Below are 57671 nucleotides of genomic sequence, written 5' to 3'. Positions count from 1 at the left end.
CGACAACGCGCGGCGCGAACGTGCTCACCACACTCAGCGCGGCAATCGCCGCAATCACGATCAGCGGAATGCTCGATGACACCAGCATCGACGCACTCTGTCCCAGCGCGAACAACTGGCCGGCGATCAGCGGTCCCAGAATCGAACCGAGACGCCCAACCGCCACGGCCGCCCCCACGCCCGTGCCGCGCACCTCCGTCGCATATGCCTGACCGGCCATCGAATACAGCACCGATTGCCCCCCAACCAGGAACAATCCACAGAAGAACGCGCCGCAGGCCATGGTCAGGGCGCCGTTGGCCGCCGACAGTCCGGCCAGCGACAACGCAATGCCGAGATACATGCCGATCACGGTCAGGCGCGGCGAACAGCGGTCCATCACTCTGGCAATGCCGATCGCGCCGATGCCGCCCCCGATGTTGAACATCATGATGGCCATGCCAGCCTGCGCGCGAGACAGTCCGTTGGCCACGACCATCGACGGCAACCAGTTCATCAGGAAGTACAGGACGATGAGTGTGCCGAGGTAACTCACCCACAGTGCGATCGTCGTACGAGCGCGCCCTTCCTGCCAAAGCGCATGCGTGATGCTCGGTGTCGCGTCCGGCCGGGCGTTCGCCGCGGCTGTGCCGGAACCACGTCTGGCGCGCGAAGCGACGAACTGCGCGGACTCACGCAGACAAAGTCCCAGCAACGGCACCATCAGCAACGGACCGAAGCCACCGACGTAGAACACGTGGCGCCATCCCTCGTCGCCCGGACTGACGATGCCGATGACGGCCGCCAAAGCCGCACCGAACGGCATGCCGCAATACATGGCGCCCACGGCGGTGTTTCGCTGGCCGTCCGGCGCGGCCTCGGCACACAGCGCAATCAGGTTCGGCATGGCCGCCCCCATGCCGAGACCGGTCAGAAAGCGCGCCGCAAGCAGTGATTCGAAATTCCAGACGTGCGCCGTGACGAGCGAGAAGATGCCGAACAGCGCGACAGACAACATCAGTACGCGTTTGCGTCCCCAGCGGTCGGCAAGACGCCCACCGAGCGCCGCACCGGGTAACAGGCCGATGGCCCCGGCGCTGAATGCCCATCCCATCTGCGCCACCGACAGCGCAAACTCCTTGGCGATGCGCGGTGCCGCCACGCCGGCCGATTGCAGGTCCAGGCCCTCGAGCAGGGCGATGGCCAGACACAGTCCGATGGTCGCGAGGCTACCCTTCGTGGGCGCCCCGCCTTGCGGTGATGATGCTTGCATTGCTTTGTCTCCGGTTTCAGGAAAGTCCGCTCTTGTCGGCGGTCATGTGATATCTCGGGAATTGCGCTTGTTACCTCTCGATGCTCGTCCAGGCGTCCTCAGGCGTCCTCGGGCGTTCTCATGCGAACGTCGCGCGCACGCTGCCCAGGCCATGAATTTCCGTCACGAACGTGCCTGCCCCGGTCACCGGGACCATCGCGCCGAGCGCGCCGGTGAGCACCACGTCGCCCGCGCGCAGCGGCGTACCGAGTTGTGCCATGCGATCGGCAAGCCAGACCGCGGCATTGAGTGGGTTGCCCAGGCACGCCGCACCGTTGCCGCGCGAGAGCACCTCGCCATTGCGCGACAGCGTCATCTCGCAGGCCGTCAGGTCGATGTCGGCGAGCGAGACGGGCCGGCTGCCCAGCACGAACATCGCGCTCGACGCGTTGTCGGCCACGGTGTCGACGAAGCGGATATTCCATTGCTCGATGCGACTGTCGACGACTTCCACGGCGGCGACCGCATAGGCGGTCGCGCGCAGAATGTCGGCGAACGTGTGCTTCTCGCATGTGAGATCGCGCTCAATCACAAGCGCGATCTCGGCCTCGACCTTGGGTTGGATGAGGCTCGCGAGCGGCATCGGTTGTGCGTCGCCGTAAGCCATGCCGGCAAACAACGCGCCAAAGTCCGGCTGGTCCACGCCGAGTTGCCGCTGCACCGCGAGCGACGTCAGGCCGATTTTCCGGCCGACGATGCGCTCGCCCGCGGCCACGCGCGCGTCGACGTTGCACTGCTGCACGGCATAGGCGCTCGCCATGTCGTCGGGGGCGATCTCGCCGCGAACCGGCGCGATGGGCGCACGCGTGGCCTCGGCATGGAGAAGACGCTCGGCGAGGGTTTGAATCAGCGGGGAACCCGACATCGAAAACTCCTTTTCTCAGGCCGCGACGGCCAGTGACGTTTGCGGCACGGCATGCATTGCGGCAAAGCCGGCGATCCACTCGGGAATCGCACGGTAGTAATCGAGCGACGCGCCGTATTCGCCGTAAGCGGCGAGTGCCGCGAATGCGGCGACCCACGTGCGGATTTCGTGAGCCGACTTGCCACCCTCGCGCGTGATCGCATCGTTGCTGATGTCGTCGACGGCGTTCAGATTCCCGCTGGCGAGCACGTCGAGAAATGCGCGGTCCCATTGCGGATTGAGCGGATGCAGATGACTCTTGCCCGCCGTGAACGCTTCGGCGGCGGCCACCGTGCGCGCCTGGCGCGCGGCGCGCGACTCGGCAGACGGATTGCGACCGGCGATCAGGCGCTCAGCGACTTCCTCGGTCGCGCCGATCAACTCGGGCACGGGGGGCTCGTGCGAGATGCCGCCCGACCCCACGACCAGCACGCGCTTGTCCGTGCGCGCCAGGTAACGGCCGATGGCGTCTCCCAGCAGGCGCGAGCGGCGCAGCGTCGCCATCGGCGGCGCCACGGAGTTGATGAACACCGGCACGACCGGGTAGGCATCCAGTCCGCCCGCCAGCACTTCCAGCGCGTAGGCGCATCCGTGATCGACCTGCATGCGGTACGACAGCGAGACATCGACCTCCGACGCCAGCACGTGCTCCGCGAGCGCATGCGCGATATCCGACGGTACCGGCAAATCGCCGGCCAGACTGTTGAAATCGCCGATAGCGGTGGCCGCCGCGCCGATGCAGAACGGCGGCATCACGTCATAGAAGAACCCGTTGAAGTGATCCGGCGCGAATACGATGACCAGCTCGGGATCGAACGCGCGCACGCGCTCGCGTGCCTGCGCCTGCACCCGCTTCACTTCCGACACGACCTCGTCGGGAGGATCGAAGTAGCCATGCAACGGCGTATGCGAAATACATTCGAGATGAATCGGCATCGCTCAGGCTCCGGCAACGCGTTGCTGTGGCCGCACGACGGCCCCGGCGTGGTTCGTTGGCGCGCGCAGCGGCGTTGGCTGGGGCATGGCGATGTCGGCGAGCGCCACCTTGCCCGCCAGTTCGATCAGGGTGTCCGACACTTCCTGAGGTGCGCAAACTCCCGCGATGAAGCGATCGGGGCGCAGCAGCACCACGGATTGCGAACGCGCGCCGAACCAGTCCTTGAGGCGGTCGTGCGGATCGCCGATCGCGATCACGCCCTGCGGCACGTCGTCGGTATGCGCCATCTGCACGTCGGGCTTGGCCAGCACGAAGCGCACGCCCAGCTTCTCGGCGACAGCGCGCGCACGCGGCGTCAGGCCGAATGTCGGATCGGACCCCCAGCCGAGCACGACAAAGTGATTGCCGATCACGTCGTCCAGACGCTGGACCTCGCCCGTCACCGTGCGCACCCTGGGCTGAATGAACAGGCGGCCGACCGGTGAACTGGCGAACGGGTCGCGGCCATATACGCAGCGCCCAAGCCACGAATCCCGCTTCTCGCTCATCAGGCCCAGCAGACGGCCCGGCGCCGAATTGCCCGAACGCTTCAGCAAACGGGCCAGCCAGCCGCCGGTCGATTTCGCGGGCGGAAGCAGCACCACCCCCGATTCGTAGCGCGGCATCGGCTTGAAGCGCATCTCCACGAAGTAGCGCTTGACCGACGGAAACAGGGTGAAGCTGCGCACGAACGCGTCGCGAAAGCGCACGCCGAAGCGCGTCGTCGGCGCGAAGATGTCGCCCGCGACCTCGGACAGATGGATCATCGAGCGCGCATGCGGCCGACGCTCGGCGGTGTAGGTATCGAGCAGGTCCGGCAGACTTTGCCCCTTGACCACCATCGCAAGCTTCCAGCCGAGGTTGTTGGCGTCGCGAATGCCGCTGTTGTAGCCCTGGCCCTGCCAGACGGGCATGATGTGTGCCGCGTCGCCGGCCAGCAGCACGCGATCCACGCGGAACGTTTCCGCCAGTCGCGCGTTGTGCGTGTAGACGCGCTTGCGGATGTAATCGACACGGTCCGGGTGCGTGACTACCTTGCGAATCAGTGCGGCCATGTTCTCGGGCCGGGAGAGTTCTTCCTCGGTCTCGCCCGGCATGACCATGAACTCGAAGCGGCGAATGCCGTGCGGCAGGGCCGCCGAAACATAAGGGCGCTCGTGATCGCAATGCATGTAGACGTGAGGGGCACCCACCGGGTCGTTGCGCACGTCGACCACGATCCACTGGTTGGGCTTCGTGCGCCCTTCGAACGGCACCTGAAGCAGGCGGCGAATCATGCTGTTGCCGCCGTCGGCGCCCACAACGTACGCCGCGCGAATCGTGCGAACGTCGCCATCGTTCGTTCGTGTGGTCAGCGTCACGCCCCGAGCGTCTTGCGCGAGCGCCTCGACGCCGTGGCCGAAGCACACGTCCACATGAGCGAAGCGCTCGAGTCCCTCGAACAACACCCGGTCCGCGAGCGGCTGGATGAATGCGTTGCGGCGCGACCAGCCGAACTCGTCGGTCCGCGGCTCGATCGACGCGAAGCAATGGCCGTCGCTGGTGAGGAACCGCATCCAGTGATCGGGGGTGGTGTGCGGAAGCAGCGCGTCGGCCAGGCCGACCGCCTGGAACACCCGCAGGGCCTCGTCGTCCAGGCCGATGGCTCGCGGGTAATCGATGAGTTGGTCGAGTTTCTCGACGATCGTGACGCGCACGCCCTGCAAGCCGAGGATGTTGGCGATCATCAGCCCGACCGGTCCGGCGCCGACGATGGCCACGTCCGTCGTGATGTCGGGTGTGGTGTCGGCCGCGGTATTGGCGGTATTGGCGGCATTGGCGGCATTGGCGGCATTGAGGAATGCACTCATGTGTCTCGCTCCTGTTTTTTGAGCGCGAGCGCGCCCCGCGCGCCGGGCTGGCGCGTTCGAATGGCGTACTGCGTTCGTTGATTCAATCGCGGCTCGTGTCGTCCGCTAATCGTCGGGCTGGGGGCCGGCCGTCGAGCGACGCGTGTTCGGTCACGCTCGTCCGCACGGAAAGGAGGGTGTCTCCACTAGCTCTCTGATTTTTCGATGAGTCTAGGCAGCTGACAAAAAGCGCTCAACAATTTCGTCGAAATGTGCATAGAATGCACATCGTTGATTTTAAAAATTATTTCATGAGCAAATATCCGAATGTACGGGGGCTGTCGCGCGGCCTGCTGGTGCTCCGGGCGCTCAACGCGATGGAGCGCGGACGTGCGACGCCGCAACAACTGAGCGAGGCGACCGGGCTCCATCGCACCACCGTGCGGCGACTGCTGGAGACGTTGCTGGAAGACGGGTTCGTGCGGCGCAGCACGTCAGACGACACCTTCCGCCTGGCGCTCGCGGTGCGCTCGCTCAGCGAGGGTTTCACGGATGACGAGCGCATCGCGACGATCGCGCCGCCGATCATGGGGCAGTTGATGCAGCGGGTGGTGTGGCCCTCGGATCTGACCACGCCGGACGGCGACGCCATGATCATTCGCGAGACGACGCATCGTTTCAGTCCCTTGTCCTTTCATCGCGCCATGGTCGGTCGACGCCTGCCCATGCTGTTTACGGCTGCCGGGCGCGCGTACTTCGGCATGTGTCCCGAGGCCGAGCGCGAGGACATTCTCGATTTGCTGCGCACGGGCGCGGGCGGGGAGTTGCAGCAACGCTTTGCCAGCGACGATGCGTTCATTCGCAATCTCGTGCGCCAGACGCGAGAGAACGGCTTCGGCTCCAATCATGGCGACTGGCTCGACCAGCGCAAGATTGGCGCGGTGGCGGTTGCGATCCCGTCGCAGGGGCGCGTGTTGGCGAGCCTGAACGTGATCTATCTCGACCAGGCAGTGAGCCCGGCCGAGGCCGTGCGGCGATTCGTGCCACCCCTGCAGGAGGCGGCGGCGCAGATGGCGGCGGCAGTCGCTCAGGTGGACGCCGCTCGCCAACCCTGAACTCGCGGTCGAAGGTCTGTCGAGCGACGCGTCTTTGCGCATTCTCGTGTTGCGGGAATCGGCGGCGATTCACCCTTAAGTTTCGGTATCCATAATATATGTTGAGGCACAACGTGAGGTTTATCCGGTGAGGCGAGGCATCGTCAGAGGGGAGTCGCTGACAACGGTGCCGATCAGTGGGCGAACAACCGCCTGCGGGACGGGCCAGCCTAAAGTTTCGTCTGCACGAGCCGATAACCCGATACGTGGGGTTCTGCGCCGACATTCCGCTGGTGCGGTGTTCGCGCAGGGCCCGGATTGCATAACGGTCGACTGAAGGGTCGAATATCCGGACCTGGTGAAGTCATGCCATGTGGGGGAAGAGTGGAAAGTGAATTTGAAGACGTGCAGATCACCGCACTCGAAAAGCTGGAAGATCAGGGGATGGATGTATTGCCATTCGGCGTCATCGGGTTCACCTCGGACGCGATGGTGACGACATATAACGCCACGGAGTCAAAAAATGCAGGATTGAGCCCGCAACGCGTATTGGGCAAGCATTTTTTCGAAGAGGTCGCGCCTTGCATGAACAACTTCATGGTTGCGCAACGCTTTGACGATGCGCCCGAACTGGACGAGATCATTCCGTATGTCCTGACGCTGCGCATGCGCCCGACGCCGGTGCGTTTGCGGTTGCTCAAGAGCGCGTGTTGCGCGACGCGATATGTCCTCATCGAGCGGAGGACGGGCCAGTGAACGCACCGAATACGGACAACTACGACCTCGAGTCCGAGTACGAAGCCTTGCTGTCGTTCATGTATCTATCGCCGGTCGGGATTGTCCGCAGCGACAAATCCGGTGCCGTCGACATGATGAACCCGCTGGCCGCGCAACTGCTGATGCCGCTCATCAGAGGCGGGAACATCGAGAACATCTTCGACAGCCTGGCTTGCGTCGCCCCCGAGCTTCGCAATCTGGTGGCCAGCTTCGAGGCCGAGCGTGGGCCGATTTGCGAGAACCACCGGATTTTCGTCACGCCGGTCAAGGACGACGCCGTCGTGCTGGCATGTTCCATCATCAAGGTGAGCGCGGACGTGCTGATGATGGTGCTGACGGACATCTCACGCCAGGTCGCCGCCGAGCGTCGGGCGCGACAGACCGAGTCATGGCTTGCGGGCATCTATACGAGCGTCAACGATTTCGCGTACTTTACGCTCGATGCGCAGGGCTGCATCGACACCTGGAACCCGTCGATCGAGCGTCTGACGGGCTATGAAGCCGCCGACGTGATCGGGCACATGCTGTCGCGCTTTTACGCCGACGACGAGATTGTCCTGCACCGTTCGCCAGAACATATGGCGCTCACGCGCGACGACGGTTGGCACGTGGAGGAGTTCTGGTGCAAGACAAGATCCGGACGGCGCTATTGGGGGCAACTGCTCGTTGCGGTGCTGCGTGAGGAGGACGGGGAGATATCGGGATATTCCGCCGTTCTCAGGGACATCACGGAGCGGAAGATCCACAGCGACAATCTCGCACGCCTCTTGACGACGGACCATCTGACTGGCGTGACCAACCGTGCGCACTTCTTCGAGATCGGGGAATCCGAAGTTGCCCGGTCAAAGCGAAACGGTCGTACATTGTCACTGGTGATGCTGGACGCGGATCACTTCAAGCAGATCAATGACAATGCCGGGCATCAGGCCGGCGACGAGGTCCTGAAGCGGATCACGGACGAGGCACGGGCGCTTCTGCGGCGATCGGACATTGTCGCCCGGCTCGGCGGGGAAGAGTTTATCTTGCTGCTCCCGTCGACAACCGCGCAAGAGGCAATGGCGGTCGCGGAGCGACTGCGCGTCGCCGTCGAGCAGGCGGCGATCGAAACGGCGGTGGGGCAATTGAATGCGACGATCAGCCTTGGGGTCGCCAGTCTGGAAGATGAGAACCAGACGCTCCAGGACTTGCTGGCTGCCGCCGATCATGCGCTGTATGACGCGAAGCAAGCCGGTCGAAACTGTGTCCGCGGCTTCGTCGTGCCGACGGAAGATGCCGCGAATGTTGTCGGTGAATCCGGCAACGCGGTGTCGACGTAGCGATCGTCCGGCCACGGCCGCAACGTTTGCAGACTCAACCAACCCATAGACGCAGCCGGAAGAAAGATGAATGCTTTCAAGATTCACAGCCACGACGAGGCGGCCGCGCGATCGGCAAGTTGCGCCGGATGCAGGAACACGGCGCCCTTGCCGGTCGAGATAGATTTCGCCTTTCAGCCCATCGTCGACGTCGACACCCGGGCTGTGTTCGCATGCGAAGCCCTGGTGCGGGGCGCCAACGGAGAATCGGCATATTCCGTGCTCTCGCAGATCGACGATGCCACGAAATACCAGTTCGACCAGTATTGCCGACAAACGGCAATTGCCCGCGCGGCGGCGTTGGGGCTCGACGCGTTTCTGTCCATCAACTTCATGCCGAACGCCGTCTACCGACCGGAGGTCTGCATAAGGAGCACGCTGGACGCCGCGCAGGCAAACCATTTCCCGCTCGAGCGGATCATCTTCGAGACGGTCGAAGGAGAGCATCTGGCCGACCGTACTCACCTGGTCCATATTTTCAGGGCCTACAAGGAATACGGATTCCTGACCGCCATCGATGACTTCGGCGCCGGGTACTCGGGGCTCTCGCTCCTGGTGGACTTTCAGCCCGACATCATCAAGCTGGATATGGAACTGCTGCGCGGCATCGACACGGACACCGTGCGCCAGCGAATCGTTCGAAATGTCATTTCCATGTGTCGCGACCTGGGCATCAAGGTCGTCGCGGAAGGTATCGAAACCCGCGGCGAGCGCGATTTCTTCATCGCGCATGGCGTGAGCCTGATGCAGGGCTACTTCTTTGCAAAGCCGGCCTTCAAGGCAATTCCGGCGATCGACGACGCGTCCTATCTGCGCTGAGCGTGGCGCGACCGGCAGGCGCGACGTCGACAGGGTCGTCGCCGCACCTCCGTTCGTCGAGTCCGCCGACTACGCCGCCATTGCCGCGCCGTCGCTGCGCGGGTCGTGCGCGCCGCTGGCCATACCGTCGTCGGCGATGGCGATGACACCCGCCTGACCAGCCAGGGGGCTGTGCGGCGGCAGTGGTGCTACCGCATGACCTCGTTCGGCGAGCGACACGAACACGGCTTCCCCGGCATCGCGCTCCAGCTTCAGATTGTCGCGACTGTCGGAGAATGTCCTCCCCAGCAGGAAGCGCGGATGCGACAATGCCTCGTGCGGCGGCATGCCATAGTCGATCAGGCGCGTGAGCAGCGCGCTCAGCGTTTGCGGCTGTCCGTCCGCGCCCTGCGTGCCATACAGCAGTCGCGCCCGCCCCGCCCGCAGGTACATGCCGGGATTGAGCGTGTGAAAGGGCCGCTTGCCGGGCACCAGCGCATTGGGATGCGCACTGCCCGCGGGCCGGAACGCCGCGCCCCGGTTGTGCCACAACACGCCGGTGTCGCCGGCCATCACGCCGCTGCCCCAGTCGAAGTAGATCGTTTGCAGCACGCTGATCGCCCGACCGGCCGCGTCCGTGGCGGCGAAGTACACCGTGTCGCCCTCCTGAAAGCGATGCGGCCAGTCGAGCGCCACCCGGTCGTCGATGCGAGACGCCGCTTCGCGCAGATACCGATCCGATAGCATCGTCGCCACCGGAACATCGACGAACGCCGGATCGGCGACGTAGCGATCGCGCGCGATGAACGCCTGCTTCACCGCCTCGATCAACCGGTGGTAATACGTCGGGCTGCCGTGCGCGCAGTCCTTCAGCCCGAGGCGCGCCAGGATTCCCATGATTTGCAGCGTCGTCACGCCTTGCGTCGGCGGCGGCAACGTCGCGAGCGCGCCGTCCCCGTATGGCAGCGTCAGCGCTGGGGTGACGTGCACGCGTGTGGCCACGAGATCGTCGCGTGTGATCGGCGAGCCCGCCGCATGCAATCCATCGGCCAGACGCGTGGCCAGCTCACCCTCGTAGAACTCCCGGGGGCCGCCGTCTGCCAGCCGCCGCAGCGTCCACGCCAATGCCGGCTGCCGGAAACGTTCGCCAACCGCCGGTGCACGGCCATCCGGCAGGAACGCGCGCGCGAAGCCCTGCCAGGTAGAAGCGTCGCGCATCTCCTCGGCGCGGTACGCGTACCAGAAATCCTGCGAGGCGCTGGTCGGGAAGCCGTCCTCGGCGGCGGCGATGGCCGGCGCCAGCAGCGATGCCCACGACAGGGTGCCGCCCCATTGTTCCCGACTGACGCGGTACGCCGCTTCCCATGCCGCGACCGTGGCTGCCGTCGTCAACGCCGAGCCGGGCCCGCGCATGGGTATGGCGCCGCCGTCGCGCAGTGCCTGCGGCAGGTGCCGCGCCGCCTGCCCGATGCCGGAGATCGCCAGCGGTGTGCTGCTGTCGGTGTCGCCATGCTCGCCGTCGGCCAGGAGCCAGAAGCCGTCGCCGCCCAGCCCGGTGAAGTGCGGCATCGTCACGCACAGCATCGCCGCGATGGCGATGCCCGCTTCGATGGCATTGCCGCCTTGACGCAATACGTCGCGGCCGGCGGCGCTCGCCAGCGTGTGCGGGCTCGTGACAAGACCCGCGCGCCCGGTGGCGCAGGTGGGCGGAGCAGGGGGCACCGACTCGCGCGCCGTCATGCCGCGGCTCCCGCCTCGTGCGCACCGCCGAGGTAGGCCGCCGCGAGCCGAGCGTCGCCGGCGAGCTCGCTCGCCGGGCCGCTCACCGTCACCCGGCCTTCTTCGAGCACGTAGCCCCGGTCGGCGATCGACAGGGCCATCGCCGCCATCTGGTCGACGAGGAGCATCGACAGCGATTCCCGCCGCAACGCGTCGAGCGACGCGAACAGATCCGCAATGATCTTGGGCGCGAGGCCCAGCGACGGCTCGTCGAGCAGCAGCACGCGCGGCGACGACATCAGCGCCCGCGCAATCGCCAGCAATTGCTGCTCGCCACCGGAGAGCAATCCCGCGCGCTGATGCTGCCGCTCGCGCAGACGCGGGTACCGCGTGAGCATCTGCTCGATGCGGGCCTCGAGCGTGGCGCGCGGCAAACGTCCGCAAGCAAACGCGCCGAGACGCAGATTGTCGAGTACCGACAGCTCCGGGAACACCTGCCGCCCCTCGGGCACGAGCACTACGCCCAGCGCGGCGATCTTCGCGGCGTCCAGGCGCGAGAGGTCGCGTCCGTTGAAGGTGACGCCGCCACTCACCGGACGATGCAACCCCGCAAGCGCGCGCATGAGTGTCGACTTGCCCGCGCCATTGGCCCCGAGCAGCGCAACGAGTTCGCCCTCGCGCACTTGTATCGAGACGTCGTGCAACACCGGTGCCGCACCGTATCCGGCCGTGAGCTTGCCGACGCCCAGCACCTCGGGGTTCGTGGACGCCACGCGCGCGACGGGCACGGCGGCGTCGGTCGAGACTGCGCCGAGATAGGCCTGACGCACGCGCTCGTCGTGGCGGATTGCCGCAGGCGTGCCCTGCGCGAGGAAACGGCCCGCATCGATCACGACAATGCCGTCCGACAGGCTCATCACCAGCGACATGTCGTGCTCCACCAGGCCCACGGCCACGCCACTGTTCGCGATCTGGCGCAACAGCCCGCCCAGTTGCGCCTTGTCCTGCGTCGACAGGCCCGCTGCCGGTTCATCGAGCAGCAACACGCTGGGGCGGGTGGCGAGCGCTCGCGCAATCTCCACCAGACGACGGTCGACATGCGCGAGATCTGACGCCATCAGATCGACACCGCCGCGGTAGCCGCACGCGCGCAGCAATGCCAGTGCCTCGCCGCGTCGCGCGCGGCTCTGCATGCCCGCCACGCCGAGCAGCCCCCCAAGGCGTCCCGCACTCAGGGCGAGCGTTACGTTGTCGAGCACGCTCATGCCACCGAACAATTGCGATGTCTGATACGTGCGTGCCACGCCATTTCGCGCGCTGTCGCAGGCGCCTGCGGCCGGAAGGGCCTGCGTGCCGAGCGAGCGTGTACCGGCGAGCGGCCGGTAGAAGCCCGAGAGCATGTTGAGCACGGTCGACTTGCCTGCGCCGTTCGGGCCGATCAGGCTCGTGACGCGCGCCGCAGGAAGTTCGAAGGACAGGTCCGACACCGCCTTCACGCCGCCGAACGTCATCGTCAGCCCGTGCGCCGCGAGTCCCTTGCGCTGAGCCGGCGGGAGCGCCGGCAGCGTCAACGTCGACGCCGTACCGTCGCCGGTGTCCTTTGGCGAGGCGGGCCGTCGCGATTTCCACCATTGCCCCAACACGCCGATCACGCCGTTGGGCGCGCCCCACAGCACCATCAGCAGTAAAACGCCGAAGCACAGCAGGCGCAGGTTCTCGAGACTGGCGAGAAATTCGGGCAACAGGCCGACGATCACCGCACCGACCAGCGGTCCGGCAATGGTGCCCGCGCCGCCGATCATCACCACGAGGACGAACAGGATCGATTGCAGGAAGGAGAACATGCCGGGGGTGACCATGCCCTGCAGCGGTGCGAACAGGCCACCCGCCAACCCCGCGAGCGCGGCGGAGAACGCGAACGCCACGGTCTTGACCACAAGCGGGTTGACGCCGATCGATGCCGCGGCCGTTTCGCTGTCGCGCACGGCCCGCATCGCCGCGCCCCAGGTGCCGCGAGAGATGCGTGCGTAGACGATCAACGCGACGGCGAGCACGGCCAGCGAGGCGACGGCCACCACACGTTCGCTGCCCGCGAAGCCGAACACGCCCGGCGGCATCACGCCCATCAGTCCGTTCTGCCCGCCGGTCAGTCCGCGCCATTCGACGGCGCCGTGCTCGACGATGAACCCGAATGCGATCGTCACCATCGCGAGCCCCGGCCCGCGCACGCGCAGCGCCGGCAGCGCCAGCACCGCGCCGGTGACGGCGGCCACGGCCCCACCGGCGAGCCAGGCGAACCAGAACGGCCAGCCCGCCTGCGTGGTCAGAATGGCTACGGCATACGCGCCGATCGCGTAGAAGCCCACATGGCCGAACGACATCTGCCCGGTGAGCCCGAGCAGAAGATTCAGGCCCACGCCGCAAATCGCGAGCAGGGCGACACCGGCGATCACCACCACGAAATAGCCGTTCACGACACACGCCGCGCCGGCCATGGCCAACAGGGCAACGGCGAGGGCGCCGGCGAGCGCAAGACCGTCGCGCGCGGGCCCATCGCCGGAATGCGCCGGTGATTGCGCGTGACGGCGCGCCAGCGGCAAAGAAGAATTGCTCATACCTTGCGCACCTCCGCGCGGCCGAACATACCGTCCGGTCGCATCGCCAGCAACACGATGACCAGGCCGAACGTAATGATTTGTGTGTAGCTCGAACCCAGCGTCGCCGTGATCATCGACTCGGTCACACCGAACAGCAGACCGGCGATCATCACGCCCCACGCACTGGACAACCCGCCGAGAATCGCCACGGCGAAAGCCTTGAGACCAAAGACCGTTCCCATGTCCGCCTGCACATTGAACAACGGCGCGATCAGCACGCCGGCGATACCGGCGAGCAGCGTCGAGATCGCGAATGCGCCGGCAATGGTGCGCTGGATGGGAATGCCCATGAGTCGCGCGGCATCACGGTTCTGTACCACCGCCAACATCGCGATGCCCCAGCGTGAGCGGCGCAACACGTAATGCAGCAGCGCGGCAAGTGCGAGTCCGACGACGGGGATCAGCAACTGCAGCGGGTAGACGCCGAGGCCCGCGTCGCCGATCCGAAGCGAGCTTTGGGCGAGCGGCGAGGGCAGGCTGCGCGGCTCCGTGCCGAACGTGAGCATCACGAGGTTGTCGAGCACGATGCCCAGCGCCACCGTCGCCATGAGCCATGCGCTCGAACCGCGTCGCACGAACGGCTGCACGGCGAGGCGCTCGACCGCCAGTCCGTAGACGGCGCAAAGCGCCAGCGCCGCGACGATCGCCAGCGGCATGGGCCAGCCGAGCGTCTGCGAGAAGGTGTAGGCCAGCACGGCGCCGAGCATCATCGAGCTGCCTTGCGCGAAATTGACCGTCGCGCTCACGGCGAATGTCAGATGAAAGCCGAGCGCCATGAGCCCGTACATGCTGCCGAGCCCGAGGCCGGCGACGAGCGCCGAGATCCATTGCATGAGATGTCCTCCGCGACGCCGCCTCGCGGCGTCGCTTCATTGCAGGTGTCGAACGACGTGCGTTGAACGACTTACTTCGCGGCCACCTTCGCACCGGTCGGCGATACCGGCACGATGCGGTTGTCGATGAACTGCGCCCACACATAGTCGTGCGCGGAAAGGGCGTCGTGCTGTTGTTCGCTGAACGGCTTCACGTACGTCTTGATCAGTCCTTCGTAGCGGTCGATCTTGTAGAAGCCGGTGCGGATCGCGTCGCCGTTGGTCGAACCCGCGCGATCGATGGCGAGCGCGGTGAGGCGCATGGCGTCGTACGCGTTGGCCACGCCCACCGCCGGGGTGATGTCGTCAGGACCCTTGATGTCCGGGTACTTCGCCTTGAGGGCCGCCACGACGCGTTGGCTGACCGGTGTGGTCGCGCCAAAGAAGCTGTACGTCTGCACGAAGTGCACGGTCTTCGCGTTGGGGCCGGCCAGTTCGGTGAAGCGCCCGCCCGCCGGACCCCAGTGCGAAACGATGGGTACTTTCCAGCCCATGCGGTCGAGTGACTTCACGACCTGCGCCGACGGACCGACGTTGCCGACCATCAGCAGCGTGTCGGCCCCCGCGGCTTTCAGACGCCCAAGCTGTGGCGTGACGTCCACGTCGGTTGCCTCGAATTTCTCGATCGCGGCCGGCTTCATGCCCTTGGCCGCGAGCGCGGCGACGATGCCTTTCTCGTTCGACTCGCCCCATGGGTTGTTCACGAGAATCAGGCCCAGCTTCTTCGCACCGAAGGTCTGCTGTGCGTAGTTGACCATCGCACCGTCGACGATCTCATCGACTGCCGACACGCGAAACACGTAGTTCGGATTGGCGCCGTTGTGGGTAATCGGCGTGCCGGCGGCCCACGGCCCCATGAACGGCACCTTCTCCTGATTGGCAATGGGCACGATGGCCATCGACACCGGCGTGTCCAGACCGCCGAAGAGCACCGCCACCTTGTCCTTGTAGATCAGCTCGCGAGCGGCGAGCACGCCCTTGGCCGGGTTGCCTTCATCGTCGCGGCGCACCAGTTCGAGCTTGCGACCGCCGAGTACGCCGCCGCTCGCGTTGATCTCGTCGATGGCGATGGTCATGCCGCGCGTGAGCGCTTCGCCCGCGCGGGCCGACTGGCCCGAAAGCGCCGTGACGAGGCCGATCTTGACGGTGTCGGCGGCGTAACTCGACAGACTCACGAATCCACAGGCGGCCGCCAGGGCCACGGTGCCGTTGCGAAGCCAGCGGCGGCGGGAAGGAACGGAAGCCGGGGTCGCGGCGCTGGCGCCGACGGCGTGGTGACTTGCAGAGGCAGACATGGGCAATCTCCGTGAGGACACATCGAAGCGATGCATCGGAAGCGAATCGAAAAGGACGCAACGGCGTCCCGGCAACGGGCGTGGCCCGCCATGTCCCCGCCGTACGCAAGAGGCGTGCCACCTCGTCAACATTTCGAACGAATGACGTTGCGCGATATGAATGCCAAGGTGTTGACGATCTGGCACTGAAATTGCGAACGATTGCGTATGACGTTCGTTGACGATGCGCTTTGCGCCAACTCGGAACGCGCCCGCACTGCGGCGGTGCGCGAATGTTTCAAGACGACACACGATGACCCTTACGCTTCCTCTTACGCTTCCCGTCTCGCAACCTGACGATGCCGAGACCGGCGACGTGCGCTTCGGCGCACTTCGCACGCATGATCGCTTCGACTATCTGCCGATCACGGCGCGCGACACTTACCGCTGGCCCAATGGCGCGCGCCTGGCCGTCTATCTGGGCTTCAATCTCGAGCATTTCGCCTTCGGGGAGGGACTTGGGGCGAATCTGGGCCCCGTCTCACCACAGCCGGATGTGCTCAACTACAGCTGGCGCGAATATGGCAACCGGGTTGGCGCGTGGCGATGCCTCGATCTGTTCGACGATCTCGCGATGCGCGCCGGCGTGGTGCTCAACACGGCGCTGCTCGATCACTGTCCCGACCTTGTGCATGCGTGCGTGGTGCGTGGCGACGAGTTGATCGGGCACGGGCATACCAATGCCCATCGCCAAAGCGATTTCGAATATGCGCACGAGCTCGATCTGCTGGCGCATTGCCGCTCGCGACTGGCGCGGGAAACCGGCCACACGCCGTCGGGATGGCTCTCGCCATGGATTTCAGAGACGCATCACACGCCCGACCTGCTCGTTCGCAACGGCTACCGCTATACCTTGAACTGGTGTCACGACGACCGCCCGGTGCGCATGCGCACTGCCCACGGCACGCTTTGGTCGGTGCCCTACCCGCAGGAAGTCAACGATATTCCGATGATCGTCGGGCGTCAGATGGACGGCGCCGCATTTGCCGACATGATTGCCGACAACTTTGACGAGATGTACGCTCAGGCAGAGCATCCGACGCGGGGACAACCGCTGGTCATGGGCATCGCGCTGCACCCGTACCTGGTGGGCCAGCCCTATCGCCTGCGGCATCTGCGACGTGTGCTCACGCCCATCGCTCAGGCAGCCGGACGTGGCGAAATCTGGCTGGCCACGCCGGGTGACATCGCCGCGCACGTGGACTCGGTGAGTGTGGCCGAGCCCGGTGCCATCATGGGATGAACCCGGCATGACGCTCAAACGCCATTGCCCCGACTGCGCGACTTCGACCTTACTGCCCTTGTCATCCATGCCTGCTGCCAAACCCCCCCTGACGCCACGTCGCCGCGCCGCCGACGTGGCTGCTTCCGCCGCTGACGACCGGGACACCGAATCCCGTCTGCGCTCGCTGCACTCGCCCGTGGCGAGCGATGACGAGCAGAGCGCCGAGACGCGCATCGAGACGCACATCTATCGCACGATCGTCGACGGCGTGCTAGCGCATCGCCTGACGCCCGGCACGAAGCTGCCCGAGCCGGAGCTTTGCCAGTTGTTCGACGTGGGACGGGCGGTCGTGCGGCGCGTGCTGGAGCGTCTTGCGCATGACGGTATCGTCACGCTCCGACCGAACAAAGGCGCCGTGATTGCCGAGCCGACGCCCGAGGAAACACGCGAGATCTTCGAGGCGCGCCGCGCGCTCGAACGTTCACTGGTCGAGCTCGCCGTGTCGCGCGTGACCGAAGACGACCTCGCCATGCTGCGCCGCCAGCTCGATGCCGAGCACGACGCCATGCATCGTTTCGATCAGCCGTCGTGGGCGCGTCTGGCGAGTGATTTCCACCTGCGTGTGGCCGCGCTCGCCGGGAACGCCGTGCTCCAGCGCTATCTCACCGAGCTGATCTCGCGGTGTTCGCTCATCGTTGGCTTGTACGAGCCGCCAGGATACGCGCCGTGCGAGCACGATGAACACGCGGCCATCGTGGCATGCATCGAGGCGCGCGACGCCGCAGGCGCCATCGCCCGCATGCAGGCGCATCTCGAGGAGCTGGAGCGTCGCATCGAGACGACCCGGATGCGAGGTCAGAAGAGTCTGGCGTCGCTGCTGGGTCTGCCGGAGGTGGTTGAGCGCGGGCACGATGCGTCACCGCCCGCGCCCGTCAGGCGCACTGCTCGCAGACGCGCTTGAGGCGCAAGGGATATCGCATGGAAATCGACTTTCGGGAAATCACCGCTTACCAGCGCTACAAATTGATGGCCAGCCTGATCGTGCCGCGTCCAATCGCGCTCGTCACGACGATCAACGAAGGCGGCGCCATCAACGCCGCCCCGTTCTCGATGTTCAACATGCTTGGCGAGGAACCGCCGATCGTGATGCTGTCGATCAACCGGCTCGACGACGATTCCCTCAAGGACACCGCCACCAACATTCTCCGGGATCGGGAGTTTGTCGTGCATCTCACCGATGAGGCGATGACTGCACGCATGCATGCGTGCGGCGAGCGCTTGCCGCCGACCGAGAGCGAACTGACGCATGCGGGATTCACGCCGGTGGCGAGCCGTCTCGTCGCGCCACCGCGCATCGCGCAGGCGCCGGTGGCGTTCGAGTGCACGTTGTGGGAGACGCTGGAGACGCCGAGCCGCCACATCTTCATCGGGCGTGTGGAGCGCATGCACGCGCGCGACGAGCTGATCGACACCGAAACCTGGCGGGTCCGGTTGCAGAACTACTTCCCCGTAGGGCGTTTCGGCGCGAGCTTCTATGTGGACACCCGTAATCGTTTCTCCCTGGAGCAACACGACGGTCAGCCTACCGCCGCGACAGCCGTCGACGAGATGTGAAGGGGCTGGTGAGTCAGCAGGATGAAGGTTCGGAGTCCGTCGATATTGATGGGGCGGCCAGGATTGGCGGGGGCGGTTTTCATCAGGCAAGCCTTTATCGAACGAATAAAATTGATGTGGTTTCCTGATAATTCGGACGCCGATTTTAGATAATGAAAATATATCAACGGTACGTTTAATATTTCTTTTTGGGTGAGTGTGGGCCTTTATCGGCAAGGCTCTCGCTGGGAATTCTTTCGCATTTTCGTGGCGCTGAAGGTCCGGGATCGGAAAACTTCGATCGATAACTTAAAGAAATTTCGGAACCCTTCCGTAATGCTCTGTCTGGGCCGGTTCTCACCGGCTAGGAATTCGAAGGGCGCGGCACTTTGCGCAAAGTCGGCACGACACGATAGCCGGCGCGCGGGGCGCCGTTCGGGGAACGCATGGGGCAGGGCGATGGCCATGCCCGCTGCGGCCTTTGGATGTTGCGAGCGTTACGACAACCAGAAAAACGAAAGATCAGATGCCTTGGCAATCAACGCGCGAAGTCTCGCCGTTGGCCGGCGGGATTGACGGGCACACTTCACACGGTTCGGGGATTCAGCGGTTTCGGGCGTCTCAGACGCGTCAAACGGTAAGACGGGTATTCGGCTTCGGCCTGGCGACGGTACTCGCCACGGCCGCGCATTGCCGTGCCGCGGGCATCGTTCCCGACGGCGGCACGGCGACGTCCGTCACCATTGGCGCCGATGGACGCCAGAACGTCGCGATCGCACCGCCAGTGCGCGGGGTGTCCCATAACACCTACGCCAGCTTCAGCGTCGATCGCGCCGGGGCGACCCTCAACAACAGCGGGGTCAACGCGCGCACCATCGTCAACGAAGTGACGGGTACCGCCCCCAGCCTGATTCAGGGCCAGATCGCCGTGGCGGGACCGCGAGCGAACGTCGTGCTCGCGAATCCCAACGGCATCACGGTCAATGGCGGTACCTTCGTCAACACCGGCCACGTCGCGTTGAGCACCGGACAAGTGTCGTTCAGCGACGTCCTCGTCGCGCCCGGCGTGTATCAGCGCAACGTCGTGCTCGACACCGGTCGCGGCACGATCGAAGTCGCGGGCGGCGGGCTCGCGGGAACGCTCATCGGCCTGGAGCTCATCGCGAGGACGGTCAGGGTGAGCGCGCCGATCACCAACGACTTCTCGTCGCCTACCGCTTACGTGCGCGTGATTGCGGGCAGCAGCCGGGTGTCGCTCAACACCGGCTTCTCGCCCGACGACAACAACAACGACTGGGTCACGCTCGCGAGCCGGCAGCAGGCGAACCCCGATGCCATCGCGCTCGACGTCGAGCCGTTCGGCAGCATCACGTCCGGGCGCATCCAGCTGTTGACGACGGATCTCGGCGCCGGCGTGCGCCACGCCGGATCGATGATGGCCAACGCCGGGGATTTCTCGCTGACCGCCGCTGGCGATGTGCTGCTGGCGCCGTCGAGCCGGATCGATGTCGCGAACAACCTCTCCTGGCAGTCGGCAGGACAGACCACCCTGCAGGGCGCGGCGGTGCTGACCGGCGGGTCGATTCGGCTTTCGAGCCACGGCGTGCGTATCGCCAACGCCGGCGCCACGCAATCGACGCTGGTGTCCCAGCGCAGCGGTGTCGTTATCACCAGTCAGGGTGACATCACCAATGTCAGCAGCCTGATCCAGGGCGTGACGCGCGATACGGCGATGACGACGTCGGTGGGCGCGGTCACCCTCGACGCCACCGGCACCATTACCAACACCTCCGACGTGTCCCGCCCGGGCGGTGCGTTCGGTGTGGTGTTCGGTGTGAACGACGACGTCGTGATGCACGCTGCCGGCGATATCGTCAATCTGAACGCCCGCATCGAATCGAATCAGTCGGTGTCGATGCAGGCGCAGGGCGACCTGAGCAATGCCATTTCGCATCTCGATGGTGCAAATGGCGGTGTCGCGACGGCCTATGCGAACAGCGGCCGGCGCTGGTTGCTCTTTTCCACGCGCGACGAAGGCTTCTCAGTCGACTACGGCGCGATCCCGGCACCGGGGCAACTGTCCTACATCATTGCCGACGCCGGCAACGTCACCCTCTCCGGGCGCAATGTCTTCAACACCGGCGGCACCGTGCTGACCAATGGCGGGAACATTCAGGTGACGGCGACCGATCAGTTCGTCAATCAGGCGGTCATGGCGGGACAGGCGTCGTATCGGCGTTCGTGCTTCATTGTCTGCAAGGCGGAGGCGTCCAGCACGACGACTTCATACGGTGGGCAGATGCAGGCGGCCGGGAGCATTGCACTGCGTGCCGGACAAAGCGCCAGCAACGTTGGCGGCAACGTGATCGCGTGGTCCGGCAATCTGACGGTCGACGCCCCGCTCGTCACCGCGCAGGGCCTGCTCGGGTATACGGCCTACAACGGCACGCGTGGCCTGAAGGCCTGGTTCGGCAATCACTGGGCCGCCATCTATGCCCAAAACGACGGCGGTCTGTTCTCCGCCGCCTCGGGCGAAGTCGTGCTGACGGGGCGCGGCTTGATCAAGGGCGGCGTGATCACCGGGGCCAGGGGGGTGAAGGCGGCGCAGGGCATCGAGACGGCCTACGTGCCGTACCGTGAACCGGCACGCATCGGCACGCACCTTGGCCTGACCACGTGGTTCGGGCTATGACGATACGCTCAACGATCGCCACACGTGTCTGGGCCGCGGCGCTGGTGTTCACGGGGACCGTTAGCGTCGCGTTCTCGCAAACGCCACCGGTACCGGCGTTGCCGCCGGGCATGGCCCCGCAGCAGGATCCCGGACAACGACTGCTGGAAGAGCAACGCAACAACGCGCTGCAACGCGAGCTCGATCGTGGGCCCGCACAGATCGAGACGTCGCCCGCGGCCGCGCCCGGGGTTCCCGATCTGCCCGCGAACGCCGACGTCGATACCCTGCCCGACCCGGAGCCGACCTTTCGCATCGATCGGATCGTGTTCCGGGGCGACGCGGTGCTCGCGCCGTCGCGCCTCGACGAGATCTGCGCGCCATTCCTGCACAAGGCCCTTGGTCGGCGCCGCATCGATCTGCTGCTGCGTCGCCTGACGGAGGCATTCGTGGCGGACGGGCTCATCACCACGCGTGCCTATCTCGCCACGCCGCAGAATCTGTCCTCCGGGACGCTGGCTATTACGCTCGTCGCGGGGCGAATCAGCGGCTTCACGTTGAACGGCGGTGCGTTGCGTCCGGCGGGACAGGGCAAGCCGGGCGACGGGGGAGGGCTGCTCACGGACGCGGGCACCGCGTGGGCCTTCCCCGCATCGGTCGGCGATGTGCTTACGCTGCCCGCGCTCGAACAGGGTGTCGACCAGATCAACCGGCTGCGCCGCAATCAGGCGCAGATCCAGATATTGCCGGGGCAAGCGCCTGGCGAGTCCATCATCGCGATTCAGAACCCCTTCGGTAGCCGCCTCAACTACAACGTTGGCCTGGACAACTACGGCAGCACGGCAACGGGACGGTGGCGCACGCGGGCATCCGTGGACGCCGGCAACGTCATCGGCTTGCAGGAGTCATTGAGCCTGGCCTACACCGGCACGCGCGACAGCAACGCGCTCGTCGTCTCGGCTGCCGTTCCCTACGGCTATCAAACGTTCAGCTACACGGCGGCGCTCTCCGAATACCAGCAGATCATCGGGGACACCGCGCTGCTCTACGGCCGCACCCTCAGTCAGATTTTCGGCTGCAACACCGTGCTCAGGCGATCGGCGTCGCAACGCGTGAGTCTGGACGCCACGCTCACCAAGCTGTCCACCGAGCGAGACGTCAACGACATTCCGCTGTCCCCGCAGGCGCTCACGATCCTGCGTGTCGGAATCTCCGGACTCTGGCGATTCACCCGAAACGGGCAGCCGGGCGCGTTGACCGCGTCGCTAGGCGTCTCGCAAGGCCTGCCGTGGTTCGATGCCACGCGCGACTTCGACGGTATCCAGAAGCCGGACGCGCATGCGCAGTTCACCAAGGTGGACGCCGGCACGACGGTGCAAATGCCGCTCGCGCGAATCGGCCCCACGCAATGGGCGTGGCGTACCACGTTCACCGGCCAATACAGCGCCGTGGCGCTCTTTGGCAACGCCCAGATTTTCCTCGGCGGCTCGGACTCGGTCCGCGGCTTCATGCAGGGCGGCATTGCCGGCGACAGCGGCTTCTATCTCCGGAACGAGGCCGTCTGGGCCAATGCCCCGGTATGGCAGGGACTGCGCTGGGAGCCTTACGCGTTCCTCGACGGCGGCAAGGCTCACCTGGTGGCCGAGCCCGGCTGGCCGACGCTGATCGGCGCGGGAGTCGGCGTGCGTGCGCAATGGCAGTTCCGGGGGCAGACGTTCTCGGGCGAGCTGATGGCCGGGCGCGCACTGGTGCAGCCCGCGTCGCTCGGCCCGAAGGGCAGTGTCGTGCTCGTCACGCTCAACTGGGCGGGATGAATTGTGAAAACGCAGGCGTAAGGGCCATTCGCTCGCGGCGCCTGCCAACGTTGTGGGAGAGATGTCAATGAAAGCGAAGTTCATCCGGGGGTGGGGTGTGGCGGGTGCTACGGGCGTATGGGTGGCGCTGAGCGTTGCGATGGCGCCGGCGATGGCAGCCAAGGCGGCCAGGACCGACAGTCGGTCCGAGACGAAAGCCGGGGAGAAGGTCGACAGCAGGACTGCCGCGCCGAAGCCGCTGGGCGCCGATGTCGTCGCGAGCGTCAACGATGTCGGGATTCCGAAAGCGTCGGTGGACGCGATGGTCAAGGCGAGCGGCCAGCCGGACAGCGCGCAATTGCGCGAGCTGTTCAAGGGGCAACTGATCGCGAACGAATTGCTCAGGCAGGCGGCGCTCCGGCAGCACTACGAGACGCGCCCGGAAGTGCAGGCTGCGCTGGAAGCCGCAAAGACGGTGATCGTCACGCGCGCCTACATGACCGAGCATGCGAAGGCCGCCCCGGTGACCGATGCCGACATCAAGGCTAAGTACGACGCCGTGGTCGCCTCGCTGGGCGAGAACGAATATCACGCCAGCGTGATCGCTGTGCGCGATGCCGCCACGGCACAGACCGTGCTCGACGAGATCCGGAAGGGGGGCGATTTCGCGGCGTTGGCGCGTCAGTACAGCCAGGGGCCGAACGCTGCGCAGGGCGGCCAGTTGAACTGGGTGTCGTTCAAGACGCCGATCACGGCAGGCAATACGCAGAACTGGCCGCAGCCGATCGCCGAAGCGCTGGTGAAGCTGCCCAAGGGCAGCGTGTCCGCCGAGCCCCTGAAGGTCGGCGAGCAGTTCTGGATTCTGCGCGTCGATGACAGGCGCGCCACGCAGATCCCGAAGTTCGAAGAGAGCGCACCGTTGCTGCGCAAGCAACTCGAGCAGGTGGCGATGGAAAAAGCCACGGCGCAAATGATTGGCGATCTCGTCAAGAGCGCACGCATCCAGCAGTAATCCGGGAGTCATCGATCGACGCCGGGCGCGGTCGAGCCGCCCCGCCGGGCGTCGTTCGACCTTGTCGCGTTTCGCCGAGTCGCGGTTCGCCGCGCGCAGTCGTCGGCGGTTAGCAGTGAGCAGGTCATCGAGCCGCCGCATGTTGCGTGGCGGTCTCGCGCTACACACGTCCAAAGAACGAACAGGTCACGTCATGAACGCATCTTCGCGAGGAATCACCGAAGTTGGGGAAAACGCACATCAGTCGATGAATGTCGACGACGAGGCTATGGATTCCCACTTCCCGGAGAAGCCCGCGATTCGAGTGTGGCAGCGCGCCATTGCGGCGTGCGTTGCGCTGACGCTGCTCATCAGCCCGATCTCCGTGACGTTCGAGCTGAGCCAGTCGGCCGCTCGCGAATTGGCCGCCAACGCGACCGGTAGAGCAGGCTTCGACGAAACCGCCCTGGCAGTGCTGCGCTCGCTCGCGTCGTTGCGTCTTCGTGTCGGCATGCAGGCGGCGTCGGCGGCGCCGATTACGGATCCGACGGCGCCGGTGGTCTTCGCACCGAAGATCACGACGAGCGGTAACGGCGTGCCCGTCGTCAATATCACGGCCCCCAACGCAGCGGGCATTTCGCTCAACCAGTACCAGAGCTTCAACGTCGATGCTGCCGGACTGATTCTCAACAACAGCCTTCTCAACGGCACGTCGCTCAACGGCGGGACGATGGCCGCGAACCCGAATCTGTCGGGCCGCACCGCGAGCACCATCGTCAACCAGGTGACGTCGTCGGGCGGCGCTTATGCCTCCGCGCTCAATGGCCCGCTCGAAGTGTTCGGCGCGCCCGCCACGGTGATCATTGCGAACCCGAACGGCATTTCCGTGCGCGGCGCGGGCTTCACCAACACCATCGGCGTGACACTGACGACGGGGACACCGCAATTCCTCTCCGGGCCGGGCGGCACGCCTACCGATTTCGCTAACGCCAACGCGCTCGGCTACAACGTCACCGGCGGCCATATCCAGCTGGAAGGGAATGCGGGAATGACCGGCCCCGGCAGCGGCATCGAAGGCACCGTCGGCGCTATCGATCTCATCGGTCAGACGGTCGGCATCAACGCGCCGTTGTATGCGGGCACGCGCATTAACGTCATCACCGGAAATCAGCAGGTGCTGACAGAGGCAGTCGACGGCACGGGTACGCGCTACATCACGTCGGCAAACGGCACGGCCAATACGGCGCAAGCCATTCAGAGCGCTACGGGCAACGCGCAGGCGTTCGCCATCGACGCGACGCGCTTCGGCGCGATGACCGCCGGGCAGATTCAGGTCATCGGCACGACGGCTGGCCTTGGTGTGCGCATGGCGGGCGATCTCGCGTCGACGACCGGCGACCTCACGCTCTCGTCGGGCGGCGATCTGACCGTCGCCAACCACGCGGCGCAGCAGCAGGTGCAGATAACGAGTGCGGGTAATGTCGCGCTCAGCGGCACGGGACTCGGCGAGAACGGTTATCGGCTGACGGCGAGCGGCGATGTGACGTCGGCCGGTTCGCTGCAATCGGGCAAAGCAATGGACGTGCAGGCGGGCGGCAATCTCACGCTCGCCAACCTTCAGTCGAACGGTAACACCGCGCTGACCGCAACGAAGGGACTTGCGCTGAACGAGGCGCAAATCGGCGGCGATCTTTCGCTCTCGACGCAGGACGCTGCGCAGGGCGACATCCGTCTGACGGGCCCTGTGACCGTGGGCGGCGCGCTCGTCGCCAACGCGGCGCGCAGTCTCGTCGTGTCGGACAGCACGGGGGCCAACGGCAACGTGTCCGTCGTTGCGGGTGGCGATTTCCAGATCGCGCAGGCCGCAAGACTGACGGGCCATGGCGCGGTATCGACGCAATCGGGTGGTGACACGCGCATCGATGGGACGCTGGCGTCCGGCGCGCAACTCGACATGACGTCGAATCGCCGTCTCGACGTACAGGGCGATGTGGCGTCGAGCGGCACCGCGCACCTGAGCGCGGGTGAAACGCTGAACGTCGACGGCACGTTGCTCGGGCAAGCCGACGCGACGCTGCGCGCAGGCAGCGACATCACGGGCAAAGGCAGGCTCGCTTTCGGCATGGATGCCACATTGCGTGCCGGGCGCGACATCTCGCTGACCGGGGCGTTGCTCGCAGGTGGATTGGACGTCGAAGCCGCGAACGGACTGTCGCTGGCCGATGCGCAGAGCACGGGTGTCGCCGCATTGCGTGCGTTGGGCAATGCAGGCGGCGGTGACATCGCCCTGCAAGGCAAGGTCTCGTTTTACGGCGCGGCGGCGCTCACGGCAGCGCGCGACATTCTCGTGAACGGCACCACGGCGGGTGCGGATGCTGTGACGCTGAACGCTTCGCGCGACGTCAACGTCGCAGGCTCGCTTCAAACGGCGGGCACCGGGAATCCGCTGACGATCGCTGCGGGCAATGCCGTCACCGTCCCCGGCACGATTCAGGCGAGCGCCGATCTCAAAACGAATGCCGGTACGACGCTCGACGTAGCAGGTGCCGCGACCGCGGCGGGCGACGTCGCCCTGCAATCCGGCGGTGACATGCGCGTGACGGGCAACGTGTCCGGTCAACTCACTGGCAAGCTCGACGCAGGTGGCAATCTCGACATCGGCGGTGGCGCGCATTTCCTCGGCGACACCTGGCTGACGTCCGGTGCGAACGCCACGCTGAGCGGCAAGTTGCAGACGGCGAACCTCGTCGTCACGAGCCGCAACGCGGTCACGCTGGGCGATGTCCAGACCGGCGGCACGCTCGACGTGCTGGCGCGCGGTCTCGACGGCAGCGGCGACATTCGCGTGGCCGGACCGTTGGCGTCCTTCGGCGTGGCGACGTTCAATGCCGCACGCGATGTCGCCATTGAGAGCACGGGCAAGATTGAAGCGAACGACAAGCTAGTCATCACGGCACAACGCGATGCGCAACTCGACGGTGGCGTGGCGGCAGTCGGCGACGTGGCGATTACCGCGACGTCGGGCAATCTGAACACGACGGCGAATCTGAGCACGAATAGTCAGCTCGCATTGACCGCCGGGCAATCCGTGACGCTCGGCGCACCGCAGACGAGCGCCATCGGCAACGCCACGGTCACCGCAGGACAGGACATCGTGCTGAACGGCGCGCTGGTCGGCCTCGCCGGTGTCTTGCAAGCCGGACGCGATCTCGTCGGCGCAGGGGCGTCGGCGTTCACCAACACCGCGACGCTCGGCGCGAACCGCAATGTCAACCTGTCCGGCGTTTTACAGGGTAACGGTGTGAGCGTGACGGCGGGCAACAGCGCGACGGTCTCCAGCGTCACGTCCAATGGCTTGTTCTCGGTATCGGCCGACGGCAGTGCCGGCGGTGGTGACGTCGTCGTCAACGGCGAGTCGAGCGTGGTCGGCGCTGTCAATTTGAAGGGCGCGCGCGACGTCACTGTCGCAGGCACCTTGCAGACGGGCGAAGATGCCTCGCTCACCGGCGCACGCGACGTCAATATCACGGGCACGGTCCGCTCGGCGAAGGACGCGACGCTGACGGCGACGCAAGGTAGTGTCAACGTCGACACGCAGGGCAAGCTCGGCGTGGGCGGACAGCTGACCGTGTCGGCAGGGACGGATGTCGTCATGGGCGGGCAGACGGCCGTTGCGGGCAACACGACGCTGACCTCGGGGCGCGACACGCTCGTGCAGGGCGCGCTGAACGGTCAAGGCACCGGACGCATCGATGCAGGCCGCGACGTAAGCGGCGCGGGTTCGGCATCGTTCACCGGTGCGCTCGACGTGAGCGCCGCGCGCGACGTCGACCAGAGCGGCTTGTTGCAGGGCGGTGGTCTGACGGTTGTTGCGGGCAACAGCGTCACCGTCAAAAATGCACAGTCGACCGGCGCATTGACGTTGACTGCAAAAGGCCTCGCAGGCGGCGGCGACATCGTCGTCAATGGCGAATCCGGCGCACCGGGCACCGTATCGTTGCAGGCCGCGCGCGACATCAACGTGGCAGGCACGCTCGGCGGCGGCGCGGGCACCACGCTCGACGCGCAACGCGACATAGTCGTGGGCGGCGCGATCCAGTCGGTAGGCGACGCCAACCTGACGGCGCACGGCGGCAGCATTCGCGCGACCGGCGGTGTGAGTGGCGGGGCGAATCTCTTGTTCAACGCAGCGCAAGACGTCACGCTGGGTCAGTCGACCAGTGCATTGCGCGACGTCACGATCAACGCCGGACGCGATCTGCAACTCGGTGCCGTGTTGCTCGGCGTGAACGCGAACCTGACGGCAGGCCGTACGTTGCTCGACACCGGTGACGGCAGCAGCAAGGCTGTCTTCACGGGCAACGCCACGCTCGCGTCGGCGGGCGACACGCGACTCGCGCGCGGTGTGCAGGCGAATGCCATCGACGCGACGGCCGGTGGCAACGCGACTTTCGGCGTCCTCAACTCGGCCACCGGCATCAAGGTCACGACGACCGGCGCGGCGGGTACGCTGGGCGGTCCGGGCGACATCGTCTTCAACGGCGCGGTGTCGTCGCCGAATGCGTTCTCGGCGACGGCTGCGCGCGACATCCTCCTTGCAGGCAGCCTGGCGTGCGGTGCGGCGTGCGAACTGGCCGCACAACGCAATCTGTCGGTGACGGGTACGGCGCTCACGATGAGCGATCTCTCGTTGATCACGCGGATGGGCGACCTCGCCATCAGTGGTGACGTGACGACAGCGGGTGCGCTGCTGGCGACGAGCGCGGGCAACGCAACGCTGGGCGGCAAGCTGAGCGTGCAAGGCGACTTGCGCGCTGCTGCTGCCAACGATCTCACGCTGACTGGGCAAACCAACGTGCAGGGCATCGGTGCGTTGCGCGCCAGTCGCGACGTCCTCGGAGACGGCACGGCATTGTTCGGCGGCGACGTCACGCTAGACGCCGGACGCAACACGGCGCTCACGGGCGCATTATCCGGCCAGTACGTCGACGTCCACGCCGCGAACAACGCGGGCCTGCATAACGTGCAGGCGACCAAGGCACTGACGGTAACGGCGGACGGCGGCGATGTGGTCATCACTGGCGACGCGGTCGTACTCGGCACGGTGACACTGACTGGCGCGCACGACGTCGCCGTGACCGGAAAGACGGTCGGTGGCGACAACGTCACGGTGACTGCCTCGACGGGCGACATTCGTCTGCAAGGCGATACGGCTTCCGAGCGCAATCTCACGCTGACGGCGGCGAACGGTGCGATCACGACGGGCAATACGGGTGCGCAGGGTGACGTCACCGTCAACGCGGGCAAGTCGCTGACGATGCAAGGCGACACGACGGCCAACGGTCTGGTGCGTCTGACGTCAGGCGGCGATATGACGCTGGGCCATGTGCGCAGCGTTGTCGCAGATGCTGTTGCCGGGTTGCTGACGGCGGGTGGCAAGCTCAGCGCTGCGTCGCTCACGTTCGGCAATGGTGGCTTGACCACGCTATCAGGAGGTGCGACGCAAGTCACGGGAGCCATCGTCGCAGGCGATGCCCTGACGATGACGACGACAGGCGACCTGATCGCGGGCGCCATCCAGGCGGGCAAGTCAGCCATGCTCACGGCGGGCGGTGCGGGTGACGTTCGCGTTGCGGGTGATGTCGGCACGGGCACGAGCTTGACCATCAATGCGGGACGTGATGTGACGCTCGGCGGCGCAGTGACAGCGGGTGAGGGCGTGAGCGTCACGGCCGCACGCGACCTGTCGGTGACCGGCGCGCTGTCGGCGAATCAGGACATCGCACTGACCGCGACGCAAGGCAATGTCACACTGGCCGGCCCCGTTACTGCGATCCAGAACTTCACGGCGAAGGCGGGCAGTGCGCTGACGATGGGGGCTGCGCATGTCAACGGCGACACGTTGCTGACGTCCGGTACCAAGATGGCACTGGGCGGTCATCTCATCGGCAAGGGCACGGCGACGCTGCAATCCGGTGGCGACATCACGGGAAGCAACGGTGCGCTGACGTTCGGTAAGGACGTCGCGATCACGTCCGGCGGCAAGCTGACGCTAGGCGGTGTGGATACGGCAGGCGATGTGAAGGTGACGTCGGCAGGCGACGCGTTGCTTGGCGCATTGACCTCGATGGGTAAGGCGTCGCTCACCAGCACGTCGGGCAGTCTGACGGTGGACAAGGTGCTCGTCGGCGGCACGCTCGACATGACCGCTGCGACGAACCTGACGGCGCTGCAAGGCTTGTCGAGCATGGGCGCGATGACGTTGACCGCGCAGAACGGCAACCTCAGCGTCGCGAACGTCTCCGGCAACGACACGGTTTCGCTGCGTGCGGGACAGACGCTCACGCTGGGCGGTACCAACACCGTCGTCGGCGACATGGCGCTCGATGGCGGCAACGTCGTCATCAACGGCGCTACGACGGCATCCAAATCCTTCACTGTCACGGCAACCGGTGCGCTCGATGCAAGCGGCGGGCAACTCTTCGTCACTCAGGACGCGAAGCTGAGCGGCGCACGCATCGACACGGGCGCGATGATCATCGGTGGCGCGCTGGATGTGACCGCGACGCAGTGGATCAGGACGCACGGCCTCGCGCTCGTCAATGGCGCGACGACCTTCAATGCAGGCGCAGGCACGTTCACCAACTCGGCGGGGGCATCGGTGCTGAGCGCCGGGCCGTTGTCGGTGACGGCGGGCGGCATCGTCAACGAGGCGAAAGGGCAACTGGCGTCGACGAAGGCACTGACGCTGACGTCCACCGGCAACGTCGTCAATAACGGGTTGATGAACGGCAGCACGACGTCCGTCACAGCGGGCGGCGCGCTCACCAACACGGGGACGGTGCTTGGGGCGAACGGCGTCACGCTCAATGTCGGCGGGTTGAACAACAACGGCGGCATGATCCTCGCGGGCGACGTGACGGGCGCGACACCGGCGAGTGCGGATCTTGCGTTGACGGTGACGGGCGGCGGTACGGTCACGAACGCGGGCGGAGAGCTTGCTGCCACGCGCGAGTTGTCGGCACTGATGCGCTCGGCGGTATTCGATGCCACCGGGGGGGCTTTGCAAGCGGGCAGCACGCTGTCGATCACGGCGAACGCGATCACCAATTCCGGTACGTTGCAGATCGGCGCGCTCAATGCTGTGCTCACCGGCCTGAACTCGTTCAACAACAGCGGAACGTTGCAGAGCGACGGTTCGCTGACGCTGGCGAGCCAGGGTTGGTTCACCAATGCCGGCAATGTGGTCGGGGGCGGCGACGTGACGGTGAACGCGGCGCTGCTCAATGGCGCGGGCGCTTCGGTTCACGCGGGTCGCGATCTGTCGATGACGGGCGATGTCGTCAACAACGGGTTGCTGGAAGCGGAGCGGAACCTGTCGGCGACGGGCGGCAACTTCACCAACGTGGGCGCGAAGACACAGGCGGCCGGCAATGTCACGTTCACGTTGCCGGGGCAACTGAACAATATTGGCGGCACGATCATCGCCGGCAATAACCTGACGGTGAACGCCGGGGCCGTGATAAACGATCAGGCGGCCGGGGCTGGTGCCGTGACCACGACGACGACCGTCATCGATCCGGGTCTGATCTGGAGCGCCGTGATCGGCACGCGGGGCACGACGGTTCGCGATTGGTCTGCACCGACCGGCGGCGAGGGCGACATGAACCCTCGATGGATGACCGTGTCGTCCACGGCGACGCTCGGTGACTTGCTCTCGCCGACGGGCGTCACGCTGGAAGGCAAGACGGAAGGGATCAACCCGTGGACGGGAGATCGGTGCGACGGCGCCTTCGGCGTGAGTTGTGATGCAGGAACGGCCGCACCGGTGACCGGATCGGGAACGTTCTACATGAACAAGCTTCGCGGCAGCCGGATGATCGGGGACAATCCCGTCGATTATGACTACTGGATGATGAGCGCCACCCCGATATCCGGGGCACAGGCATCGATCGCGATCGCGTTGCCGACGGTCAGCCAGACCTCGACGGTGATGCAGATGGGGGCGTCGGGCGTGATGATCGCCGGAGGCGACATCTCGCTGACGACGGCGAATCTGTCAAACAAGGGCGGTCAGATCGCGGCGGGACGCAATCTGACGCTCAACGTCGGATCGATGGCTAACGGCGCGGTGTCGCCCACGACCACCAGTTCGGTGGTGAACGCGGTCGATCAAGGGCAGTACTCTGCCTTCCTCGCGCAGCTTGCATCGCTGGGTGCCATCGAGGTTCCTGCCTATCAAAACGGGAATTTGTCTGACGCACAGCTCGCGCACCAGACGGTTTCGTTCAACATTGCAACAGGATCGGCGGCACCGACTTCAACGTCGACCATTTCCTGGTCGACGTCGCTCGGCTTGATCACCGCAGCGAACACGATCAACCTTTACGGCGGCAATCTCGTCAACGAGGGCATGATCTATGCCCAGAACAACGTCAATATCTTCGCGGCGAGCGTCACGAATCAGGGCGGCAATACGCAGCAGTTCACGTCTCAGGCGGGGTGTGCACCGGGCACGAGCAACGTTGCCTGCTACCGAGGCAACGATGTCCGGGGGCAGAATCCCGACACCACGAGCTTCACCTACGCGCAGAACAACGCAGCAATCATCGCAGGCAACAACCTTACGATTGCCGCGGGCACGATCACCAACAAATACGGCGATCTGATCGCGGGTCACGATCTCGTGATCGGTGGGGTTGGCTCGTCCGCGACGGGCACGACGGCGGCCGATTCGCTGACCAATACGTCGGGCAACATCCTTGCAGGCAACAACCTGACGCTTAACGTCGCAGGTGGCATCACCAACACGCTGCCACCGCCGGTTCAGGTGCACGAGAACTACGGCAAGCTCGAAAAGTACTCGGGCTGTATGACGGCGGGGGGGTACAAGGAAAGCTACTGCGAGGCGTACGTCGATCAGCAGTCGGGCAACTCATCGATCATCGGTGCGGGGAACAATCTGACGATCAACGCCGGGTCGCTGACGAACGTCGGAAGCCTGATTACGGCGGGGCTTAACGCGACGATCAACGTCAGCGGTCCGGTGGTCAACAGCGCGCAGACGCTCAATGCCTACTGGCACTCGCACTGGGTGCAAGAGACGGGCATGTTCGAGTCGGACAAGCGTCACGATGTGTGGAGCTGCGGCAGCGCTGCGGAATGTACGTCGCTGTATGGGGATGCCTACACGAGCGTGGGTGGCGTGATCAACCCGCCGACGCCGGTGGGCAACATCGCGGCGACGATTCAAGCGCCGAACCTGACGGTGACGTCAGGCGGTCAGATCGTCAACGTCGGTAACGTGGTGGGGCAGTCGGTGTCGCTGACGGGTACGAGCTTGGTCAACGGCATCACGACAGCGAACACGTACACGCCGCAAGTCGGCAACGCACCGCAAGTGATCAGCCTGGCTCCGGCGAACGGTGGTATGAATCTGACGATTCCGGCGAGCCTTGGTGGTTCGACGTCGTCGATCCTCACAGGCGCTGCAGGCCAGCAGAACGGCCCGAGCTACGTCGTGGGCGGGTTGGGCGCAACGCTCGATCCGGTTTCGCCGCAAGTGCTGATCTCGAACTTGCCCGCGTCGCTGCAGCCTAGCACGACGACGTTCTACTTCTCTCCTCAGCAAGAAGCCATCCAACTCCAGCAAGCCGCCCTGATGCAAACGGGCAAGGCGAGCTTCATCAACGGGTTGTCGACGGACAGCACGTCACAACTTACCGTCAACGACCAGCAGAAGCTGGTGCTATACGGCAACGCGGTCGAGTACGCGAAGACGAACAACATCCAGTTGGGGCAGGCGCTGACGCCTGAGCAGGTCGCAGGTTTGTCGCAACCGATGCTGTGGTACGTCGAGCAGACGGTACCGGAGCCGGGATGTGCTGCGACGGGCAACGCAAAGTGCCCGACGGTCACGGCGCTTATGCCGCAGGTGTACTTGCCCGAGAACTTCACGGCGCTGTCGGCGGGCGGGCAGATTCTCGCGAGCAATGACCTGTCGTTGAACTTCGGCAGCGCAGCGACAGGCGGCAGCATCCTGAACACAGGCTCGATCACCTCAGGCGGGACGCTGACGGTAAACACCGGCACGCTGACAAACCGCGCGAACGTGGTCGATGTCGGTGAAATCTGGAGCTACATCAAGGACGCGGGCTACCTGAAGACCACGGGCACGATGGTGCAACCGGGTGGCTTCATGAGCGCAGCAGCGGGCGGCCTGACGCTGAACGTTGAGCAGTTCAACCAGATCGGCGGCGCACTCCAACTCTTAGACCCGAACGGCCAAGTCGACCAAGCCGCGACGCAAGCGTTTATCGCGGGCGTGTCGGCACAGTTGGGCGAGAACTTCCTGAAGCAGGCACTGAAAGACGACCTGCACACGGATTTCGTGAAGCAGGGCGGTGACTTTGGGATTCAGCAGGTTGGGATGATTGTCTCAGCAGTTGCGCTCTCGATGGTGGCAGGGCCGATGTTTTCGGCGCTGATCGGGAATATGGCCGGGGCCACGGCAGGCACGGCGACGCTCTTGGCAGCGGCCGGGACGACCGCCGAAGGCGTTGCGATAGGAGCGGGTCTGGGCAACATTGCGTTGAGCGCAGCGATGACGGCGATGACGAGCTCGGCGTTCTCGCAGTTGGTGATGACGGGATCGATCGATTTCGGCTCGGTGATGACAAGCGGGTTGTCCAGCGCGATTACGGCGGGCTTGCTCAACGGCATCACCTACTCGAACGAGTACGGCCTGGGATTTGTCGATGTGGGTGGCGCGGGCAACAGCCTAAGCAGCTTGGTTGGGGTCAATCCTAGCTATGTGGCGGGAACGGCGAGCAATGCGGTTGCGACCACTGCCGACAAGCTGCTCTCGCAGGGCGTGGCCATATTGGCGCAGTCAGCCATTCAGGCGGGGGTGCAGTCAACGATTCAAGGGGGGAGCTTCCTTGATGCGTTGAAGGCGAGTGGTATTAATAATCTCGGCGCGGCATTGGCGTTCCAGATTGGGGATATTGGAACGGATCGCTTGGGAACACTTGGCTATTTGGGTGCACACGCAGCGCTGGGGTGCGCCGGTAGCGCCGCATTGGGAACTGGCTGTGCCGGCGGGGCAATTGGTGCTTCAATGAGTGCAGCCTTTGCGCCAAGCCTCGTAAATGCAATGAGATCGGGTGATGAATCGGAAACTGCCGAGCGTGCCGCGCTCAGTATTCTGGCTGGATTGGCGGGGGCGTTTTCCGCAGGGGGCGCAGGGGCAGACGCCAACGCTGGAGCATTCTGGGCCCAGAATGAAGCGCTGAATAATGCAGATCAGCACAAGGGAGCGAAGGGGCTTGTCGAGCAGCTTTTGGACGTGATAATGACGCCGTCGAATGTCCGTGCGCGCGTCCAGAACGAACTACTCCTGGTGCAACAAAAACAGTCAGGAGATCAACCTCCGGCCGACCCCAATAAGCTGATTGTTGAGGCAAACGATGGGCCCCCGCGAAGCGGGGCGGGTGGGTCGTCACTTCTGGTGCCAATCATTTGCGCTACACCCATCGGACCATTCATTTGCGGACTCTTTGGCGCAAACGCACCAGGCACGTCGGGAAGTCAGCCGCCGAACGTCACTTTGTCGAACACCAATGACGAAGGCTCAGGAAGCGACGCTGGTGGCCGAGGAGGAGCCTACAGAAGTATCAACTCGACAAACAACAGTATTCCCGGTCGCGTGCAGTCGCGTATCAATATGACTAATGATGGCTTGGAGCACGTCGCGGAGCGGCACTTCGATACGACCGTTAATGCGAGCCAGTTTACGATCTCGGAAAGTGATCTCACCAATATTCTTCAAAGGCGAGAGACAGTTTCGACTCCTGTTTCTAGAGTTGTTGAGAGCTCCGATGGGTTGAGGTATATACGTGAGATCAACGTTGGGCGAGTGATTGGTGTCGACAAGTTTAACAACTTTGAGCCAACATCGATAGTGACTGTTATGACGGATGAGTATGGAAATCTAGTGTCAGCGTTTCCAGGAACTATGAAATGATTATGAAGAAATCAAGATCAAGAGATTTAATAAAGTCAAGGCTCTCTGAGGAGTCTGAGAAAATATGCTCGATGACGGATTCCGGTGGTATTGGCAGAGAGTTGAGAAAATTTTCTGAAAATTTAAGGGCTGCTTTCGTGCTGGATTGGATACCAGAGCAGGCTGAGGATATTTACTGGGTGCTGTTTGATGGCGACAAGATTATGAAAATTGAGATATCTAGATTGAAGTCATTGGATGTTGTTGTTTCGAAGGCGGAATTTATTGGCATTGAAGAGTTCAAGAAATATCGAAACACGAGACGTGTAAGGGAAAGATTGGATGTGGCCTTGGAGCTCATGGAGGAGTCTGGGTTACTGTGAGAAATTTTTAATTATTCTGATGTTCAATTAAGGCTTTATAAAGAATTAGTGATTTCATGGGAATGATCTGCAATGAAAAATCTGGACCATCCGACGTCTTGCTCGGCAAGCCAAGGCGGGCGTTAGGAGCATTTGGTAAGGCGATGTGGGAGTTCTTTGGATTCAAGTGATGAAGGCGGATATGCAGGATATACAACGATCAGTCTGTAGGCGTTTCGGCGCGGATTACTTTTCCTGTGACCCAAACCTCAAGGTCGGCATTTCTCAAAATGTCAGAGACGGCGTCCGTCCATTGAACGGGTTGCGTATTTCCCCTGCAGGCGATACCTGCGGTTGGTACATATGGGCTGGACTCGAGTTTTCTGATGCGCCAGATTTTTTTGTGCCTCTGCACGTGTCCCACTTGCATGCGTGGGCTCCACTGGTATGGCCTTATCTGGGACTACCTCCGGGATGGCGCTTTCTTGTAACGGAGCAGTATGAAGACGTGTGGCGTGACGATCAGTTGATTCAAGATTAAGGAGTACTCGCTCGTCCGCGACGGGCACGACGACGGCCGATTAGCTGATCAATACGTCAGGCAACATCCTTGCAGGCAACAACCTGACGCTTAACGTCGCAGGTGGCATCACCAACACGCTGCCACCGCCGGTTCAGGTGCACGAGAACTACGGCAAGCTCGAAAAGTACTCGGGCTGTATGACGGCGGGTGGCTACAAGGAAAGCTACTGCGAGCCATACGTCGATCAGCAGTCGGGCAACTCATCGGTCATCGGTGCGTGAAACAATCGGTAGTAAAAGTGCTGACGAGCGATGGATCAAATATCGTCGACTGGGGAAAATACACGACGCAATCGGTGTCCATGCCAAACGGGTAGTCGCTGCAAACTCACTATTACAGGAACTCGGTGACAGGAAAGATCGAGGACATCACGCCTGATTTCAAGGGGAAAGGGACGGTTGTGCCATGATGATCCGGTATGCTCGGGAACGAGGGTATAAAGGAGAGGGGCGTGATCCGCACGTGACCCTCGGAAGGGCGTATGTTGTGCTCGGTGTTGTGTTCCGACCAGCTCCATATGCAACACAGGTATGTATTTGCACAGATGCGGATACTAAAAGTACTCCGCACGGTCAGCCATATTCGGACGGAGGTCCGGCCTTGTTCGACATGAATTTCTTCGATATTGTCGATCCGCGCATTCCAGCGGGCTGGTCGATGATGGATCACGGTCGCGGCTATTACAGATTAAATCCGGATGATTTTGGTAGCGACTTCTGGGATCGCTATCACGATGCTGACCCCGATGCCGAGGCGACCTTCGAGCGTGTAGTGGGGAAGCTTCATGCCTTCCACGCTGGAGTCGGTCGTATTTAGTTTGCGGCAGAGAGGGGCAGTGTTCGGGATGGGTTGACCACTACAAACCAAAATCGATCCCGTTAAAATAGTTGGCAGCAAGCAATGAAGGAAAGCGAGATGGCGGAGCGCCGAAGAGTGGTCGAGCTGGCTCATGCCATGCTTGACGGTAGGCTGTCGTTCTTTGAAGGGGCAGCCCACATGGACTGCTGCCGGAATTAAGACACTTTCCAGCCTCACGCCAAGGCACGTTCAAAGGCCTCGGGACTGATGCCGCTCAGATGGGTATGACGGCGGGCGCGATTGTAAAAGACTTCGATGTAATCGAAGATGTCGGCGCGCGCCAGGTCACGGGTTTTGTAGACGCGTTTTCGCACGCGTTCCTTTTTCAGACTGCTGAAGAAGGACTCGGCAACCGCGTTATCCCAACAAATTCTGCGCCGGCTCATGCTTGGCTCAAGTGAGTGCAAGCGACAGAATCGTCGCCAGTCATCGCTGCCATATTGCCAGCCCTGATCTGAATGTACGATGACAGACCCTGACGGCTTGCGTCGCCAGATCGCCATTAGCAACGCGTCGAGAATCAGTTCGCGAGCGAGCGTGGGCTTCATCGACCAATCCACCACTTTGCGCGAGTGCAGGTCGATGACCACGGCCAGGTAGAGCCACCCCTGCCAAGTGCGCAAGTCGGTGATATCGGTGACCCGCGCTCGATCGGGGCAATCGACGGTGAATTGGCGATTGAGCCGGTTCGGAGCGATGATCGAAGGGCGCCCGGCAATACGGCGCGGAGCCTCGTAGCCACGAATAGCCTGGATCCTGTTGGCCTGCATGATTCGTTCAACACGATGCTGGCCGCAAGTCTCACCGGCTTCGCGAAGATCGCCGAACACCCGACGGGCACCATAGATACCACCGCTGGCCACATAAGAATCATGGATCAGGCCGAGCAGGCATTGATCTTCGATGGCGCGATCGGACATTGTTTTGTTCAGCCACTGGTAGAAACCGCCGCGCGTAACTTCGAGCACCCAGCACATCACAGCGATACGTGACCTGTCCTGAAAATTTCGTACCAATCAGATCTAGGGATAATGGCGCCTCAGCTCAGATGAGGAGTTGGTATGAAGAAGAGCCGGTACAGTGACGAGCAGATCGTGCGAATTCTGCGTGAAGCGGATCGAGATACGATCCCCGAGGTGGCCAAGCGCCACGGCGTGAGCGAGGCGTCGATTTACGCTTGGCGAAAGCGCTTCGGCGAGATGGTCAGTGATGACGTCAGACGCCTCAAAGCGCTCGAAGCAGAGAATGTCAGGCTGAAGAAGCTGGTCGCGGACCAAGCACTGGATATTCAGGTCTTGAAGGAGATCGGCGCAAAAAAGTGGTGAGCGTGCAGGCTCGCTGCGAGCAAGTCCGGTTCGCAATCGAACGGGGCTTGAGCCACCGGCGAGCGTGTGCGCTTATGCAGATCAGTCGATCAAGCTTAGGCTACACACCAAAGATGCCCGGCAAAAATGCACCGGTGATCGAGGCAATGCGAACTTTGTCGGCGCAATTCCCGCGCTTCGGTTCGCGTCGCATCCGAGTGCTGCTGGGCCGAGAAGGTATTGTCGTCGGCCGTGATCGATGTGCCTCGCTTTGGGCGCAGGCGGGCCTGCAAGTGCCGAAGAAGCGGCGTAGACGTCGCGTGGCTGGCAGTCGACCAAGACCCCATGCGCCGGCAGCTCGAAACTCGGTATGGTGTTATGACTTCGTATTCGATGCCTGTGCAAACGGTCAGCAAGTCAAATGCCTGACGGTGGTCGACGAATATACGCGGGAATGCCTGGCGATCGATGTGGCGGGATCGATTCGCTCACGTCGAGTTATTGAGGTACTCAGTCGATTGATCAGCCTGCACGGCGCACCGCGCTATCTTCGGTCAGACAACGGGCCGGAGTTTGTCAGTACAGCGTTGTTGAAATGGGCCGCCCAGGAGCGGATCGAGACAGCACTGATTGATCCAGGCAAGCCTTGGCAGAACGGCACCAACGAGAGCTTCAACGGAAAATTCCGTGATGAGTGTTTGGCGATGGAGTGGTTTCGCAACCGGATCGAGGCGAGAATCGTGATCGAGGACTGGCGCACGCACTACAACGAGGTGCGCCCGCATTCGAGTTTGCAGTACCTAACCCCCGCCGAATTCCGTCGGGTCAGCGAATGTGGTTCAAACACTGGGGCCGTGATTCTCTAGACGCCAGTGGTACGAAAATATCCGTCAGGTCACGTCAATCAAACTCGATCGTGCACTCACTCAACGGATATAAGCGACCGTCTGAAACAGCGAAATTATCGCCCTTGATCCGACCTAGTAAAAGGTGCAACGCCTGCGCACCAACTTCGATGTCCATCCGCCAGCCATCAAGGTCACCATGATAGGCAATTGCGTGAAACAGCTGACCACTGGGCAAAGTGATCTTGCAACCTCGCTCGATAACTCCCCCGTACTTAGCATTCGGGGGATTAGTGAACTCCGTAATGTTTCTAAACTGTTTTCGGAACTTGTTCTTACCATCGTCAGCAAAATAGGCAAACTCCGTACCGTCTACAGCAACAGTCCCCGGAATCATCCGCGCGTCTTGCCTCTCAAGCTTTCCTCCTAGAATCTTCTCTAGGCGCTCTACCTGGCTGGTCATTACTTTCTCCCTCGTCACTTGGTCGGCGTGATCACGAATTTGAAGTTCTTTGACCTGCACCCCGCGTTTAGTACGGTGACAGTGTAGGGTCCGTTCCAGAGTGACGTACAGGGGACGAGCTATTGAGCCCGGTTATATTCGGGATGGTACGCGTCAAGCCGAAGTTATCAGTACGCACATCACGGATCGCATCAAATCTCTCGGATGAAGGCACTAGGATGATTGAGTACCGTACAAACTTGCGCCAGCGATTCGGCCACCCGAACATCAGTGTGGCGGTAGCGCCCGAGTTGGGCGTTGGCTTCGAGTGGATTCTCTCCTACTTCGAGAACGAGGTCGCCGACGGAGCGGCTTTCAGCGACAAGCAACTAGTGCAGATTGGCTGGATGCTAGTGATGTTGCGCAAAAATTCGTCGGGAGATTTGGACGTATGGGAGCCTAGTTTCGACTCGATACCGATCACCTGGGTTAAGGGTGGGAGCATGACTATTCGTCATCTGATGCTTCAGAGAGAGGTTTGCGCTCAATTGGGTGTTGAGCCTGAATTTCCGGCGTTGAATCTGTCCGGAATCGTATCAGCTGATTTCCTCGATAGCGATAGCTTCTACATGGATCGAGAGGCTGGCGATACCGCTGCCGATTCGGGCTGGCTGTTCAAGGGGCCAGAGCCAAGCGGAGGTAAGCATTACTCACTCTTCGAGATCGCGATTGCTCGTCCCGAAATCATTGCATTCCTTGCCCTTCCGATGGGAGCGTCGGTCAAATATGAGAAAGGTTGCATTGATATTCGTATTGGACCGACGTCACCCCGACTTCAGTAGCGCCAGGCGTTAAAGTCCGAGGCTAATCTGCCTATGCAATGACCCGCTCCCCCGCTAAACACGAAGTGCAGTCAGATGCTGAAGATATAAATCCCGCCGCTTCGTATGCCTGCACGGATTGCGGCCGGGATAGTAACCACACCTTGCCGCGAAACCCCACACGCATTCACCCCTGCGCCATCACCTGTTGCGCGATCGTCGCGGTGATTCCGCTTTTGTCGTGGCGTGTGCGTTCCAACAGTCCGATGCTTCGTTGCTCCGTGACGCCGGGCAGCGGGATCACACGTAGCGAATCTTCCTGTGCCCAAGTCGCGCTGCGCAGCATGGGAACGACGGCCACGCCGACGCGTTGCCGCACCAATGCCACGATTCCCTCGATCGACGACAACTCCAGGAAATCACTGACCTTCACGTGTTGACGTCGCACCGCGCGATCGATCAACGCTCCCGTGCGCTGTGACCGGTCGAACCGGAGAAACCGTTCCGTCTCCAGCAACTTCGTCACCGATACCGTCTTCAACGCCGACGACGCCAGCAGTACCAACGGCTCCCTGTACAACGGCGTCCATCGCACGCCGGCCGGACGCCGTCCCGATGGCTCGACCAGCACCGCGCAATCGATCTCCCCGGCGTCCAGCATGGCCGTCAGTTCAATCGAGCGCGCCGTCTGAATCAGGATCTCCAGGCGAGGTTGTGCCTGCTTGATCAACGACACGGCCGGTGCCAGCGCACTGACCGCCGATTCCACCGCGCCAATCGTCACCGGGCCCGCCGTCGATTCGATGCCGGCCGCCAACGCGCGCATCGTCTGATACTGCGCCAGCAGCTTCTCTGCATGCGGCAGCAAAACCCGTCCCATGGCGTTGAGCGCCACCGAGCGTCCCACGCGATCGAACAGGGGATGGTCAAACTCCTCCTCCAACGCCCGCATTTGCATACTTACCGCCGATTGCGTCATCGCCAGATGTTCGGCTGCCGAAGCGAACGATCCATATCTCGCGACCGCCGCAAACGTCCTCATAAATCGAAGATTGCTCATGAATGACTCACCGCTCACCGTTATCGCTCGACACTCACCACCGACGCCCGCCTCCGCCGCGCCGTCCACGTGCATCGCAAAGGCAGCTCCCTCGCCGAAAGACACGCCAGGCACTCACCGCGCGCCCACCGTCGGCTCGCCATCGGCTCCCCACATGGCCCCGCTCCGCCTCGTATTCATCCCGAATTCTCGTCCTCGATTCATCAGAAAAATTGCGATGACGGATCACAAATTCTAGCTTTTATTGGTTTTTTGGCACAAGCAGAATGGGGCGAAGCGAGTGCGGTCGGCTTGCCACGAACACCCAAAGTACTTCACAGAAGAGGAGTATCCCCATGGAAGTTTCGGTCGGGCGCGACAGCGCCGCAAACCCCGCGATCCCCGAGCGATCGGGAAAGCGCATCGATGTCGGCGTCATCGCCGTGTCGACCATCGGCAATGCGCTCGAATGGTTCGATTTCACCGTCTTCACGTTCTTTGCCGCCAATATCGCCCGCCAATTCTTCCCCAGCGATAACCCTACGGCCGCACTGCTCGCCGCATGGACGACCTTCGGTGTCGGCTTCCTGACGCGTCCGCTGGGCGGCATCGTCCTCGGCGCCTACGCCGACAGGCACGGCCGGAAGGCCGCGCTGCTCGTGACCATCTCCGTCATGGCCCTCGGCGTTGCCGTGATCGCGTTCGCCCCCACCTACGCGCAAATCGGCATGGCCGCGCCGGTGCTCATGCTCATCGGTCGATTCCTTCAGGGCTTCTCCGCAGGCGGCGAAGTCGGCAGCGCCACCGCATTCCTCGTGGAACACGCGCCGGTCGAGCGTCGCGGCGTATACGGCAGCTTCCAGATGATCGCGCAGGCGTGCAGCATGCTCCTCGGCGCCATCGTCTCGGTCGGCATCACCCAGACGCTCACGCCCGAGCAGATCGACGCGTACGGCTGGCGCATCCCGTTCGTCATCGGTCTGCTGATCGTCCCGGTCGGCCTCTACGTCCGCTCGCGTCTGGAAGAGTCGCCCGTGTTTCAGGACGCCCGTCACAAGCCCGCCGAAAAGCGCTCCCCGTTCCTCGAATCGATTACGGTGCACTGGCGCCAGGTGATCGCCGGTTTCGGCCTCACGGTGTACGGCACCATCGGAACGTATATCTTCTACTACTACATGCCGAGCTATGCCACGAAGTCGCTGGGCATCCCCTTCAAGAGCAGCGTGATCGCGTCGCTGTGCGCCGCCGTCGCGTACATCGTCGGCACGTTCGCCTCAGGTCGCATCTCCGACGCCATCGGCCGCAAGAAGCCGATGACCGCCTCCGCGCTCATCAGCCTGGTCATCGCCTATCCGCTGTTCCTTGCAGTGAGCCACGTGCCCACGCTGCCGATGCTCATCTTCGTGCAATGCTGCCTGATGCTCTCGCTCGGTCTCTTCCAGGGCTCCTATTGCGCGTTCGTGTGTGAACTCTTCCCCTCGCGGGTCCGCGCCACCTCCATGGCCATCGGCTACAACTTCGCCGTCATGATCTTCGGCGGCTTCGCCGGGGCCATCGCCACGCTGCTGATCGGATGGACGGGCGACAAGCTCGCGGTGGTCTACTACGGCCTGTTCGGCGCCGCCGTGGGGTTGATCACGATCCTGATGCTTCAGGACCGCTCGCGCCAGCCGCTGCTGTAATTCCGTAGCACGCTGCTTTCCAGGACCGTCGGCGCCATCGCGCCGACGCGCCCGACCAACACCTCCCCAACCCGCCCCTCGTCCAATGGCGTGATCGTCGACGTCCACGTCGCGGCATCGCCCCCGGGGCACCCATCAAGAGACGCAATCCATGTCCATCATTCCCGAAATCGCCGAACGCTCGGCCGAACTGCAAGCCATCCGACGCGACATTCATGCCCACCCGGAACTCCGCTACGAGGAAGCCCGCACGTCGGATATCGTGGCGAAACTGCTCGAATCGTGGGGCATCGAAGTCACGCGAGGACTGGGGAAGACGGGCGTCGTAGGCGTGCTGCGCAACGGCTCCGGGAAGAAGGTCATCGGTCTGCGCGCCGACATGGACGCGCTGCCGATTCAGGAGCTCAACACGTTCGAACACGCGTCGAAGTTCGCAGGGAAGATGCATGCCTGCGGCCATGACGGTCATACCGCCATGCTGCTCGGCGCCGCTCAGCATCTGGCCCAACACCGCACGTTCGACGGCACCGTCGTCTTCATCTTCCAGCCCGCGGAGGAGGGCGGGGGCGGCGCCAAAGCCATGCTCGACGACGGTCTGTTCGAAAAATTTCCGGTCGACGCCGTGTTCGCCCTGCACAACTGGCCAGGACTCGCCGCCGGCAGCTTCGGGGCCCGTGTCGGCGCAACGCAGGCGTCGAGCAACGAATTCCGCATCGTCGTCAAAGGCACCGGCGCACACGCCGCCATGCCGCACAACGGCATCGACCCGGTCCTCACCGCCATGCAGATCGGCACCGGCCTGCAAAGCATCATGACGCGCAACAAGCGCCCGATCGACGCCGCCGTGCTCTCCATCACCCAGATGCAGGCGGGCGAGGCGATCAACGTCATCCCGAACACCGCCACGCTGGCAGGCACCGTGCGCACTTTCTCGCTCGACGTGCTCGATCTCGTCGAGACGCGCATGCGCGGGTTCTGCGAGTCCACCGCCGCCGCCTATGGGTGCACGGTCGAGTTCTCGTTCACCCGCAATTACCCGCCGACGGTCAACACTGCCGCCGAAACGCAGTTCGCGACGAACGTCATGAGAGAGATCGTGGGACGAGATCACGTCGTCGACCCGATCGATCCGACGATGGGCGCGGAAGACTTCTCGTTCTTCCTGCTGGAGCGCCCCGGGTGCTACGCCTACATCGGCAATGGCACCGGCGACCATCGGGCGCATGGTCACGGACTCGGCCCCTGCATGCTCCACAACACGAGCTACGACTTCAACGACGAGGTGCTCACCCTGGGGTCGACGTATTGGGTACGGCTGACCGAGGCTTTCCTCTCGGGCGACGCGCGATGACCAACGCCGTGTTTTCGGAGAGCTATCGTCAGGCGCGCGAGCGCTTCGCGACGGCGGCCCGTACGGCCGGCGCCGAGGTGACGAGCCATATCATCCCCGGCATTACCGGCCGTGAAGGCGAAGCGCTGGCGACCGACGTTGTTCGACTGGGACCGGCGCACGCCCGGCGAATGCTGATCCTGACCTCAGGCACGCACGGCGTAGAGGGCTTCTGCGGCAGCGCTGCGCAGATCGCGCTGCTGGGCGACGAAGGTCTGAAGTCGCGTCTCGACGCGGGGAACGTGGCCATCCTCGTGGTACATGCCATCAATCCGTACGGCTTTTCGTGGCTGTCGCGCACCAACGAGGACAACGTCGACCTGAACCGCAACAGCATCGACTTCTCGCAACCGCTTCCGGTCAACGACGCGTACGCCGACCTGCACGCGCTGCTGGTGCCCCCGACCTGGCCGCCCGACGACGACAACGCGCGGGCGATCTCGGACTACATTGCCACGCACGGGGAAGCGGCCTATCAGCGCGCGCTGACGGTTGGGCAGTACGACTTTGCCGACGGTCTGTTCTACGGCGGGCGAAGCCCCGTGTGGAGCACACGTCTGATGCGCACGCTCATCGAGACGCACGCGAAGCACTGCGACGCGATCGGATGGATCGACTTCCACACCGGTCTCGGGCCGCCGGGACACGGCGAGAAGATCTGCGTGGGCGCCCTGGACGCCGAGGAACTGTCCCGCGCCCGCGCGTGGTGGGGCGCCGACCTGGCCAGTCCCGTGGACGGCACGACGGTGGCGTCGAATGTCGGGGGCCCTTTGCTCGATACCCTGCGCAGCGCGCGACCGGACGCTCAGATTACTGCCATGGCCATCGAGTACGGCACGGTGCCACTCATCGACATGCTGCACATGCTGCGCGCCGACGCCTGGTTGAAGCAGCACCCGGAAGCGCCGGCAGCAAAGGCGTCGTCGATACGAAACGCGTTGCGACAGGCGTTCTGCTTCGACGACCCGGTATGGCAGGGACAGATCCTCGGTCAGGCGCGTGTGGCGATCCTGCAGGCGGTCACGGGGCTGGGGCGCACGTCGGCGCGTGACTGACGCGCCCGGCAGCGCGAGTCTCGCGCAATCCCTACGGGGCGCTTAGGGCCGTGCGTCGTCGACCGTCAGGCGGCCGATATCGGCTGCGAGTTGCAGGCGCGCAGTCTGCCACGCGATGTAGGCGGCAATGTGTTGCTGTTCGGCGTCTGTCAGCTCGTTCTGTGCTGTCAGCAATTCGAGGAATGTGCCGACGCCCGCCTTGTATCTTCCCAGGGCGACATCGGTCGTTTCGCGCGCGCTCGCGAGGAGGCTGTCTGACAGGCGCAACGTCTGCATGCTGGACGAGAGCACTTCGTAATGGCGCCATACGTCCGCAGCGATACGTCGTCTGACCAGGTGCAGTGTCTGCGCGCGTTTCTCGACTTCCGCCAGCGCATCTGCGACCCGGTACTCACGTGAAAATCCTTCGAAGAGCGGGATCGTGATCTGCACGCCGACGCTCCGGTTGTTGATGACCTGGCGCGTTGTGACCTGCGTGATCGGTGTGTCCCCTCGGTCTGCCCACGCCACGAATGAAACTGTCGGGCGCCCCTGGCGACGCACGACATCGACGTGCGCGCGGGCGGCATCGAGTTCGGCCTGGGCTGCCGCTATATCGGGATGCTGTGCGAGTGCCTGATCAAGCATCGGCCCGATGGGCGGCAGGTCGTCACGCTGTGTCGCGCGTGCCGGCGGCAGGGCGCTGAGTGTGAGATCAGTGTCCGCAGGCAAACCGATGACCAGCGCCAGCTCGCCAAGCGCCAGACGCGCCGCGCTGTCGGCCTGGCGTGTCGCCAGTCGCATGCGCGACCACGTGGTCTGCGCCTGAAGCTTGTCCGCGCGAGCGCCCACGCCGGCGTCGAGTCTCGCGGATGCGGCATCGAAACTTTCCCTGGCGATTCGCTCCGCCTCGCGCGCGGAGCGCAGCACACCGCGTCGCGCCTGCGCGTCGTAGTACGCCCGCACGGCGTCGAGAAACACGGTCTGCCACCGGGAATCTCGCGAAGAAATGGCCGCATCGACCAGCGCCTGGTCGCGCGCGACCGCGGCCGATCGCTGGCCGAAGTCGTAGAGCACCCACGTCAGGTTCAGCGCGATGTCCGTGCTGCGACTGTTTAGCGACGAGTTGAATTCCGGCGAATCGTCGTACGTCACGCGTTGATCGACGCGTGCAAGGCTGCCGGTGGCGTTCACGGAAGGAAGATAGGCGCTTCGTGCTACACCGAGCCGCGCTTGTCGGGCACGGACTTCCGCCCACGAATGGCGGGTGCGCGGATCGCTGGCCAGCGCCATCACGACGACATCCTCGAGCGTGAGCGGCGTCCCGGTTGCGGGTGGGCGCGATGGAATATTCGGCACGTCGATCTGCGAATGTGATGCCGGCGGTGTGCCGGCTCGGACCTCGAACGTCGGCGGCGGCGGGGGCGGGGGCGGCGGCGCCATGGCGTGCAGCGGGTCGTTCCATCCCCAGGCGAACGCTAGCCCTGGCAGGAGCGTGAACGCCGCGGCCACCAGCGGGCACCGTCCGCCACGCACGCCGTAATACGAAGGGCCGCGTTCCGTCCCGGTGCCGGTGCGAAGCCTCCGTCTCATGCCGAAGCCGTGTTCGCAGGGGGGGCGATTGCACCCTCGGCACATGTCGTGCTCACGGCATGCCTGGTATCGCGAACGATACGGCCGCCGGCGAGTATCAGTTCTCGCGAGGCGCTCAAGACCGTTTCCTGTCGATGTGCGACGATCACCCGCGTGATGGACAGCCCGGCGATGGCGTCGTTGACTTCCCGCTCGCGGCCGACGTCGAGGTGGCTCGTCGCCTCGTCGAGGAACAGCAGGCGCGGTCGCTTGTACAGCGCACGGGCGAGCAGTACACGCTGCTTCTGCCCGCCGGAGAGCACCGTGCCCATGTCGCCGACAAGCGTGTTGTATCCCATTGGCATGGCGGCGACGTCGTCGTGAATCGCCGCCATTCGCGCGCACTCGCCCACCCAGGCCATATCGGCATGCGGATCGAAAAAGCTGATGTTCTCCGCGATGGAGCCGGCAAACAGCGTGTCGTCCTGCAAGACGGTTCCGGCCATCAGGCGCAGTGTGTCCAGTCCCACATGTCCGACGGGCACGCCATCGAGCAATACCTCGCCTTCGGTCGGCGCAAGCATCCCCAGCATGACGTTAATCAATGTGGATTTGCCGCCCCCGGACGCCCCGGTGATGGCCACGGACTCCCCGCCCTCGATACGGAAATTCACACCGTCGAGCACGAAGGGCTCATGTTCGCTGTACCGAAACCGAAGGTTGCGCACCTCGATCGCAGGCACGGCCGGCGTGTCGCTCAGTTCGGCGGCGTCGCGCCAGGTCGCCGCCGAGGCCGGCTCCGGGGCATGCAGCACGATGTCGGCCAACCGCTCCCCCTGCAACTGCATCATCTTCACGTCGACCCACTTGTCGAGCAACGCGCTCACGCGCGTGTCGAACATCTGCCTGTAGGCCATGAACGCGATCAATGCGCCGACGGTGAACGCGCCGTCCAGCACGAGTCGCGCCCCGAGCCAGACGATGGCGATCGTCTCGAGGCCGAACAGCACGCCGCTCAGCGCCCGGTAACCGAGCGTCATTTTCTGGATCGTCAGGTCGGCATTGATCTGATTGACGAGCAACGTGAGCCAGCGCGAGCGCCGTTCGTCCTGTTGCCGAAACAGCTTGATGGTCTTCACGCCGCGCACCGTCTCGAGAAAGTGTGTCTGCTGCTTGGCGGCGTGAACGATCTGGGCCTCGGTGGCGTCGCGCAGCGGCACGAACCACAACCAACGTCCGAAGGCGTAGAGCCCCATGGCGCCGAGCGCAACCCACGCGAGCGGAGCGCTGAAGGCGAACATCATGGCGAGCGTGATCGACATCACCATGCCGTCGAGCATCGCCTCGAGAAACGAGGTCGTCAGCGTGCGCTGAATGGCGTCGATGGCGCCAAATCGCGACACCACGTCGCCAAGATGCCGCTTCTCGAAGTAGGTGACCGGAAGTCGCAGCAAGTGCATGAAGACATTGCTGCGCCATTGAAGATTGAGCGTGGTGCCGAGGAACATCAGCACCCACCCACGCGCCGCGCTGGTGACCTGCTGCATCAGTAGCAGTAGCGCGAAGCCAACCGCCAGCGTTGTCAGCAGGTCGCGATCCGCGCTCGGCAGCGCGTGATCGATGACCCATTGCATCAGAAAGGGCTGCAGCACCATCAACACTTCGAGTCCCAGTGCCAGCACGACCACGTGCGCCACCGACGCGCCAAGTCCGGTGATCCGTCCGATCAGGCGCTGCAAGCGCACGGGCCGGCGCTCGCGCAGCGGCGAGAACTGCGCTGTCGGCCACAACTCGAGTGCCACCCCGGTGAAGCGCTTCGAGACTTCGTCGAGGGAGCATGCCCGGATGCCCATGGCCGGATCGAAGAGCGTGACCGTGCGGCTACCGACTTCGCGCAACACCACGAAGTGATTGAATTCCCAATGCAGTATGCACGGCAGACGCAGTTTCGACAGGGCGTCGATGTCGAGCTTGACGGGACGCGAGGCCAGCTCCATGCGCGCCGCCAGCTGTACCAGGGCGCCCAGCGTCAGTCCCTTGAGCGAGACAGGAAAGCGCCCGCGCAGCGTGGCAAGATCGGTCTCGTGCCCGTGATAACCGGCAATCATGCCCAGACAGGCGAGACCGCATTCGGCCGCCTCGGTCTGCAGCATGAGCGGCATGCGCTGTCGAAAACTCAGTGCAAGACGATCCGGCATCATTACAGTTTCCCCGACAGGCTTTGGACGGGATCGAACGCCCATTGATAGAGACGGCGGCGCTGCCGAAGCAGGTCGGCCTCGACCTGCATGCCCGGGCGCAGCTCCCACGGTTGGCCCAGCGGCGATGTGGGTGTGGCGTCGAACGACACGGTGACGCGGTACAGTGGCTCGCCGCCGCCGTCGACTCTCGCGCCTACGGCGTCGCCCAGTTGATCGGCCGGCATTGCCGTGCGGGCCACCATGTCCACCACACCGGGCTGCTGGCCCCACCGCTCGTATGGATAAGCCGGATAGCGCAGCAGGACCCGGTCGCCGCGCCGAACTGTCCCGATCGACCGGCTCGGGGCATAGAGCTCGGCCTGAAGACGCGTGCCCGCCGGCACGAGGGCGGCCAGCGGGCGACGGGCGTCCACGGCCTGACCGACGTCTGCCACCATGGCGGTAACGATGCCAGCCCGAGGCGCTGTGATCTCGGTGCGACGCCTGGCCTCGCTGCGGCTCAGCGCCTCGGCGTTCTCCGACAGTTCTCGATCGATGGCCGCGATTTGCTTTTGTTGTTTCAGGGACAGCTCGGCGAGGGTGTTCGTTTGCCCTGTCAGCTCGGCGCCGATGCGAAGGCGCTCGCGGGTGAGAGTCTGCAACTGACCGCGTTGGTCGAGGGCGTCGGCACGCTTCTGATCGGCCTGCTCCTGAGAGATGTAGCCTTGTCCGACCAACCCGCGATATCGCGCGGCGGTCTGCTCCGCGAGCGCCACGCGCTCGCGTTGGCCTGAGATCTGCTCGTCGAGCGCGCCGGCTTGCCCGCGCAGGCCGCGTACGTCAGCTTCCAGGCTCGCCCGTTCACCGGCCTGCATGGCGCGGGTCTTCTCCCGCGCGTCGCGAAGACTCGCGTCGCGGTGAAGAACTTGCTCGCTGATCGCCGCCTGCGTGGCTCCCAGGGCGCTTTGGCGTTCGCCGGAAATCACGAAGAGGATGTCACCCGCCTTTACCCGTTGTTCGTCGCGCACCCGACGCTCGACAACGATGCCCGCGTCGGGGACATACAGCTTGATGAGGCCATGCTCCGGCACCAGCTGACCGCGTACGGTGGTGCGCTGCGTGTAGCTGCCAAATATCAGAAAGAGGATGACCGCCGTGGTGAACGACGTGAGCACCCCCGTGAGCAGACGCATCGAGAGCGGCTGGATGAGGACGATCTCGCCAAGCGAAGTCGTCTTTTGCGCAGACAGCGCTTCTTCACGGAACAGGGGCACGATGAGTGGCGGCGGGCACGCACAGGTGTCTCAGGGGCAAGCGCGAGGGCAAGCCCTCTCGCTTGCGTACGACCCGAGCGACTGCGCTTCACGTCTGTCAGAACGTCGGGCCCGGGCCGCTCGGAACGCTCTTCATCGCTCGGCCCAGAGTGGTTTGCAGTGCCGCCGACTTCATATTTGTACGTAAACTGCCCACGCCACCGCTCACCTGAGCGATTTCCTCCGATGAGAGCTCGGTCGGCTGCGTGGGGGCGGTGGTTTTCGAGGTGTCGTCCGTTTTGAGGGCCATTTCGTTGATCTCCAAGTAGTTGAGCTGCGACGTCGGTCGGGGCGTTCAGCGCGCGTAAAAGTTCGCTTTGTTGGCGACCGGTGCCGCGCCCGGGACGTTGGTGCCCGCAATGGTCGTCTTCCGATTGCCTGCGCCACCGCTCACCTGAGCGATTTCCTGTGCATTCAGGTCTTTGATGGTGCTCTCGACGGCTTTCGATCCCGCGTCTTTTGTCTTCTGCTTTCCCGTTTCCATCCGAGTCTCCTTGCAAGTCGCGCGAAGCAGAGCAAAGTTGCCGGTCTCGCGCATGATTGACGTATGAACCGCGTCAACGACGGTACGGCCCCGGGCATTGGGCGGGCGCTGATCCGTCGAACGGATTCAGGGAGGCGGGGATGGGGTGCCCCGTTCCGGCGCGCGGCCAAAACATGTACTTCGGTAGGTATGCTAGCGATCGGATCGGGGCGGCGCATTGGACTAAAGTCCTATGCGCCGCAGATGTTGCCTGTGCGAGACGCCGGGAAATCGGTGTGTCGCCGGAAAAGGAAGTCCACGGCCGCGTCGGCAAAGCGGCGCGGCACCGGGCTGGCAGGATGCCATCTCCCATGACTCATCACCCAAGGAGATCGATGATGCAGCCTCTCTCGTCAACGATGACCCGCGCCGTGCCGGCGTCGCCCGACGTATTGGCCTGGCAACCGCAGGCGCCGGCCGATCGCGGACCCGCCGGCGACTTCGCCTTCTTCAGAGAGCCGTTACGGCACGACAGCGTCCTGCGCGATCAGTGGAGCGCAGCCGTCGGCAACGGCTCGCCCTCCGGCATGTGGTCGCGCTTCGTCCACGACGTGGGCGAACGGTTTTTCAAGGGCAGCCGGAAGCAGCGCGTGATGGACGCTCTGGTGCTGTCGCTCGATCTGTTGCCGGAGCGCAGGCGCGCGGACGCGCTCGGCTGTCTGCTCGCCGATGGCGTGGAAGGTCGAGCGGCCGTCGAGGAGTTCTGGCCGTATGTGGGCATGGACCGCATCCCGGAGGTCGACCGCGCGCGTGTTCGCCGCCTGCTGCGGGAGTACGAGATCGGTCGTTGACCCGGCGTCCATGCACCATCGATCGACCGCCAATCGGGCGTTAAACATGCACCAGGCGGCCACCAGGCGGTCTTCCATCGCGCTTTGACGCCGCGACCTCGGCCCGCGGCACTGTTCGGAAACACCGCGGCGTCAAGCCTGCGGCGTTTCCGATTTGCCGTCTTGCGTCGACGTCTTCGCCACGGGCGCAGGCAGGCCGGTGATCTTCGGCACGCATTCGCGGTGGAACCACACGAGATTGACCGGCTCGCCGGCGAGCAAACGCTTCACCGGCGGCACCACCTGCTCGCCGATGAGCATGCCGAGCAGGCCGATCAACGCGACGGCAGGGGGCGCCGGAGAGCGCACGCCGAGTCCGCCGTATATGACGCCGACGAGAATGCCGACGGCGAGCGAAACGAGATAGAGCTTCATCAGGATCTCCGCGAAGCGTGGGCGCCGAGGTCGTACCAGGCCACGGCGATGAAGCCGCCGACCAATCCGAGGTGCTCGAAGAATCCGTTGGCAATCATCTGGCGCGCCTCGGGCGGGGCGTCCCAGAAGCGATTGGCAAGGAACGTCGCCGCCAGCGTGAAGGCCGCCAGCGCCAACGCACCCAGCCATCGCCCTTTGCCTGTCAGGATCATCAGCGACGCACCGATCTCGAGCACGATGACCGCGACCGCCATCGGCGCGGCAGGCGACAGGCCGAAGTGCCGCATCTCGGCGATGGCGCCGTGAAAGTCCAGCGCCTTGTCGATGCCTCCCTGTAAATAGGCGCTGCACAGCAGCAACAGCGCCAGCCAGCTGACCCAGCCCGGCAGCGAAAGGGCGCCGCGCGACACGGGCGGCGACGGATCGGACGACGGCTGCAATGTGGCCATGGCGCACCTCGGATGACGTCGGGGATTCAGAAGGCCCAGCAGGAGCAGCCGAGCGCGCCCCAGAAGCCGCTCTCGTCCGACGCCGGTACGTTGGCGCCCCAGGCGCTCGCATGCGCATGACCGTGCACGCCGCATGAACTCGCGCAGGCACAACTCACGCTGACGTTGAGCACTTGCGGTCCGCGCGGCTGATAGCCCACGCCGTGCCGCGCCGGCGACCAGTCCGGCATCGCCGGGGGGAGTGCGGGCGCATGACGGCTGAAGTCGCCATCGCCGTACACGACCTTGCCACCCAGCAACGTGAGCACCGACGTGATGTCCTGGATATCGTCTTCGGGAACGCTGAAGTAGTCGGCCGAGAGCACGGCGAGATCGGCCAGTTGCCCGATCTTGATCTGCCCCTTCTTGCCCACTTCCGACGAAAACCACGTGTTGGCCTCGGTCCAGAGGCGCAGTGCCTCGTCGCGATCGAGCAGGTTGTGCGGCGCGTACATGCGCAATCCCCCGACCGTCTTTCCCGTGACCAGCCAGTAGAGCGATACCCATGGGTTGTACGAGGCGACGCGCGTGGCATCCGTGCCCGCGCCCACCTTCACGCCCCGCTCGAGCATGCGGCGGATCGGCGGCGTTGCCTCGGCCGCCCGTGCGCCGTAACGCTCCACGAAGTATTCGCCCTGGTATGCCATGCGATGCTGCACGGCGATCCCGCCGCCAAGCGCCGCGATCCGGTCAATGTTGCGATCGCTGATCGTCTCGGCGTGATCGAAGAACCAGTGCAGGCCGTCGAATGGCACGTCTTTCGCAACCTTCTCGTAGACGTCCAGCGCGCGCGAGATGGTCTCGTCGTAGGTCGCATGCAGGCGCCATGGCCAGCGATTCTCCGCGAGCAGGCGTACCACCGGCTCCAGATCGTCTTCCATCGACGGCGGCATTTCGGGACGCTCCACGCGGAAATCCTCGAAGTCCGCCGCGGTGTACACCAGCATCTCGCCCGCACCGTTGTGACGGTACAGGTCGTCCCCCTGGCCCGGGCTCACCTGCTTCACCCAACTGCTGAAGTCGGCGAGCTCCGCCTTGGGCTTCTGCGTGAAAAGGTTGTACGCGAGACGCACCGTCAACTGATCTTCCCGGTGAAGGGCCTCGATGATCTCGTAATCCTCAGGGTAGTTCTGGAATCCGCCGCCCGCGTCGATGACGCCGGTCACGCCAAGTCGGTTGACTTCGCGCATGAAGTGACGCGTGGAGTTCTTCTGGTACTCAGGCGGCAGCTTCGGACCCTTGGCGAGCGTGGCGTAAAGAATGGTCGCGTTGGGCTTGGCAAGCAGCAGCCCGGTCGGGTTGCCCGACGCATCCCGGACGATCTCCCCGCCCGGCGGGTTGGGCGTGTCTTTGGTATAGCCCACCGTGCGCAGCGCCGCGCCGTTGAGGATCGCACGGTCGTACAGGTGGAGGATGAACACCGGCGTGTCCGGCGCGACGGCGTTCAGTTCGTCGATGGTCGGCAGGCGCTTCTCGACGAACTGATGTTCGGTAAAGCCGCCCACCACGCGGACCCATTGCGGCGCCGGCGTCCGGTCGACCTGATCCTTCAACATGCGCATGGCGTCGGCCAGCGAGCGTACGCCGTCCCAGCGCAACTCCATGTTGTAGTTGAGGCCACCGCGAATGATGTGCATGTGGCTGTCGATCAGGCCGGGGATGACGCGGCGGCCCTGCAGGTCGATGATCGGCGTATCGGCGCTGGCCAGTCGCATCACGTCTTCGCGCGTGCCGACCGCGGTGAACGTGCCGCCGGCAATGGCGACGGCGTCGGCCTGCGGATTGGCACGGTCGAGCGTGGAGAACTTGCCGTTGACCAGAATGAGATCGGGCGTGGGGGCGGGCATGGCTGGACTCCTGTCAGCGAGCGGGAACCGCGGCGATGGCTTCGTGCGGCGTTTCGGTGCGTTGCGGCGCCTTGTGCACCATCGTATAGGCATAGTCCACGCCCATGCCATACGCACCGGAGTGCTCCTTCACGAGCTTCATCACGGCATCGTACGTGTCGCGATGCGCCCAGTCGCGCTGCCACTCAAGCAGGACCTGCTGCCACGTCACAGGCACCACGCCGGCCTGGACCATGCGCTGCATGGCGTAGTCGTGGGCTTCACGCGAGGTGCCTCCCGAGGCGTCGGCCACCATGTAGATCTCGTAGCCCCCCTCGAGCATCGCGCACAGCGCGAAGGTCGTGTTGCACACTTCGGTCCACAGGCCCGAGACCACCACCTTCTTGCGACCGTTGGCGGCGAGCGCGTCGCGCACTTTCTGGTCGTCCCACGAGTTCATCGAGGTGCGCTCGAGCAGCTTCTGGTTCGGGAAGACGTCGAGCAGTTCGGGGTACGTGAAACCCGAAAACGATTCGGTTTCCACCGTGGTGATCGTCGTCGGAATATTGAAGATGCGGGCGGCCTTGGCCAGACCGACGGTGTTGTTCTTGAGCGCCTGGCGATCCATCGACTGAACACCGAATGCCATCTGCGGTTGATGGTCGATGAAGATGAGCTGGCAGTTCTGGGGGGTAAGGACTTCGAGCTTGGGATTCGACATGGAAGACTCCGGAGGGAAGGCTGGGATGGGTCGTAACGGCACCGCACACGACCATCCGAGAGCGTATGCCGCCGATGTGACTGCTTCCATCGTCTCTTCGTATTAGCACGACCGGCGCCTTTGCCGACGGGGCTTCGCGGCCGGCTATCCACCGAAATCGGTAGCACGTTCGTGCTTTTTGATTCGTTTGAGAGACACGTGACTGACGTATACTCAGCAGCATTCCTTTTGACTCTGCCGACCTGCATGAACCGGCTTCCGGACTGCGATACCCCGAGCGTCTATGTCGTTGATAGCGACCGGACGCGCAACGATACGCTGTGCGCGCAACTCGCGTCGGCGGGCCTGGCGATACTGGGCTTCGAGAGCGCGGCTGCGTTCCTGGCGCATGTGCGCGCCGCAGGTCCGGCCTGTCTGGTGCTGTCGGCAGACCTCGATGTGCCTGGCGGCGGGCTGGCATTCCAGCACGAGCTCGCGGCATTGCGCGATCCGATTCCGGTGGTACTCGTCGCCAGTCATGCGGACGTGACGATGAGTGTGTCGGGCATGAAGGCCGGGGCGGTCGACTTTCTCACGCCACCGCTGACTGAGGCCGGATTGCTCGACGCAGTCGGGGCGGGCCTGGCGCGAGACCGTCAGCGGCTGGCGATCGAGAAGGTCAGTGGTGATGTTGCCGAGCGCGCGCAGCGACTCTCGCAACGGGAGCGCGAGGTGATGGCGCTCGTGGCGGCCGGGCGGATGAACAAGCACATCGCCGACGAGCTCGGGATCAGCGAAGTCACAGTGAAGATTCACCGCGGCAATGCGATGCGCAAGATGGAAGCGCGCTCGTTCGCCGATCTCGTCATCATGGCCCACAAACTTGGCATGACGTCCCCGGCGCTGTATCACGGAGGAATCGGACGGCATCGTCGCGAGCCAGCCTGAGGTGTTGCCGTCGCCGCGCGGGATTCGGTGGGGCTGGCAGCCTCTGATGCGTGAAGTGGGGGACGCAGCGCTGAACGTCGGGATGCGTTTTGCCGGTCGCGATGTCACCCCCTTTGGGTTCTCTCTATATATTAGGTCGCCGCGGACGGCGTCGCGATTCGATGATCACCGGTGCCGCAGGCGTTCATGGCATCCCGTTGCCGACGGCTGATGGAGAGGCTGGGCCGAAGCCGTCGGAAACGCAGCCCCGTAAAAATAGTTTCACAAAAGGGTTGCGCGGTTGGGCGAACGTGACTAATATCTCGTCTCTCGCAACGATGGCGACGCAGCGCAAGCGGCGAAGCGGTTGGGGCGACGGGCTGAAAAGCCAGGTGGTTGGTGGTTTTCGAGCAGGCGAGTCGCTACGGCGGCGAGCGAAGAAAGCGAAAAAAACTGTTGACGACGACGAGAAGCTGCGACATAATCTCACTTCTCTGCTGCTGATGCAGCGACGCAGAAAACGAAGCGACGGCGCGGTAAGTTGGCGACGAAGCGAAGTGCGATGCGATTGATCTTTAAAAATTGAACAACCGATAAGTGTGGGCACTCGATGAATAGTGCGTCTGCTTCGGCAGATTAGCTTTAAATTTATTGAGGCTCACATAGTAATAGGTAAGTTAAGTAATTAACTTGT

43 protein-coding genes (1 of these 43 running past the window's edge) are annotated in these 57671 nt (G+C 64.0%); 23 read left to right on the top strand and 20 right to left on the bottom strand.

Annotated features, from left to right (window positions below; genetic code table 11):
- The 4 genes from mhpT to PMO31116_RS03655 all read right to left on the bottom strand — a co-directional run.
- Positions 1 to 1252, bottom strand: partial view of a 3-(3-hydroxy-phenyl)propionate transporter MhpT gene (gene mhpT / locus PMO31116_RS03670; RefSeq protein WP_150565551.1) — the 5' portion only. 26 nt of this gene lie to the left of the window's left edge; the window shows 1252 of its 1278 coding nt (coding positions 1-1252); the start codon lies at positions 1250 to 1252; its stop codon lies off the left edge, out of view.
- A gap of 118 nt (positions 1253 to 1370) precedes the next feature.
- A complete protein-coding gene (locus PMO31116_RS03665; RefSeq protein ID WP_150565550.1) occupies positions 1371 to 2156 on the bottom strand; it encodes a 2-keto-4-pentenoate hydratase in 786 nt (261 codons plus the stop codon).
- Between the two features lie 15 nt (positions 2157 to 2171).
- Positions 2172 to 3131, bottom strand: coding sequence for a 3-carboxyethylcatechol 2,3-dioxygenase (locus PMO31116_RS03660; RefSeq protein WP_150565549.1), 960 nt, complete (start codon positions 3129 to 3131; stop codon positions 2172 to 2174).
- Between the two features lie 3 nt (positions 3132 to 3134).
- Positions 3135 to 5021: a bifunctional 3-(3-hydroxy-phenyl)propionate/3-hydroxycinnamic acid hydroxylase gene (locus PMO31116_RS03655; protein WP_150565548.1), complete on the bottom strand. Its 1887-nt coding sequence runs from the start codon at positions 5019 to 5021 to the stop codon at positions 3135 to 3137.
- A 290-nt stretch (positions 5022 to 5311) separates the two neighbouring features.
- Between PMO31116_RS03655 and PMO31116_RS03650 the strand changes: the two genes are divergently transcribed.
- The 4 genes from PMO31116_RS03650 (at position 5312) to PMO31116_RS03635 (ending at position 9045) form a co-directional block, all read left to right on the top strand.
- Positions 5312 to 6115 (top strand): DNA-binding transcriptional regulator, encoded by an 804-nt coding sequence (locus PMO31116_RS03650; protein ID WP_150565547.1) that lies wholly within the window; start codon positions 5312 to 5314, stop codon positions 6113 to 6115.
- A gap of 345 nt (positions 6116 to 6460) precedes the next feature.
- On the top strand, positions 6461 to 6850 hold the full coding sequence (locus tag PMO31116_RS03645) for a phosphonate transporter (protein ID WP_150565546.1): 390 nt from the start codon (positions 6461 to 6463) through the stop codon (positions 6848 to 6850).
- Positions 6847 to 8187: a sensor domain-containing diguanylate cyclase gene (locus tag PMO31116_RS03640; RefSeq protein ID WP_150565545.1), complete on the top strand. Its 1341-nt coding sequence runs from the start codon at positions 6847 to 6849 to the stop codon at positions 8185 to 8187. Before PMO31116_RS03645 ends, PMO31116_RS03640 begins: the two co-directional genes overlap by 4 nt.
- 66 nt (positions 8188 to 8253) lie before the next feature.
- Positions 8254 to 9045, top strand: coding sequence for an EAL domain-containing protein (locus tag PMO31116_RS03635; protein WP_150565544.1), 792 nt, complete (start codon positions 8254 to 8256; stop codon positions 9043 to 9045).
- Positions 9046 to 9114: 69 nt separating this feature from the next.
- Here the strand turns inward: PMO31116_RS03635 and PMO31116_RS03630 are convergent, their stop codons facing one another.
- The 4 genes from PMO31116_RS03630 to PMO31116_RS03615 form a co-directional block, all read right to left on the bottom strand.
- On the bottom strand, positions 9115 to 10764 hold the full coding sequence (locus tag PMO31116_RS03630; protein ID WP_150565543.1) for a gamma-glutamyltransferase family protein: 1650 nt from the start codon (positions 10762 to 10764) through the stop codon (positions 9115 to 9117).
- A complete protein-coding gene (locus PMO31116_RS03625) occupies positions 10761 to 13358 on the bottom strand; it encodes a branched-chain amino acid ABC transporter ATP-binding protein/permease (RefSeq protein WP_150565542.1) in 2598 nt (865 codons plus the stop codon). Before PMO31116_RS03625 ends, PMO31116_RS03630 begins: the two co-directional genes overlap by 4 nt.
- The gene (locus PMO31116_RS03620) at positions 13355 to 14233 is read right to left on the bottom strand and encodes a branched-chain amino acid ABC transporter permease (RefSeq protein WP_023873229.1); all 879 of its coding nucleotides are present in this window, start codon (positions 14231 to 14233) and stop codon (positions 13355 to 13357) included. Before PMO31116_RS03620 ends, PMO31116_RS03625 begins: the two co-directional genes overlap by 4 nt.
- Positions 14234 to 14304: 71 nt before the next feature.
- Positions 14305 to 15567, bottom strand: coding sequence for an ABC transporter substrate-binding protein (locus PMO31116_RS03615; protein ID WP_150565541.1), 1263 nt, complete (start codon positions 15565 to 15567; stop codon positions 14305 to 14307).
- 292 nt (positions 15568 to 15859) lie between these two features.
- Between PMO31116_RS03615 and PMO31116_RS03610 the strand changes: the two genes are divergently transcribed.
- From PMO31116_RS03610 to PMO31116_RS03565, 11 genes are all read left to right on the top strand, one after another.
- Positions 15860 to 16849: a polysaccharide deacetylase family protein gene (locus PMO31116_RS03610; RefSeq protein ID WP_246185137.1), complete on the top strand. Its 990-nt coding sequence runs from the start codon at positions 15860 to 15862 to the stop codon at positions 16847 to 16849.
- Positions 16850 to 16964: 115 nt separating this feature from the next.
- Complete coding sequence (locus tag PMO31116_RS03605) at positions 16965 to 17792, top strand: GntR family transcriptional regulator (RefSeq protein WP_425494759.1); 828 nt, start codon at positions 16965 to 16967, stop codon at positions 17790 to 17792.
- A 17-nt stretch (positions 17793 to 17809) separates the two neighbouring features.
- A complete protein-coding gene (locus PMO31116_RS03600) occupies positions 17810 to 18445 on the top strand; it encodes a flavin reductase family protein (RefSeq protein ID WP_150565539.1) in 636 nt (211 codons plus the stop codon).
- A gap of 505 nt (positions 18446 to 18950) precedes the next feature.
- Positions 18951 to 21116, top strand: a complete 2166-nt coding sequence (locus tag PMO31116_RS03595; RefSeq protein ID WP_150565538.1) for a filamentous hemagglutinin N-terminal domain-containing protein — start codon at positions 18951 to 18953, stop codon at positions 21114 to 21116.
- Positions 21113 to 22909 (top strand): ShlB/FhaC/HecB family hemolysin secretion/activation protein, encoded by a 1797-nt coding sequence (locus PMO31116_RS03590; RefSeq protein WP_150565537.1) that lies wholly within the window; start codon positions 21113 to 21115, stop codon positions 22907 to 22909. Before PMO31116_RS03595 ends, PMO31116_RS03590 begins: the two co-directional genes overlap by 4 nt.
- A gap of 67 nt (positions 22910 to 22976) precedes the next feature.
- Positions 22977 to 23900: a peptidyl-prolyl cis-trans isomerase gene (locus PMO31116_RS03585; protein WP_150565536.1), complete on the top strand. Its 924-nt coding sequence runs from the start codon at positions 22977 to 22979 to the stop codon at positions 23898 to 23900.
- Positions 23901 to 24093: 193 nt separating this feature from the next.
- Positions 24094 to 35904, top strand: a complete 11811-nt coding sequence (locus tag PMO31116_RS03580) for a two-partner secretion domain-containing protein (protein WP_174970829.1) — start codon at positions 24094 to 24096, stop codon at positions 35902 to 35904.
- On the top strand, positions 35901 to 36266 hold the full coding sequence (locus PMO31116_RS03575; protein ID WP_150565534.1) for a hypothetical protein: 366 nt from the start codon (positions 35901 to 35903) through the stop codon (positions 36264 to 36266). Before PMO31116_RS03580 ends, PMO31116_RS03575 begins: the two co-directional genes overlap by 4 nt.
- Before the next feature lie 169 nt (positions 36267 to 36435).
- A complete protein-coding gene (locus tag PMO31116_RS24395; RefSeq protein ID WP_425494758.1) occupies positions 36436 to 36786 on the top strand; it encodes an immunity protein Imm33 domain-containing protein in 351 nt (116 codons plus the stop codon).
- A 137-nt stretch (positions 36787 to 36923) separates the two neighbouring features.
- Entirely contained in the window at positions 36924 to 37049 is a 126-nt protein-coding gene (locus tag PMO31116_RS24515) for a hypothetical protein (RefSeq protein ID WP_281350090.1), read from the top strand.
- 379 nt (positions 37050 to 37428) lie between these two features.
- Positions 37429 to 37644: a hypothetical protein gene (locus PMO31116_RS03565; RefSeq protein ID WP_150565533.1), complete on the top strand. Its 216-nt coding sequence runs from the start codon at positions 37429 to 37431 to the stop codon at positions 37642 to 37644.
- A 215-nt stretch (positions 37645 to 37859) separates the two neighbouring features.
- Here PMO31116_RS03565 and PMO31116_RS03555 read toward each other — a convergent pair whose 3' ends face one another.
- Positions 37860 to 38702 carry an IS3 family transposase gene (locus PMO31116_RS03555; protein ID WP_281350089.1) on the bottom strand — a complete coding sequence of 281 codons (843 nt, stop codon included), beginning with the start codon at positions 38700 to 38702 and terminating at the stop codon, positions 37860 to 37862.
- A 45-nt stretch (positions 38703 to 38747) separates the two neighbouring features.
- Here PMO31116_RS03555 and PMO31116_RS03550 point away from each other — a divergent pair.
- Positions 38748 to 39856 (top strand): IS3 family transposase gene (locus PMO31116_RS03550; protein WP_150565532.1). Its coding sequence is split into 2 segments (ribosomal slippage): positions 38748 to 38997 and positions 38997 to 39856, totalling 1110 coding nucleotides; the frame shifts between segments, so codons are not numbered across the junction.
- Between the two features lie 34 nt (positions 39857 to 39890).
- Here the strand turns inward: PMO31116_RS03550 and PMO31116_RS03545 are convergent.
- Positions 39891 to 40298, bottom strand: a complete 408-nt coding sequence (locus tag PMO31116_RS03545; RefSeq protein ID WP_150565531.1) for a hypothetical protein — start codon at positions 40296 to 40298, stop codon at positions 39891 to 39893.
- Positions 40299 to 40516: 218 nt separating this feature from the next.
- On the opposite strand from PMO31116_RS03545, the gene PMO31116_RS03540 reads away from it, so the two are divergent.
- Positions 40517 to 41119, top strand: a complete 603-nt coding sequence (locus tag PMO31116_RS03540; protein WP_150565530.1) for an immunity protein Imm33 domain-containing protein — start codon at positions 40517 to 40519, stop codon at positions 41117 to 41119.
- A 166-nt stretch (positions 41120 to 41285) separates the two neighbouring features.
- Here PMO31116_RS03540 and PMO31116_RS03535 read toward each other — a convergent pair whose 3' ends face one another.
- Positions 41286 to 42140 carry a LysR family transcriptional regulator gene (locus tag PMO31116_RS03535; RefSeq protein WP_246185155.1) on the bottom strand — a complete coding sequence of 285 codons (855 nt, stop codon included), beginning with the start codon at positions 42138 to 42140 and terminating at the stop codon, positions 41286 to 41288.
- A 353-nt stretch (positions 42141 to 42493) separates the two neighbouring features.
- Here PMO31116_RS03535 and PMO31116_RS03530 point away from each other — a divergent pair, with 353 nt between their 5' ends.
- The 3 genes from PMO31116_RS03530 (at position 42494) to PMO31116_RS03520 (ending at position 46264) form a co-directional block, all read left to right on the top strand.
- Entirely contained in the window at positions 42494 to 43819 is a 1326-nt protein-coding gene (locus PMO31116_RS03530; protein ID WP_025249731.1) for an MFS transporter, read from the top strand.
- Between the two features lie 151 nt (positions 43820 to 43970).
- The gene (locus PMO31116_RS03525; protein WP_150565528.1) at positions 43971 to 45170 is read left to right on the top strand and encodes a M20 aminoacylase family protein; all 1200 of its coding nucleotides are present in this window, start codon (positions 43971 to 43973) and stop codon (positions 45168 to 45170) included.
- Entirely contained in the window at positions 45167 to 46264 is a 1098-nt protein-coding gene (locus PMO31116_RS03520) for a M14 family metallopeptidase (protein ID WP_150565527.1), read from the top strand. The genes PMO31116_RS03525 and PMO31116_RS03520 overlap by 4 nt, the downstream gene beginning before the upstream one ends.
- A gap of 42 nt (positions 46265 to 46306) precedes the next feature.
- Here the strand turns inward: PMO31116_RS03520 and PMO31116_RS03515 are convergent, their stop codons facing one another.
- The 5 genes from PMO31116_RS03515 to PMO31116_RS03495 all read right to left on the bottom strand — a co-directional run bounded on the left by PMO31116_RS03515 (position 46307) and on the right by PMO31116_RS03495 (position 51792).
- A complete protein-coding gene (locus tag PMO31116_RS03515; protein ID WP_174970825.1) occupies positions 46307 to 47836 on the bottom strand; it encodes a TolC family protein in 1530 nt (509 codons plus the stop codon).
- The gene (locus PMO31116_RS03510) at positions 47833 to 50013 is read right to left on the bottom strand and encodes a peptidase domain-containing ABC transporter (protein ID WP_150565916.1); all 2181 of its coding nucleotides are present in this window, start codon (positions 50011 to 50013) and stop codon (positions 47833 to 47835) included. The genes PMO31116_RS03515 and PMO31116_RS03510 overlap by 4 nt, the downstream gene beginning before the upstream one ends.
- A gap of 2 nt (positions 50014 to 50015) precedes the next feature.
- Entirely contained in the window at positions 50016 to 51269 is a 1254-nt protein-coding gene (locus PMO31116_RS03505; protein ID WP_246185136.1) for an HlyD family secretion protein, read from the bottom strand.
- 97 nt (positions 51270 to 51366) lie between these two features.
- Complete coding sequence (locus PMO31116_RS03500) at positions 51367 to 51558, bottom strand: hypothetical protein (protein WP_150565525.1); 192 nt, start codon at positions 51556 to 51558, stop codon at positions 51367 to 51369.
- A 45-nt stretch (positions 51559 to 51603) separates the two neighbouring features.
- Positions 51604 to 51792 (bottom strand): hypothetical protein, encoded by a 189-nt coding sequence (locus tag PMO31116_RS03495; RefSeq protein ID WP_150565524.1) that lies wholly within the window; start codon positions 51790 to 51792, stop codon positions 51604 to 51606.
- A gap of 377 nt (positions 51793 to 52169) precedes the next feature.
- On the opposite strand from PMO31116_RS03495, the gene PMO31116_RS03490 reads away from it, so the two are divergent.
- Entirely contained in the window at positions 52170 to 52622 is a 453-nt protein-coding gene (locus tag PMO31116_RS03490; RefSeq protein ID WP_150565523.1) for a hypothetical protein, read from the top strand.
- Between the two features lie 132 nt (positions 52623 to 52754).
- Here the strand turns inward: PMO31116_RS03490 and PMO31116_RS03485 are convergent, their stop codons facing one another.
- From PMO31116_RS03485 to PMO31116_RS03470, 4 genes are read right to left on the bottom strand one after another with little or no spacing between them, the layout of a single operon-like run.
- On the bottom strand, positions 52755 to 53036 hold the full coding sequence (locus PMO31116_RS03485; protein WP_145863058.1) for a XapX domain-containing protein: 282 nt from the start codon (positions 53034 to 53036) through the stop codon (positions 52755 to 52757).
- A complete protein-coding gene (locus PMO31116_RS03480; RefSeq protein WP_150565522.1) occupies positions 53036 to 53485 on the bottom strand; it encodes a DoxX family protein in 450 nt (149 codons plus the stop codon). The genes PMO31116_RS03485 and PMO31116_RS03480 overlap by 1 nt, the downstream gene beginning before the upstream one ends.
- A 26-nt stretch (positions 53486 to 53511) precedes the next feature.
- Positions 53512 to 55371 (bottom strand): amidohydrolase, encoded by a 1860-nt coding sequence (locus PMO31116_RS03475; RefSeq protein ID WP_150565521.1) that lies wholly within the window; start codon positions 55369 to 55371, stop codon positions 53512 to 53514.
- Positions 55372 to 55384: 13 nt separating this feature from the next.
- Positions 55385 to 56071 carry a hydrolase gene (locus tag PMO31116_RS03470; RefSeq protein WP_023597352.1) on the bottom strand — a complete coding sequence of 229 codons (687 nt, stop codon included), beginning with the start codon at positions 56069 to 56071 and terminating at the stop codon, positions 55385 to 55387.
- A gap of 246 nt (positions 56072 to 56317) precedes the next feature.
- Between PMO31116_RS03470 and PMO31116_RS03465 the strand changes: the two genes are divergently transcribed.
- Both PMO31116_RS03465 and PMO31116_RS03460 read left to right on the top strand, forming a co-directional pair.
- The gene (locus PMO31116_RS03465) at positions 56318 to 56998 is read left to right on the top strand and encodes a response regulator transcription factor (RefSeq protein ID WP_150565520.1); all 681 of its coding nucleotides are present in this window, start codon (positions 56318 to 56320) and stop codon (positions 56996 to 56998) included.
- Positions 56999 to 57159: 161 nt separating this feature from the next.
- A complete protein-coding gene (locus tag PMO31116_RS03460) occupies positions 57160 to 57549 on the top strand; it encodes a hypothetical protein (protein ID WP_150565519.1) in 390 nt (129 codons plus the stop codon).
- The last annotated feature ends 122 nt before the right edge of the window (positions 57550 to 57671 follow it).

It is taken from the genome of Pandoraea morbifera (assembly GCF_902459575.1).
Lineage (GTDB): Bacteria > Pseudomonadota > Gammaproteobacteria > Burkholderiales > Burkholderiaceae > Pandoraea > Pandoraea morbifera.
Note: the sequence above shows the minus strand (reverse complement) of the source record. Positions and strands in the feature narration are given on the sequence as shown.

Coding starts and splice junctions, on each gene's coding strand:
- PMO31116_RS03665 (WP_150565550.1), bottom strand. CDS start 2,156: ATGTCGGGTTCCCCGCTGATTCAAACCCTCGCCGAGCGTCTTCTCCAT.
- PMO31116_RS03660 (WP_150565549.1), bottom strand. CDS start 3,131: ATGCCGATTCATCTCGAATGTATTTCGCATACGCCGTTGCATGGCTAC.
- PMO31116_RS03655 (WP_150565548.1), bottom strand. CDS start 5,021: ATGAGTGCATTCCTCAATGCCGCCAATGCCGCCAATGCCGCCAATACC.
- PMO31116_RS03650 (WP_150565547.1), top strand. CDS start 5,312: ATGAGCAAATATCCGAATGTACGGGGGCTGTCGCGCGGCCTGCTGGTG.
- PMO31116_RS03645 (WP_150565546.1), top strand. CDS start 6,461: ATGCCATGTGGGGGAAGAGTGGAAAGTGAATTTGAAGACGTGCAGATC.
- PMO31116_RS03635 (WP_150565544.1), top strand. CDS start 8,254: ATGAATGCTTTCAAGATTCACAGCCACGACGAGGCGGCCGCGCGATCG.
- PMO31116_RS03630 (WP_150565543.1), bottom strand. CDS start 10,764: ATGACGGCGCGCGAGTCGGTGCCCCCTGCTCCGCCCACCTGCGCCACC.
- PMO31116_RS03625 (WP_150565542.1), bottom strand. CDS start 13,358: ATGAGCAATTCTTCTTTGCCGCTGGCGCGCCGTCACGCGCAATCACCG.
- PMO31116_RS03620 (WP_023873229.1), bottom strand. CDS start 14,233: ATGCAATGGATCTCGGCGCTCGTCGCCGGCCTCGGGCTCGGCAGCATG.
- PMO31116_RS03615 (WP_150565541.1), bottom strand. CDS start 15,567: ATGTCTGCCTCTGCAAGTCACCACGCCGTCGGCGCCAGCGCCGCGACC.
- PMO31116_RS03610 (WP_246185137.1), top strand. CDS start 15,860: ATGACCCTTACGCTTCCTCTTACGCTTCCCGTCTCGCAACCTGACGAT.
- PMO31116_RS03600 (WP_150565539.1), top strand. CDS start 17,810: ATGGAAATCGACTTTCGGGAAATCACCGCTTACCAGCGCTACAAATTG.
- PMO31116_RS03595 (WP_150565538.1), top strand. CDS start 18,951: ATGCCTTGGCAATCAACGCGCGAAGTCTCGCCGTTGGCCGGCGGGATT.
- PMO31116_RS03590 (WP_150565537.1), top strand. CDS start 21,113: ATGACGATACGCTCAACGATCGCCACACGTGTCTGGGCCGCGGCGCTG.
- PMO31116_RS03585 (WP_150565536.1), top strand. CDS start 22,977: ATGAAAGCGAAGTTCATCCGGGGGTGGGGTGTGGCGGGTGCTACGGGC.
- PMO31116_RS03580 (WP_174970829.1), top strand. CDS start 24,094: ATGAACGCATCTTCGCGAGGAATCACCGAAGTTGGGGAAAACGCACAT.
- PMO31116_RS03575 (WP_150565534.1), top strand. CDS start 35,901: ATGATTATGAAGAAATCAAGATCAAGAGATTTAATAAAGTCAAGGCTC.
- PMO31116_RS24395 (WP_425494758.1), top strand. CDS start 36,436: ATGAAGGCGGATATGCAGGATATACAACGATCAGTCTGTAGGCGTTTC.
- PMO31116_RS03545 (WP_150565531.1), bottom strand. CDS start 40,298: ATGACCAGCCAGGTAGAGCGCCTAGAGAAGATTCTAGGAGGAAAGCTT.
- PMO31116_RS03540 (WP_150565530.1), top strand. CDS start 40,517: ATGATTGAGTACCGTACAAACTTGCGCCAGCGATTCGGCCACCCGAAC.
- PMO31116_RS03535 (WP_246185155.1), bottom strand. CDS start 42,140: ATGAGGACGTTTGCGGCGGTCGCGAGATATGGATCGTTCGCTTCGGCA.
- PMO31116_RS03530 (WP_025249731.1), top strand. CDS start 42,494: ATGGAAGTTTCGGTCGGGCGCGACAGCGCCGCAAACCCCGCGATCCCC.
- PMO31116_RS03525 (WP_150565528.1), top strand. CDS start 43,971: ATGTCCATCATTCCCGAAATCGCCGAACGCTCGGCCGAACTGCAAGCC.
- PMO31116_RS03520 (WP_150565527.1), top strand. CDS start 45,167: ATGACCAACGCCGTGTTTTCGGAGAGCTATCGTCAGGCGCGCGAGCGC.
- PMO31116_RS03515 (WP_174970825.1), bottom strand. CDS start 47,836: ATGAGACGGAGGCTTCGCACCGGCACCGGGACGGAACGCGGCCCTTCG.
- PMO31116_RS03510 (WP_150565916.1), bottom strand. CDS start 50,013: ATGCCGGATCGTCTTGCACTGAGTTTTCGACAGCGCATGCCGCTCATG.
- PMO31116_RS03500 (WP_150565525.1), bottom strand. CDS start 51,558: ATGGCCCTCAAAACGGACGACACCTCGAAAACCACCGCCCCCACGCAG.
- PMO31116_RS03495 (WP_150565524.1), bottom strand. CDS start 51,792: ATGGAAACGGGAAAGCAGAAGACAAAAGACGCGGGATCGAAAGCCGTC.
- PMO31116_RS03490 (WP_150565523.1), top strand. CDS start 52,170: ATGCAGCCTCTCTCGTCAACGATGACCCGCGCCGTGCCGGCGTCGCCC.
- PMO31116_RS03485 (WP_145863058.1), bottom strand. CDS start 53,036: ATGAAGCTCTATCTCGTTTCGCTCGCCGTCGGCATTCTCGTCGGCGTC.
- PMO31116_RS03480 (WP_150565522.1), bottom strand. CDS start 53,485: ATGGCCACATTGCAGCCGTCGTCCGATCCGTCGCCGCCCGTGTCGCGC.
- PMO31116_RS03475 (WP_150565521.1), bottom strand. CDS start 55,371: ATGCCCGCCCCCACGCCCGATCTCATTCTGGTCAACGGCAAGTTCTCC.
- PMO31116_RS03470 (WP_023597352.1), bottom strand. CDS start 56,071: ATGTCGAATCCCAAGCTCGAAGTCCTTACCCCCCAGAACTGCCAGCTC.
- PMO31116_RS03465 (WP_150565520.1), top strand. CDS start 56,318: ATGAACCGGCTTCCGGACTGCGATACCCCGAGCGTCTATGTCGTTGAT.
- PMO31116_RS03460 (WP_150565519.1), top strand. CDS start 57,160: ATGATCACCGGTGCCGCAGGCGTTCATGGCATCCCGTTGCCGACGGCT.